The following is a 56,171-nucleotide window of genomic DNA, read 5'->3' as shown; positions in this document are numbered from 1 at the left end:
CTCGTGCGGCGAGTCGTGGCACAACCTGCACCACGCCGACCCGACGTGCGCCCGGCACGGCGTCCTGCGGGGACAGCTGGACTCCAGCGCCCGGCTGATCCGCTGGTTCGAGAAGGCCGGCTGGGCGTACGACGTGCGCTGGCCGAACGCCTCCCGCCTGGACGCCAAGCGCCTGGACGGGGCCGCGAGCGGGGCGGCCGGGGGCCGGTAGCCGGGGAAGGCATGATGGACGGGTGGCGATCGACGGCAGCAGCGTGAACGACAAACAGGGCAAGGCCCCCTCCGGTGCGGGCACCCGGCGTACCCGCAGGGTGCGGATGACGGGCGCCCAGCGCCGTGAGCAGCTGCTCGACATCGGTCGCACGCTCTTCGCGGAGCGCGGCTTCGAGGGCACCTCGGTCGAGGAGATCGCGGCCAAGGCCGGTGTCTCCAAGCCGGTCGTCTACGAGCACTTCGGCGGCAAGGAGGGGCTGTACGCGGTCGTGGTGGACCGGGAGATGCGCCAGCTGCTGGACATGGTCACCGGCGCGCTGACCGCCGGCCACCCCCGCGAGCTCCTCGAACAGGCCGCGTTCGCGCTGCTCGACTACATCGAGACGTACACGGACGGCTTCCGCATCCTGGTCCGCGACTCCCCCGTGGCCCAGTCCACCGGCACCTTCGCGTCGCTGATCAGCGATATCGCCACCCAGGTCGAGGACATCCTGGGCCTGGAGTTCAAGGCCCGCGGCTTCGACCCGAAACTGGCCCCCCTGTACGCGCAGGCCCTGGTCGGCATGGTCGCGCTGACCGGCCAGTGGTGGCTGGACGCCCGCAAGCCCAGGAAGCCCGAGGTGGCCGCCCACCTGGTCAACCTGGCCTGGCACGGGCTGGACGGCCTGGAGCCGAAGCCGCGGCTGATAGGCCACCGCCGGTCCTGAACCGGACGGCCCCGGGCCGTCCCCGGACGGGTCCCGGACCGGTCACCCGCCGCCTCGCCGCTCCAGGAACTCCAGGCGGTTGCCGACGGGGTCGTACGCGTAGAACCGGTCGTGGTCCGGGAGACGGTCGTCCCAGGTGACCCGCACCCCGTGGCCGGCGAGGCGCCGGGCATACGCGCGGATGCCGGTGACGCGCAGGGCCGGGTGTGCCTTGCGGGCGGGACGGAACCCGGGCTCGGCGCCCAGGTGGAGCTGGGCGGCCGGACCGGCCTCGAACCAACATCCTCCGCGATCGGCGAGCGCGGAAGGCTTCGGGATCTCCCGAAGCCCGAGGACTCCCCCGTAGAACGCGCGCAGAGCGCCCTCACTGCCCGGCGGGGCGGCCAGCTGGACGTGGTCGAGGCCGGTGATCACAGGCTCACCTCACAGGATCATCGCTCCTTGTGGGCCACCACGAAGATCCGCCGGAACGGGAAGACCGTGCCGTGCGGGCCGGGTGGATAGGCCTTCCGGAGCAGGTCGCGGTACTGGGACAGGAATTCGTCGCGGGCCGCAGGGTCGTCCTCCAGGACGGTCAGTACGGGGCGCAGGGCCGTGCCCTTGACCCAGTCGAGGACCGGGTCCTCCCCCTGGAGGAGCTGGACGTAGGTCGTCTCCCAGGCGTCGACCGCGCAGCCGAGCGCGGTGAGGCGTTCCAGGTAGCCGGTGGGCTCCAGGATGTGCACGAAGCGGCGGCCGTGGCCGGCGAGGCGGGCGCGCCACTGGGGTTCGTCGCACAGCTCGCCGAGCAGTGCGTGGCTGGGCGAGGTGAAGTTCCCGGGGACCTGGAAGGCGAGGGTGCCGCCGGGGGTGAGGCCGTCGATCCAGGCCGGCAGGGACTCGGGGTGGTTGGGGACCCATTGCAGCGCCGCGTTGGAGACGATCAGGTCGAACGGTTCCGCGGGGCGCCAGTCGGTGGCGTCGGCGGGCCCGAAGTCGAGGTGGCCGCCGCCGGGGGTGGGGCCCGCGTAGGTCTCGGCCTCCTTGAGCATGTCCGCGGAGCTGTCCAGGCCGGTGATGTGCGCGTCGGGCCAGCGGTCGGCGAGCTGGACGGTGACGTTGCCGGGGCCGCAGCCGAGGTCGGCGATGCGGGCGGGGCGGTTGCGGTTGGGCAGCTCGGGTATGCGGGCGAGCAGGTCGTGGAACGGGCGTGTGCGGTGTCCGGCGTGGCGCAGGTACTGCTGAGGATCCCAGGTTGGTGCGACGTGCATGTTCGAACCCCTTCAGCGGATGCAGGGTTGGTCCGGGCCACGCGAGCGCAGCGTGACACCGCCGACGATGCCCAATCGTCCACGGAAATATATCTTGACGTCAAGAGACTTCACATCGACAGACCAACTACACTGATCGGCATGGAGGACGAGGTCGACCGACTGGTCGCAGCATGGCGCCGGGAGCGCCCGGACCTCGACGTGGAACCGCTTGAGGTCCTCAGCCGCATCAGCAGGCTGGCCAGACACCTCGACCGTGCCCGCCGCCTCGCCTTCTCGGAGGTCGGCCTGGAGCCCTGGGAATTCGACGTGCTCACCGCGCTGCGCCGCGCGGGGGCACCGTACCAACTCTCCCCCGGGGCGCTGCTGACGCAGACCCTGGTCACCTCCGGCACGATGACCAACCGCATCGACCGGCTCGCGAAGAAGGGCCTGGTCGAGCGGCTGCCCGACCCCAGCGACCGGCGCGGGGTGCTGGTGCGGCTGACGCCGGAGGGGCGCGAGGCGGCGGACGAGTCGCTGGCCGGACTGCTCACCCAGGAGCGCGCGATCCTGGCCGAACTGTCCCACCAGCAGCGCGGCGAACTGGCCCGTCTGCTCCGGCAGTTGACGGCCCCCTTCGACAACACCCCGGGCTGACGGCGGCACGCCGGGCACTTCCCCGCGGCCGACGGCGGCGGGGCCGTCCGGGCCCGCCACGGCCCCTTGCCGGACCCCCTCCCGGTGGGCTTGGATCGCCGCCATGAGCCAGCACGGCCCGCGGGGCCAGCAAGGGCACGAGGGACGGCAGGGACACGAGGGGCGGCACGGGCGCGAGAGCCGTCCGGCCCATCGCGAGCAGCAGGACCCGTACGGACGGCAGGTCCCGTACGGGCGGCACGGGCACCGGCGGCCCTCCGGGGCGCCGGACGGAGCGCGCTTCCCCGGGCGCACGGTCCTGGTGACCGGCGCCGCCGCCGGGATCGGCGCCGCGACCGCCGACCGGCTGGCCGCCGAGGGCGCGCGGGTGCTGCTCCTGGACATCGACGACGAGCCGGGCGAGCGCACCGCCCGCCGCATCCGCGCCGCGGGCGGCCGGGCCTCCTACGAGCACTGCGACGTGGCGCGCGAGGAGCACTGGGAGCGCGCCGTACGGGCCGCGCGGCAGCGGTACGGCCCGGTGGACGCCCTGGTCGGCAACGCCGCCCTGCAAGGGCTGCACGCGCCCGCCGACCAGGCCTCCCCGGCGGACTGGGACCGGCAGCTGGCGATCAACCTGACCGGCGCCTTCCTGGGCGTCCGGGCCGTCCTGCCCGACCTGCGGGAGCGGTGCGGCGCGGTCGTGCTCACCTCGTCGGTGCAGGCCCGCTTCGGGCTGCCGGGCCGTCCCGCGTACGCCGCGTCCAAGGCGGGGCTGACCGGGCTGGCGCGCCAGCTGGCGGTCGAGTACGGGCCGGAGGTACGGGTGAACTGCGTCCTGCCCGGCCCCGTGCTGACCGCCGCGTGGGACGGCATCGGCGAGGCGGACCGGCGGGCCAGCGCCGCGGAGACCGCGGCCGGGCGGCTCGGGCGCCCGGAGGAGGTGGCGGCGGCCGTCGCGTTCCTGCTCTCCGACGAGGCGTCGTTCGTGACGGGGACGGAGCTGGTCGTGGACGGCGGCTGGAGCGTCTGCAAGAACTCGTCCTGAAGCGGCCCGATGGGTGCGCGGCGGGGCCCGCGGTCGGGAATCATGGCGGTAAAGGGCGGCCGCGCCCCGTAAGAGCGGCCACGCCCCCGTACGAGCGGCCGCGCCCCCGCGCGAGCGGCCACGCCCGTACGGCGGCCGCACCCGGCATACGCGCCGCCCGCAGCTCGTGCCGGTACACGTCGCGACCCGGGAGACCCGATGGGCATCCATTTCGGTGCGGACTACAACCCCGAGCAGTGGCCCGAGGAGGTGTGGGAGGCGGACCTGCGCCTGATGAAGCAGGCGCACGTCACGCTGGTGACCGCCGGGATCTTCTCGTGGGCGCGGGTCGAGCCCCGGCCCGGCGCGTACGACTTCGAATGGTTCGACCGGGTCATGGACGGCCTCGGCGGCGCCGGCGTCCGGGTGTGCCTGGCCACCATGACCGCCTCCCCGCCGCCCTGGCTCACCCGCGCGCACCCGGAGGTCCTGCCGCAGGGCCCGGACGGGCAGCGCCGCTGGCCCGGCGGGCGGCAGCACTACTGCCCGTCCAGCCCCGTCTACCGCGAACACGCCGTCCGCCTCGTCAAGCGGCTCGCCGCCCGCTACGCCGAACACCCCGCGCTGGCCGTGTGGCACATCGGCAACGAGTACGGCTGCCACACCCGCCAGTGCTACTGCGACGTGTCGGCCGCGGACTTCCGGACCTGGCTGCGCGCGCGGTACGGGAGCGTGGACCGCCTCAACGACGCCTGGTCGACGGCCTTCTGGTCGCAGGCGTACGCGGACTTCGAGGAGGTGCTGCCGCCGCGTACGGCCCCCACCTTCCCCAACCCGGCCCAGCAGCTGGACTATCTGCGCTTCAGTGACGACGCGCTGCGCCAGTGCTATCTGGCGGAGCGGGAGGTGCTGGCGCGGCTGAGCCCGTCGGTGCCGGTGACCACGAACCTGATGCCGTTCCACAAGCCGGTGGACGCCTTCGCGTGGTCGCGGGACATGGACGCGATGGCGCTGGACTTCTACCAGGACCCCTTCGACCCCGGGACGCACCTGACGGCCGCGTACACCTTCGACCTGATGCGGTCGGCACGCGGCGGGCAGCCCTGGCTGCTGCTGGAGCAGGCGCCCGGCGCGGTCAACTGGCGGGCCCGCAACGGCCCCAAGCCGCCGGGCGCGATGCGCCTGTGGAGCTGGCAGGCCGTCGCGCAGGGCGCGGACGCCGTGCTGTTCTTCCAGTGGCGGCAGTCGCGCGGCGGCGCGGAGAAGTTCCACTCCGCGGTGGTGCCGCACGCCGGTACGGACACCCGGGTCTTCCGGGAGGTCTCCGAGCTGGGGCGGGAGCTGGCGTCCGTACCGGGGATCGCGGGGACACGGGTGGCGCGGCCGACGGCGGCGCTGGTGACGGACTGGGACAGCTGGCGGGCCCTGGAGCTGGACTCCCACCCGTCGACGGCGCTGCGCCTGCCGGAGCTGGCGCTGGGGCACTACGGGCCGCTGTTCGAGGCGGGAGTCGCGTGCGACGTGGTGCCGCCGGACCGCGACCTGTCCGGCTACCGGCTGGTCGTCGTGCCGAACCTGTACCTGCTGACCGAGCGGACCGCCGAGCGGCTGGCGGCGTACGTGCGGGGCGGCGGGCACCTGCTGGTGTCGTTCTTCTCCGGCGTCGTGGACGCCTGCGACCGGGTGCACCCCGGGGGCTGTCCGGGGCCGCTGCGGTCGCTGCTGGGCCTGCGGGTGGAGGAGTTCTGGCCGCTGGACGCGGGGGCGACGGTGGGCGTACGGGGTGTCGCGGGCGTACGGAAGCCGGGCGGGCCGGGACGCGCGGAAGCGGCGGCGGGCGCCTGGGAGCTGCCCGCCGGTACGGCGGACCTGTGGTCGGAGGCCATCCTCCTCGAAGGCGCGGAGCCCGTCGCGCGGTTCGCGGACGGCGAGCTGGCGGGCGCCCCGGCCGTCACCCGGCACGGCTACGGCACGGGCACGGTCACCTACGTCGGCACCCGGCTCGAACCGGCCCTGATGCGGGCCCTGATGGACCGCGTACGGGCGGCGGCGGGCGTGCGGCCGGTGCTGGCCGGGCTGCCCGAGGGCGTGCAGGCCACCGTCCGGGAGGGCGCCGGCGGGCGCTTCCTCTTCCTGCTCAACCACGGTGCGCGGGCGGCCGACATCACGTTGCCCTGCCCGATGGCCGACGCGCTCGCCGGGGCCCGGGGAGAGCGGTCGGAGCACACCTACCGGATCGCGCTGCCGGCCCGTGGTGTGGCCGTGCTGAAGGACCCGCGCGGGGCGGGGTCCACGGGCGGCTGACCGGGGACCGGCGGTGTGCCGGGCGCGGCGCGGGCGGGCCCCGCGCCGCGCCTCAGGTGAGCGCGGAGGCCGCGGCCGTGGCCGGTTCCAGCTCCACCGGCCCCACCCCGGCCCGCCGCGCCAGCGCCACGGCGGCCAGCGTCGAGTGCACGCCGAGCTTGCCGAGCACGTTCTGCATGTGCGTACGGACCGTGTGCGGGGACAGGAACAGCCGCTCGGCGACGGCCTTGCGGCCCAGCCCGGCCACCATGCAGCGCAGCACCTCGCGCTCGCGCGGCGTCAGCGACTCCACCAGGCGCTCGCTCTCGGTGCGGTGCTTGCGCGCCGCCGTCAGCTCCCGCAGGACGCCGGTCAGCAGCGCGGGCGGCAGGTGCGTCTCGTCGCGCAGCACGCCGCGGATGACGGCGAGCAGGCGGGAGAGCGAGCAGTCCTTGGCGACCCAGCCGCCGGCGCCCGCCTGGAGGGCGAAGGCGGCCCGGCGCGGGTCGTCCTTCTCGGCGAGCACGACGGTACGGACGTACGGATAGGCCGTGCGGACGCCCGCGACCAGCGAGATGCCGTCCAGCGGGCCGCCGTCCGCGCTGCCGTCGCGGCCCGGCGCGGGCTGGGACGGCACGGATGCCAGCGGTGCCGTGACGGTGCCGAGGTCGGCGTCGATGAGCATCACGTCGAAGCGCCGGCCGTCGGCGGCCGCCCGCTCCAGGCTGCGCAGGGCAGCCGGTCCACTGCCGGCCGCCGCCACGTCCACGTCCTGTTCGGCCGCGAGCGCGGCCGCCAGGGACTCGGCGAAGATGCGGTGGTCGTCGACCACCAGAACCCGGATGCGTTGCACTGAGACCCCCTGTCTCGGGGAACGGACCAAGTGGGCACGACGCCCGGGACCAAGGCCGACGCAGCCGCACGGCCGCCGCCGTACCGCGTGATCACCCCACCCCGGGCGTCGTACCCGACTGTCTCGCCCCCTGATCAGCACCGGCCCCCACCGGTGCTGGGACTCAGATTACGGACGGGGTGCGGCAACGGAAGGCTATTGGCAAAACTGCCCGGCCCAAGTGTTCAGGGTGGGGCCCAGCGCCCGTCGAGGGGCGTAAGTCGACAAGGTTCGTCTCAATTCGATCGGCCGGGGGCGGGCCGGTGCCCCCGGCCCGCCCCCGCGCCTCACACCAGCCGCCGCGCCCCCGCGCTCGGCACGGCCGGGAAGATCCGCGGCTCCGTGTGACCGGCCGCGGCGAACGCCTCGGTGATCCGCGCCGCGACGGCGTCCGCGGCCGCCTCCTCGACGAGCACCACGGCCGAGCCGCCGAACCCGCCGCCGGTCATCCGGGCCCCGAGCGCGCCCGCCGCCCCGGCCGTCTCGACGGCCAGGTCCAGTTCGGCGCAGGAGACCCGGAAGTCGTCGCGCAGCGAGGCGTGTCCGGCGGTCAGCAGCGGGCCGATGGCGCGGGGCTCGCCGGCGTCCAGGCGGGCGATGACCTCTTCGACCCGCCGGTTCTCGGTCACCACGTGCCGGACCACCGCCGCCGTGCCGGGGCCGCCGCCGTCCTTCCCGGCGCCCGGTTCCTCGTCCGTCGCGGCCAGCCGGTCCAGTGCCTCCGGCAGATGTGCGTACGGCACATCGCGCAGCGCGTGTACGCCGAGCGCCCGCGCGCCGCGCTCGCACATGGCGCGCCGTTGTGCATACGCGCCGTCCCCCAGCTCGTGTTTCACCCGGGTGTCCACGACCAGGAGCCGTAGCCCCTCCCCCGCCAAATCGAACGGAACCTGCCGCTGGGCGAGGTCGCGGGTGTCCAGGAACAGCGCGTGGCCGTCCGTGCAACAGGCCGCCGCGGTCTGGTCCATGATGCCGCAGGGCACGCCCACGAAGGCGTTCTCGGCGCGCTGGGCGAGCTGCGCCAGGCGCTGCCGGGTGAGCCCGAGGCCGTACAGGTCGTCGAGGGCGAGGGCGGTGACGACCTCCAGGGCGGCCGACGAGGACAGGCCCGCGCCGACGGGGACGGTGCTCTCGTAGTGCAGGTCCGCGCCGCCGAGGGGCAGTCCGGCCTCCCGCAGGGCCCAGGCGACGCCCGCCGGATAACCCGCCCAGCCGGCGTCGGCGGCCGGGCGCAGGGCGTCCAGGCGCAGTTCGACGGTCCGGCCGCCGCCGCTGCCGTCGCCGGAGTGCACCCGCAGCACGCCGTCGGCGCGGGGCGCGGCGGCGGCGAGGGTGGTGTGCGGCAGGGCCAGCGGCATCACGAAGCCGTCGTTGTAGTCGGTGTGTTCGCCGATGAGGTTGACGCGGCCGGGCGCCGCCCACACCCCGGCGGGGGCGGCGCCGTACACCTCGCGGAAGCGGTCGGCGGCGTGCCGGGCACGCCGCTCCTGACCGCCCGTCACCTCGCTGGTGTCCGTCATGGCGTGCCGGCTTCCCCGCGCCGGGCGAACGCCCAGGCGTCCGCGACGATGTCGGCCAGGTCCGTACGGCTGGGGCGCCAGCCGAGCCGGTCGATCGCGGTCTGTGCGGAGGCGACCAGGACGGCGGGGTCGCCGCCGCGGCGGCCCGCGGTGATCTCGGGTACGGGGTGGCCGGTGACCTTGCGGACGGTCTCGATGACCTCGCGCACGGAGAAGCCGTTGCCGTTGCCGAGGTTGCAGATGAGGTGCTCGCCCGGCTTCGCCGCCGTCAGGGCGAGGAGGTGGGCCTCCGCCAGGTCGGCGACGTGGATGTAGTCGCGTACGCAGGTGCCGTCGGGCGTCGGGTAGTCGTCGCCGTAGACGGAGATGGCCTCCCGCTTGCCCAGGGCGACCTGGAGGACGAGCGGGATCAGGTGTGATTCGGGGTCGTGGCGCTCGCCGCAGTCGCCGTGGGCGCCCGCGACGTTGAAGTAGCGCAGCGAGACGGCGGCCAGGCCGTGCGCGGCGCACTCGCCCGCGATCATGTGGTCGACGGCGAGCTTGGAGGCGCCGTACGGGCTGGTGGGCGCGGTGGGCGCGGACTCGGTGATCGGGGTGCGCTCGGGTTCGCCGTAGGTGGCGGCGGTGGAGGAGAAGACCAGGGTGCGCACCCCGGCGTCGCGCATCGCGGCCAGCAGGTCCATGGTGCCGCCGACGTTGTTGCGCCAGTACTTCTCGGGGTCCGTGACGGACTCGCCGACCTGCGAGAAGGCGGCGAAGTGCAGTACCGCGTCGAAGGAGGCGTCCAGGTGGCGGGCGGCGTCCTGGACGCGGCCCTCGATGAACTCGGTGCCGGCCGGGACGCCTGCGCGGTGTCCGGTGGACAGGTCGTCGAGGACCGTGACGGTGTGCCCGGCCTCGACCAGGTGCGCCGCCACGACGCTGCCCACATATCCCGCTCCGCCGGTGACCAGGTACTTGTTGCTCACGCGCTCGCTACCTCTCGCAGTCGCTCGGCCGCAGCCTCCGGCGGCACATCGTTGATGAACACGTTCATGCCGGATTCGGAACCCGCGAGGAACTTCAGCTTGCCGGAAGTCCGGCGGACGGTGAAAAGCTCCAGATGGAGCGCGAACCCACCGCGGTCCGCGGCGTGCAGCGGTGCCTGGTGCCAGGCGGAGATGTACGGGGTCGGGGGCTCGTCGGGGCCGAAGATCCGGTCGAACCGCCGCAAGACTTCCAGATAGACCTGTGGGAACTCTGTGCGCGCCGCCTCGTCGAGCGCGAGCAGGTCGGGGACCCGGCGCTTGGGGTAGAGGTGGACCTCGTACGGCCAGTGGGCGGCGTACGGGACGAAGGCGGTCCAGTGTCCGGCGTCGAGCACGATGCGGCGGCCGTCGGCCAGTTCCTCGGCGAGCACATCGTCGAAGAGGTTGCGCCCACCGGTCCGCTCGCGGTGCGCGGCCAGCGAGGCCAGCATCCGCTCGGTGCGCGGGGTGACGAAGGGATAGGCGTAGATCTGGCCGTGCGGGTGGCCGAGGGTCACGCCGATCTCCGCGCCGCGGTTCTCGAAGCAGAAGACCTGCTGGACGGCGGGGTGCTGGGAGAGTTCGGCGGTGCGGTCGGTCCAGGCCTCCAGGACGAGCGCCGCCTGCTCCCCGGTGAGGTCGGCGAAGGAGGCGTCGTGGTCGGGGGTGAAGCAGACGACCTCGCAGCGGCCGGTGTCGCCGGCCAGGGAGGGGAAGCGGTTCTCGAAGACGGCGACGTCGTAGTCGGCGGCGGGGATCTCGGTGGCGCGGCCGTCGCGGGAGGGGCACAGCGGGCAGGCGTCGGCCGGCGGGAGGTAGGTACGGCCCTGGCGGTGCGAGGCGATGGCGACGGAGTCGCCGAGCAGGCGGTCGTGGCGGATCTCGGAGGCGGTGGAGACCGGGTCGAGCGGCCGGTGGTCGGCGCTGCCGCGCACCGCGTCGTCGCGCAGGTCGTAGTAGATGAGCTCCCGGCCGTCGGCGAGCCGGGTCATCGTCTTCTTCACTGGAGCTCCTCGCCACAGCCACCAAACACAAACACACACAATGAAGCACAACTAAACAAGCCCGTCAACGCCGGACGCGGCCGCGCCATGACGGGATCTCGACCCGGAGATTCCCCCACAAAGGACGCGGCCCCATCACGATCCCACCACGAGAACGAACAAAAGTCTTCAGTTTCTGAAGGACCGCGCGTAGGTTCCTGTGCGTTCATCACGCACAGAGAAGTGAGTGCCCCATGATCACCTTGGCCGCAGGGCTACGGCTGCCCACCAACGGGCTCGATTACGCGATCCTCGCCGTCTACTTCGTCGTCGTCCTCGGCATCGGCTTCGCCGCCCGCCGCAGCGTGAAGACCAGCCTGGACTTCTTCCTGTCCGGGCGGTCGCTGCCCGCCTGGGTCACCGGCCTCGCCTTCGTCGCCGCCAACCTCGGCGCGACCGAGATCCTCGGCATGGCCGCCACCGGCGCGCAGTACGGCGTCGCCGTCGTGCACTGGTACTGGATCGGCGCCATCCCCGCCATGGTGTTCCTGGGGCTGGTGATGATGCCCTTCTACTACGGCTCGCGGGTCCGCTCCGTACCGGAGTTCCTGCTCCAGCGCTTCGACAAGTCGGCGCACCTGCTCAGCTCGGTGCTGTTCGCCTTCGCCGCCATCCTGATCGCGGGCGTCAACCTGTACGCGCTGTCGATCGTCGTCGAGGCGCTGCTGGGCTGGCCGCAGTGGGTGGCCATCGTCGTCGCCGGGCTGTTCGTCCTCGCGTACATCACCGTCGGCGGCCTGTCCTCGGCGATCTACAACGAGGTGCTCCAGTTCTTCGTGATCCTGGCCGCGCTCATCCCGATCTGCGTCATCGGCCTCAAGCGGGTCGGCGGCTGGGACGGGCTGTCCGCGACGCTGGAGAAGCAGCACGGCCACAGCTTCCTGACCGCCTGGGACGGCACCGGCATCGGCGAGCCCAACGCGCTCGGCGCCAACTGGCTGACGATCATCCTGGGCCTGGGCTTCGTGCTCTCCTTCGGCTACTGGACCACCAACTTCGCCGAGGTGCAGCGCGCACTGTCCGCGAAGAACCTCTCCGCCGCGCAGCGCACCCCGCTGATCGCCGCCTACCCGAAGATGTTCATCGCCTTCCTGGTGATGATCCCCGGCCTGGTCGCCGCGGTCGTCGTGCCCAGGATCGGCCAGGAGGGCTCCGGCCTGACCTACAACGACGCCATTCCGCTGCTGATGCGCGACCTGCTGCCCAACGGCGTCCTCGGCATCGCGGTCACCGGCCTGCTGGCCGCCTTCATGGCGGGCATGGCCGCCAACGTCTCGTCGTTCAACACGGTCTTCACCTCCGACATCTGGGCGAAGTACGTACGGCCCGGCCGCGAGGACCGCTACTACCTGCGGTTCGGCCGGCTGGTCACCGCCGTCGGCGTGCTGTGCAGCATCGGCACGGCCTTCCTGGCCGCCACCTTCAACAACATCATGGGCTACCTCCAGACGCTGTTCTCGTTCTTCAACGTGCCGATGTTCGTGGTCTTCATCATCGGCATGTTCTGGAAGCGGGCCTCCATGAAGTCCGGTGTGTGGGGCCTGGTCGCGGGCACCACCGCGGCGATGGTCAACTACTTCTGGATCTACAAGCAGGGCATCATCGCCATCCCCAGCGACCAGGGCGCCAACTTCGTCTCCGCGATCGTCGCCTTCGTCGTCGGCGCCGTGGTGATGGTCGCCGTCACCCTGTTCACCCGGCCCAAGCCGGAGGCGGAACTCGCCGGCCTGGTCTACGGCACCAGGTCCCCCGGCCTGGACGAACCGCCCGCCAAGGGCGACGACGCGTGGTACCGAAAGCCGGCCCTGCTCGGCTGGGGCGCCGTCGTCCTCGCCGCCCTCTGCTACGTCCCGTACTCCTTCTGACCGCACCCGAAGGAACCAGCACCATGAGCGACTACCAGCACGAGATCGACCTCGAACGCAGGTCGGCCACGGCCGCCCGGCTCTTCGACATCCGCCTGATCATCGGCGGCCTGTTCACGCTCTACGGCGTCATCGTGATGATCGCCGGGTTCACCGCCTCCGACGCGGACCTGAAGAAGGCCGAGGACATCAACATCAATTTGTGGACGGGCGTGGGCATGCTGCTGCTCGGCCTGTTCTTCCTGGCCTGGATCAAGCTCCGCCCGATCGCCCCGCCGACGGCCGAGGAGATCGCGGCCCTCCAGGAGGACACCGACTGAGCGGCGCCCGTCACGGCGGCGGGGCGCTCTCGGCCTCCGCCGCCTCGCGCACGCCCGCGCCCCGCGTCGCCGCCCGGTCCAGCAGGCCGGTACGCGCCGCCAGCGCCGCCGCCTCCAGCCGCGACCCGACGCCCAGCTTCATCAGCACCCGCTGCACATGCGTACGGGCGGTGCTCGGCGCGATGCCCATCCCGGCCGCGATCAGCCGGGTGTCCTCCCCCTCGGCGACCCGCACCAGCACCTCCACCTCGCGCGGAGTGAGCATCTGCAGCAGCCGGGCACCCTCGTCGTCAGGCTGCGCGGCCGGGTGCAGCAACTCCTCGAAGGCTTGCTGGAGCAACTGCGGCGCGATCGCCGCCTCGCCGGCCCGCGCCTTCATCATGGCGCGTTCCACGCCCTCGATGCGCTCGTCGTGCCGTACGTACCCCGAAGCGCCGGCGGCGAACGCGGCGGCGATGCCCCGCGGATTGGGCACCGGCCCGAGCACCACCACCGCGACCTGCGGCCGCTCCTTCTTGATCCGTACGACCGGGTCGAAGGCGCCCGGCTCGGCCGGTGTGGCGGTGCCCAGCAGGCACACTTCGGGCGCGCGGCTCACCACCAGATCCGCCGCCCCGGCGCTCGGGGCGGCCGCCGCGAGCACGCGGTGCCCGCGCAGTTTCAAGGCCGAGGCGAGTGCCTCGGCGAGCAGTCGGTGATCGTCGACCACCATCAGCCGCACGCCCATTGCAGCAACCCCCCAATTCCCCGGCGAGCCCAGCCCCCCGGCCCCCGCCGGGCCCCTTGTCCCCGGAAGCTACACGCTTGTTCGACGTTGCGCGCCCCCTAAGGGGAAGAAGCCTGCCGCAACGCTGAAATCCCGGCCAATCAGGCCCAGTTATGCATGCCTTCCTGTCCGTATCTGACAAGAAAAGCGCCGGAGCGGGCCTTTCCGGGCCGACAGAACGGGCCGTACGCTACGCGTCCTCGGCCAGTTCCAGCCACCGCATCTCCAATTCCTCCCGCTCCCCCGCCAGCTCCCGCAACTGCGCGTCCAGCCCGGCGACCTTCTCGAAGTCCGTGGCGTGCTCCGCGATCTGCGCGTGCAGCTTCGACTCCTTCTCGCCGATCCGGTCCAGCTGCCGCTCGATCTTCTGCAGCTCCTTCTGCGCGGCGCGCGTCACAGCCGCCGGCTTCTGCTTCGGCGCGGCCTCCACCGGGGCCGCCGGCGCCGCCGCCTCGACCACCTTCTGCCGCCGCTCCAGATACTCGTCCAGGCCCCGCGGCAGCATCCGCAGCGTCGCATCGCCCAGGAGCGCGAACACCCGGTCCGTGGTCCGCTCGACGAAGTACCGGTCGTGGCTGATCACCACCAGCGACCCGGCCCAGCCGTCCAGCAAGTCCTCCAGCTGCGTCAACGTCTCGATGTCGAGATCATTCGTCGGCTCGTCCAGGAACAGCACATTCGGCTCGTCCATCAGCAGCCGCAGAATCTGCAGCCGCCGCCGCTCACCGCCCGAAAGGTCACCGACCGGCGTCCACTGCTTCTCCTTGGTGAACCCGAACTTCTCGCACAGCTGCCCCGCGGTCATCTCCCGGCCCTTGCCGAGATCCACCCGCTCACGCACCCGCTGCACGGCCTCCAGCACCCGCCAGGAGGGATCGAGCTCCGCGACCTCCTGCGACAGATAGGCCAGTTTCACCGTCTTGCCGACCACGATCCGCCCCGCCGCCGGCTGCGCCTCACCGCCCGTACGCGCCGCCTCGGCCAGCGCCCGCAGCAGCGACGTCTTGCCCGCGCCGTTCACGCCCACCAGACCGATCCGGTCCCCCGGCCCGAGCTGCCACGTCAGATGCTTCAGCAGCACCTTCGGACCGGCCTGTACGGTCACGTCCTCCAGCTCGAAAACCGTCTTGCCCAGCCGCGAGTTGGCGAACTTCATCAGCTCGGCGGTGTCCCGGGGCGGCGGCACATCCGCGATCAGCTCATTGGCGGCCTCGATACGGAACCGCGGCTTGCTGGTCCGCGCCGGGGCCCCCCGCCGCAGCCAGGCCAGCTCCTTCCGCATCAGATTCTGCCGCTTGGCCTCTTCACTGGCGGCAATCCGCTCCCGCTCGGCACGAGCGAACACGTAATCGCTGTACCCGCCCTCGTACTCATGAACAGCGCCACGCTGCACGTCCCACATCCGCGTGCACACCTGGTCCAGGAACCACCGGTCGTGCGTCACGCACACCAGCGCGGACCGCCGGGCCCGCAAATGCCCGGCGAGCCACGAGATGCCTTCCACATCCAAGTGGTTGGTCGGCTCGTCCAGCACGATCAGGTCCTGCTCGGCGATCAACAGCTTCGCCAGCGCGATCCGCCGCCGCTCACCACCCGACAGCGGCCCGATCACGGTGTCCAGCCCCTGCCCGAGCCCCGGCAGGTCCAGCCCGCCGAACAGCCCCGTCAGCACGTCCCGGATCTTGGCGTTGCCCCGCCACTCGTGATCGGCGAGATCACCGATCACCTCGTGCCGCACGGTCGCGGCCGGGTCCAGCGAGTCGTGCTGCGTCAGCACCCCCAGCCGCAGCCCGCTGTTGTGCGTGACCCGCCCGTCATCAGCGCCCTCCAGCTTGGCGAGGATCCGGATCAGGGTGGTCTTGCCGTCGCCGTTACGCCCCACGACGCCGATCCGGTCCCCTTCATTGACGCCCAGGGATACACCGTCGAGCAGCGCACGCGTCCCGTACACCTTGCCCACGGCTTCCAGATTGACGAGGTTGACGGCCATAACGCTCCTGCACTTCGAATCGGTCGACTCCCCACCCTAGTCGGCAAGCCGCCGCACCCCCGTACAGATACCGTGCGCCCATGGACATACGGACCTACGGCCCCAGCGGCAAACACCTGGACATCCACCGCCCCGACGGACCGCCCACCGCCACCGTCCTCCTCTGGCACGGCACCGGCCCCGACGAACGCGACGTCCTGCGCCCGCTGGCCCGTACGGCCGCGGCCCACGGCCTGACCGTCCTCGTCCCGGACTGGCGCGCGGACGCGACCGACAACGGCCGCACCCACCTCCTGGAGTCCCTGGCCTTCGCCCAGGAGGAAGCAACCGGCCCCCTCCTCCTGGCCGGCTGGTCCGCCGGCGCAGGCGCCGCCCTGGGCGTCGCCCTCCACCCCGACCTCACCGCAGGCCACCCCCCGACCGCCGTACTGGCCCTCTCCGGCCGCTACGACGTCCCGGCCCGCACCACCGGCACGGCCCCTCTGGCAGACCTGGAAAAGGGCCTGGCCCCCACCGCCCCCATCCACCTCCTGCACGGCACGAACGACGCGGTGATCCCCACAGACCACTCCCGCACCCTGGCCGAGGCACTAAGCAAGGCCGGCCACATCACCACGTACACGGAGTGCCCAACCGACCACGCAGGCACGATCATGACCGAGTACGACCCCACAACGAACCGCTGCCGCCCCACGGACAACGAGGCGGCGCTGGCGGCCGGGGAGACGGCGGTGCAGATACTCGTAAAGAGCGCCACATCCCCGGGTCTGTAAAGACCCCAGCCACAGCGGCGGGAAAGCCGCAAGCGGCGCGGGCTCGGGGACATACAGGGGTCTCCCCGCAGGACGGCCGAGACCCCGGTTAAGAACGAACACAAGGATGACTCCCGGCGCCGTGGGGGTCCCCCCGGCCGGAGGCTGGGGGAGAGTGACCCCTGTGTGGCCCCGAGCCCCCACCCACCGATCCTCAGGCGCCAACCCGCGCCCTAAACGACAGTAGCCCCAGGCACCGGCCCCACCGCCACCCGCGCAGCCCGACAAGTCCCGGACGCCGTCAACGCGGCAGCCACCCCCGCAGCGGCATCCGCATCCTTCGCCAGAAACGCAGTCGTAGGCCCAGACCCAGACACCAACGCCGCCAACGCCCCGGCAGCAACCCCCGCATCCAACGTCGCAGCCAACGACGGCCGCAACGACAACGCAGCAGCCTGAAGATCATTGGACAGCGCCCCGGCCAGCCCCACCGCGTCCCCCGCCGCAAGCGCGTCCACCAGCGCCCCCGAGGCCTCAGGCGCCAGCACGTCCAGACCCTCGTTCAGCCGGTCGAACTCCCGATACACGGCCGGCGTCGACAGCCCCCCGTCGGCCACCGCGAACACCCAGTGGAACGAACCGCCCACCTCCAGCGGCGTCAGCAGCTCCCCCCGACCGCGCCCCAGCGCCACCCCACCCACCAGCGAGAACGGCACATCACTACCCAGCTCGCCACAGATCGACAGCAGCTCGTCCCGCGACGCCCCGGTCCCCCACAACGCATCGCACGCCACCAGCGCACCCGCCGCGTCCGCACTGCCCCCCGCCATGCCACCCGCGACCGGAATGTCCTTGGCGATGTGCAGATGCACATCAGGCGCGATCCCATACCGCGCCGCCAGCAGTTCCGCAGCACGCGCGGCCAGGTTCGTACGGTCGAGGGGAACACGATCGACGTCCGGCCCAGCGGCAGTGATACGCAGCGTCTCCGCAGGCGCCGCCGTCACCTCGTCATACAGCCCCACGGCCAAGAACACATTGGCCAGGTCGTGGAACCCATCCGCCCGCGCACCCCCCACCGCGAGCTGAACGTTGACCTTCGCGGGTACGCGAACCGTGACGGTGGCCCGGTCGATCACGCGGCACTCCCCTCGGAACCCGCCCTGTTCCCCTCGGAACCCGGCTTGTGCTCAGCGATACGCGCGAACTCCTCCACCGTCAGCGCCTCACCACGCGCCTGCGGCGAAACCCCCGCGGCCACCAGCGCCGCCTCGGCCGCCGCGGCCGACCCGGCCCACCCGGCCAACGCGGCACGCAGCGTCTTGCGGCGCTGCGCGAACGCCGCGTCCACGACGGCGAAGACGTCATCGCGGCTCGCGGTGGTCGCGACCGGCTTCTCGCGGCGGACGAGCGAGACCAGCCCGGAGTCGACATTCGGCGCGGGCCAGAACACGTTGCGCCCGATCGCCCCGGCGCGCTTCACGTCGGCGTACCAGTTGGCCTTGACCGACGGCACTCCGTAGACCTTGTTGCCGGGCCGGGCCGCGAGCCGGTCGGCGACCTCGGACTGCACCATGACCAGGGTGCGGTCGATGGTCGGGAACGTCGCGAGCATGTGCAGCAGCACCGGCACGGCGACGTTGTACGGCAGGTTGGCGACCAGCGCGGTGGGCGCGGGCCCGGGCAGGTCCCGGACGAGCATCGCGTCGCTGTGCACGAGCGCGAAGCGGTCCGCGCGGCCGGGCAGCCGCGCCTCGACCGTGGACGGCAGCGCGGCGGCCAGCACGTCGTCGATCTCGACGGCGGTGACCCGGTCGGCGGCCTCCAGCAGCGCCAGGGTCAGCGAGCCGAGTCCGGGGCCGACCTCGACGACGACGTCGTCCGGCCGGACCTCGGCGGTGCGCACGATGCGCCGGACGGTGTTGGCGTCGATGACGAAGTTCTGGCCGCGCTGCTTGGTGGGGCGTACGCCCAGCGCGGCGGCCAGTTCGCGGATGTCGGCGGCGCCCAGGAGGGGGCCGGGCTCATCGGTGGTGCTGCTGTTGCTCACCCGTGCAGCTTACGGCGCGCGGCCCCCGTTCCGGCCACACACCAGCCCACCGGACCCGCCACCGCACCCCGGCCCCCAGCCCCCTCACCCTCACCCTTCCCCTGCCCCTCCCCGCACCTCACCCATGCAGCCTGCGCCCACAAACCGGCCACGGACTGGCCCCCCGGCTGATGTAGAGCTTCTTCGCCCGATAGGTCTGCTCCCCGGCGGGCGCGTCCTGCGGGCGCCCCTTGCCGCCCAGCCCCTGCCAGGTACCGGTGTCGAACTGGTAGAGCCCGCCGTACGTGCCGGACGCGTCCACCGCGTCCGGCCGTCCGCCCGCCTCGCACTGGGCGAGCGCGTCCCAGTTCAGGTGGTCCGCGCCGGCCACCCGTTGCGGCACCGGCTTGGTGCCCACGTGCACGATCCGGTCGCGGGGCTCGCGGACGACCTCGGAGCCGACCTTCTTCGGCTTCTGCTGGACGCCGTTGACCGTGCGCACCTCGTACGTCAGGCGCCGCACGCCGGGCTGTCCCTGCCGTACGACCGTCTCGGTGCCCTTGAAGAGCGTCGGGTCGGCCTTCTTGACCGTCCGGAACGCGATGGTCTCCTCGCGGACCTTCTCGGCCCCGGTGATGCGCAGGACGGAGATGGTCTGCCCGTCGCGCGGGAAGGAGTCGGGCGCCACGGAGGTGGTGTCCTCGCCGCGCAGCGCGATGCCCGCCTGGTCGAGGGCCTCGCGGACGGTGGCGGCGTTGGTGCGCACGGTGTGCTCGCGGCCGTCGGCGACGAAGGTGACGCTGCGCTCGGTGCGGACGTCCAGGTCGAGGCCGTTGCGGCCGATGCGCCGGTCGGGGTCGACGGACAGATGGGCGCCCTCGGCGCGGACGCCGAACTGGCGCAGCGCGCCGCCGACGGTCTCGGCGGTCGTCCAGACGTCGCGGTGCTGACCGTCGAGGGTGAGCCGGACCGGCCGCCCGTAGCGGATGACGACCTCGTCGCCGCTGGCCAGCTCGGCGTCGGCGGCGGGCTGGACGGAGTCGTGCTCGCCGACCCTGACGTCCTCGTCGGCGAGCAGGTCGCCGACGTCGGAGGCGAAGGTGTGCAGGGTGCGCGGTTCGCCGTCCACGTCGATGCGGACGGCCTTGTCGTGGGCGATGAACGCGGCGGTGCCGCCGGCGAGGAAGGCCACGACGAGGGCCTGCGGCAGCAGTCGCCGGCGGGTTTCGGTGCCGTCGATGCCGCGGCGGTCGACGGTGCCGAGGCGGTCGGCCATGCCGCGGCGGTGGGCGGTGCCACGGGCGGCCCGGCGGGCGGCTGCGCGGCCCTGGTGCGCCGGCAGGCCGGGGGTGGGCACTCCGGCGAGGTCGTCGCGCAGCGGCACGAGCGGGCCCTGGTGCGGCACCCGCCCCGACGGCTCCGCTTGCGCCGCGGGCTCAAGGCGATCCCCCCCGGCCTCCGCCGCGCCCCCGCCGGATTCCGCGGGCCCGCCGGATTCCGCGGACCCGCCCGGGGCTTCCTGGGGCTGCGCGGCGTCGTACCGCTCATACCGCTCGTACGCCCCCGCGCCGTACGCCTCGTACGCCTCGTACACGTCATAGGGACCGCTCTGCCCATACGCCGCGTACGTCCCGTAGGCCCCGTACACCCCGTGCGACCCGTATCCGCCGTACGCGTCACTCTCCCCGAACTCCCCGTACTCCCCGTACGGCGCATACCTCCCGTAAGGATCGGGGGCTTCGACCGCTCCGCCCCGCGGCTCGGCACCCGGTCCGTATCCGCCGTGCGCGACGCGGTGGCTTTGACTGCCCTGCGAATGAGTCACGACACTCCACATGCCACGAGTCGGGGTTGTGGAGCCGGAATGTAGCGGAGCGCCGGTGACTCTCCAAAGCGGACCCGCTACACAGTGTCGCCACGCTATCCTGCCGTGCCGCCCGCCGGGCGACGCTCAGTAGCCGAAGGCGCGCGCCGTGTTGGCGGCCACGGCGGTGGCCAGCGCTTCCTCCGTCATCCCCTTGACCTCGGCCATGGCCCGCAGCGTGACCGGAATGAGATACGGCGCGTTAGGCCGTCCGCGGTACGGCGCGGGCGTCAGGAAGGGGGCGTCGGTCTCGACCAGCACCAGTTCGGGCGGGGCGACGGCCAGCGCGTCGCGCAGCGGCCGGGCGTTCTTGAAGGTGACGTTGCCCGCGAAGGACATGTAGTAACCGGCCTCGGCGCAGACCTTGGCCATCTCCGCGTCGCCCGAGTAGCAGTGGAAGACCACCCGCTCCGGGGCGCCCTCCTCGCGCAGGATGCGGAGCACGTCGTCGTGGGCCTCGCGGTCGTGGATGACCAGGGCCTTGCCGTGCCGCTTGGCGATCTCGATGTGGGCGCGGAAGGAGCGCTGCTGCGCGGCCATGCCGTCCGGGCCGGTACGGAAGTGGTCGAGGCCGGTCTCGCCGACGCCGCGCACGTGCGGCAGCGCCGCCAGCGCGTCGATCTCGGCGAGCGCCGCGTCGAGGGCGGCGTCCCCGCCGGGCTCCCGCGCCCCCTGCCGCGACCAGCCCTCCGGATCCCCCAGAACGATCCGCGGGGCTTCGTTCGGATGCAGCGCGACCGTCGCGTGCACCGCCTCGTACGCGGCGGCGGTCTCCGCGGCCCAGCGCGAGCCGTTCACGTCACAGCCCACCTGGACGACGGTGGTCACACCGACGGAGGCGGCCTTCGCCAGGGCCTCCTCGACCGTTCCGTGCTGCATGTCGAGGTGCGTGTGCGAGTCCGCCACCGCCACCCGAAGCGGTTCGGGCAGCGGCGGCGGCGTGTCCTTGGTCGTACTGCTCATGGCCGCGATCCTACGAGGGACCGCCGGCAGTCACCGGCGGACCGGTCACGGCACGGGGCCTCCGGGACCGCGGCCCCGGCTCACCTGCGGTGGTGCTGGAAGGGATGCAGCAGATCGGAGAGGTGCCAGTGGTGGCGGCTCTCACGGTGGCCGTCCTCCGCGGCCGGCCCGGCGTCACCGGTGCGCTCGCCCTGCTGCGGTACGGATCCGGCGCCCGCGCCCGCGTGGCCTTCGGCGGCGCCCGCCGACGGCTGGTCGTACAGGCTCGCCATCACTTTGGAGACCATCGAGACCTGTCCGGCCCGCATGATGCGCACGACGTGGCCGCCGCAGTTCAGGCAGGTGGGCCGGGTCAGCGGCGACGGTACGCGCTCGCCGTCCGCGTAGTACACACAGTGCGCGCGCCCGTCCGCGTCGACGTGGTGCGTTATCTCGTACGACTGCTCCCAGCCGTGGCCGCAGCTCATGCACGCGAAGGCGTAGGCCTCGTGTGCCGGGGGCTCCGTCCGGGGGGTGGGGTGGGTGCCGGTGGTGATGCCCGGCGTACGCGCGATGTCACTCATAGCCGCTCCTCTTGCCCGCTGGACAAGGTCTCCGGGGACGAACGTCCCACCTCCCAGGGAACGCCTTTCCCGGCGGTGGCGCAGCAGGGTCTCCGACCTGTTGGCACAGATTTGGCGGGGTGCAGAGAATGCGCCCGGCTGCGCGGCCCACGTTTTACCTTCCAGGCTAGTCATTTACCTTCCGGTGGGCCCGTCCGCGCCGCATTCTTTGCCGCCACGACGGCATCGAACACCTCGCGTTTGGGCAGGCCGGTCTCGGCGGCGACGGCCGCGATGGCCTCCTTGCGGCGCTCCCCGGCCTCCTCCCTGACCTGGACGCGGCGCACGAGTTCCGCGGGGCCGAGGTCCTGCGGGCCGGTTTCCGGGGCGCCCTCGACGACGATGGTGATCTCGCCGCGTACGCCGTCCGCCGCCCACGCGGCCAGGTCCTTCAGCGGCCCGCGCCGTACCTCCTCGTACGTCTTGGTCAGCTCGCGGCAGACCGCGGCGCGGCGGTCGGCGCCGAAGATCTCGGTCATCGCGGCGAGGGTGTCGTCGAGGCGGTGCGGGGCCTCGAAGTAGACGAGGGTGCGGCGCTCGTCGGCGACCTCGCGCAGCCGGGAGCGGCGCTCGCCCGCCTTGCGCGGCAGGAAGCCCTCGAAGCAGAACCGGTCCACGGGCAGGCCGGAGACGGCGAGCGCGGTGAGCACCGCGCTGGGGCCGGGCACCGCGGTGACCTTGACGCCGCGCTCGACGGCGGCGGCGACCAGCCGGTAGCCGGGGTCGGAGACGGAGGGCATGCCGGCGTCGGTGACGAGCAGGACGCGGGCGCCGGCTTCGAGGGCGTCGGCGAGTTCCGGTGTGCGGGCGGTCTCGTTGCCCTCGAAGTAGGACACGATCCGGCCGGTCGGCTGCACGCCGAGCGCCTGGGTCAGGCGGCGCAGCCGCCGGGTGTCCTCGGCCGCGATCACCTCGGCCGCGGCCAGCTCGGCGGCGAGCCGCGGCGGCGCGTCCGCGATGTCGCCGATGGGCGTCCCTGCAAGTACCAGCGTTCCAGTCACGCCCCCATCCTCCCAGCCGTACGGCCCGGACATCCCCCGGCGGCGTCCACCCCGCCGCCCGGACCGGCTCGCCCGTACCGGGACCGGCCGTGCCGCCCCCGCCTTCCGCACAGGGTGCTTCCCTACGATGGGCCGGTGACGAGTGACACCGCGACAGACGCCGACCGCGCCGAGGAGACCGCCGGGCAGCCCCGCCGGTGGCAGCGCAGGCTGCGCCGGTTCGGGTACGCCGGGGCGCCCGAGGCCGACGCCCGCGAGCGCCTGGTGCCGGCGTTCCCCGAGCCTGGGACGCGGATGTGGTCGGTGCTGGGCCTGGGCCCGGCCGCGGCGGCCCGGCTGGCGCGCTGGTCGGGCTGGGGCGGGCCGCTGCTGGTGGCGCTCTTCGCCGGGGTGCTGCGGTTCTGGAACCTGGGCAGTCCGGCGAAGGTGATATTCGACGAGACGTACTACCCCAAGGACGCCTGGTCGCTGCTCCAGTACGGCTACGAGGGCACCTGGGCGAAGGACGCCAACGACGCGCTGGTCGCGCACCCCCAGCAGATCCTGCTCTCACCCGAGCACTCCTACGTCGTCCACCCGCCGCTGGGGAAGTGGATGATCGCGCTGGGCGAGTGGGCGTTCGGCATGAACCCCTTCGGCTGGCGGTTCGTGGTGGCGCTGCTCGGCACGCTGTCGGTGCTGATGGTCTGCCGTATCGGCCGCCGGCTGCTGCGCTCGACGGCGCTGGGCTGCCTGGCGGGCGTGCTGCTGGCGGTGGACGGCCTGCACTTCGTGATGAGCCGTACGGCGCTGCTGGACCTCATCGTCATGTTCTGGGTGGTGGCGGCGTTCGGCTGTCTGCTGGTGGACCGGGACCGTACCCGGGCGCGGCTGGCGGCGGCGCTGCCGGTGGGCGCGGACGGGCTGGCGCGGCCGGACGAGAAGGCGGGCGACCGGCTGCGGCTGGGGTGGCGGCCGTGGCGGCTGGCGGCCGGGCTGTGCCTGGGCCTGTCCGCGGCGAGCAAGTGGAACGGCCTGTACTACCTGGCGGCGTTCGCCGTGCTGATGGTGCTGTGGGACGTGGCCGGGCGGCGCACGGCGGGCGCGCGGCATCCCGTGCGCGCCGTGCTGCGCCGCGACCTGCTGCCCGCGTTCGTCTCGACCGTCGTGGTGGGGATGGCCGCGTACCTGGTGACGTGGACCGGCTGGCTGGTCACCAAGGGCGGCTACTACCGGGACTGGGCGACCGCCACCCCGGAGGGGCGCGCGGGCGCCTCGTCCTGGCTGCCGGACTGGCTGCGCAGCCTGTGGCACTACGAGACCGAGGTCTACGACTTCCACAAGGGCCTGTCCACGCCGCACACCTACCAGTCGAACCCGTGGAGCTGGCTGGTGCAGGGCCGCCCGGTCTCGTACTTCTACGAGGACCCCAAGATGGGGCACGACGGGTGTACGGCGGCCGAGGGCTGTGCGCGGGAAGTGCTCGCGCTGGGTACTCCCCTGCTGTGGTGGGCCGGGTGCTTCGCGCTTCTGTACGTGCTCTACCGCTGGCTGTTCAAGCGGGACTGGCGGGCGGGCGCCGTCGCCTGCGGCATCGCGGCGGGCTACCTGCCGTGGTTCCTGTACCAGGACCGGACGATCTTCCTGTTCTACGCGGTGGTGTTCGTGCCGTTCGTGTGCCTGGCGCTGGCCATGATGATCGGCGCGATCCTCGGCCCGCCGGGGTCGGGCGAGCGGCGGCGCGCGGTGGGAGCGGTCGGTGCCGGGGTACTCGTCCTGCTCATCGTCTGGAATTTCATCTACTTCTACCCGCTCTACACGGGGCAGCCGATCCCGAAGAGCGCCTGGCACAACAGGATGTGGTTCGACACCTGGGTCTAGGCCGTGCCTTGCGGACCATCCTGGGACCGGGGCGTTTCGACACGGCCGGATCCCCTGCGCGGAAAGCACCGTTCCGCGCAGGAGCGGCGGTCATACTTGGCCGTCACCGAACGATGCCGATCAATGTCGATCGCCGCCTTGGAGCCGCGGACGGCCGGGGAGGGACCGCAATTGAGCAAGCCGCAGATCGTGTACGTCATCGAGCACAACAAGCCGGAGCAGGTGGAGGACCACGGTGCGCTGCGCACCGCCGCGCCCGCCTGCAAGGAGCTGGCCCTCGCGGCGTTCACCGACATCGAACAGGCCAGGGAAGAGGCCGAGATCTGGGCCGAACGGCAGCACTACCCGGGTCTGACCTGGCAGGAGACCAACAACCCGCTGATCGGTGACGCGGTGGGGCTGACGGCCGCCACCGAGGTCGACGGGCAGAAGACCGTGGTCTTCAACGTCACCGCGATGGTGGTGGTCGACTCCCGGGACCGGCCGCCGCTCTCCACGCAACGGCCGTCGCCAGGCTGAGGTGTCAACGGCACGGCGCCGGGGCGCCACCGGCGTCGCCCGTATCACAGGGCCGAGACTCACCCCCGTACCCCGTGTCCCATAGAGTGCGCTGCACGTTCTTGTGTGCGTGCGGAAGAACGAGGATTCGGGAGGGGATCGGCGACATGCGCCGTGAGGTGAGGTACGGGCTGATCGGCGGGGCGGTGGCCCTGGTCGCGGGCGGTGTGGGCGGCTACACGCTGCTGGGCGGCTCCGGTGACGACGAGCGGCCCCAGCAGGTCCGCGCCGCCCAGGACGGCAAGCCCGTCGGCGCGCCCGCGGTGAAGTCCGGCCCGCTGTCCGCGGCCGAAGTGACCGGCACCGCCGGGAAGTTCCTGGACGCCTGGAAGGCGGGGGCCGCCGACAAGGCCGCCGCGCTCACGGACGACGCGAAGACGGCGGCCGCCGCCCTGGCCGCGTACCCGAAGCAGACCCACTTCACCGACCTGAAGGTGACGCCCGGCAAGGCCACCGGCGACAAGGTCGCCTACACGGTCAGCGCCCAGATCGCGTACAAGGACATGAAGGAGCCGTTCTCCTACGCCACTTCACTGACCGTCAGGCGCGACCCGGAGACCGGCGAGCCGCGCGTCGCCTGGGCGCCGAGCGTCCTGCACCCCAAGCTGGGCAAGGGCGACGTGCTGCGCACCGGCGAGTCCGAGGCGCCGCCCATCAAGGCGGTGGACCGCAACGGCGCCGAGCTGACCAAGGAGGCGCACCCGGCGCTGGCCGGGGTGCTGGACAGCCTGCGCGACAAGTTCGGCAAGAAGACGGACGGCAAGCCGGGTGTCGAGCTGTTCGTCGACCGGCCGGGCGGTGACAAGGCGCAGAAGCCCGACGAGACGCTGAAGGTGCTCTCCAAGGGCAAGCCCGGCACGCTCAAGACCACTCTGGACGCCAAGGTGCAGGCGGCGGCCGAGAAGGCGGTCAAGGGCAAGCCGAAGGCGTCCGCGGTCGCCCTCAAGCCGAGCACCGGCGAGATCCTCGCCATCGCCAACTCCCCGGAGAAGGGCTTCAACACCGCCACCCAGGGATCGCTGGCGCCCGGCTCCACGATGAAGATCGTGACGGCCTCGATGCTGATCGACAAGGGGCTGACGGCGCCGGACAAGCCGCACCCGTGCGAGAAGTTCGTGACGGTCGGCGGCTGGAAGTTCCAGAACCTCAACGAGTCCGAGATCAAGAACGGCACCTTCGCGCAGAGCTTCGCGGCGTCCTGCAACAACGCGTTCATCTCCATGGCGCCCAAGCTGGCGGACGACGACCTGACGAAGCAGGCCCGCGACGTCTTCGGCATCGGCCTGAACTGGCAGACCGGCATCCCCACCTTCGACGGCGCGGTGCCGGTGCAGAGCGACGCGCAGATGGCCGCCTCGCTGATCGGGCAGGGCGGGGTGCGGATGAACCCGCTGACCGTCGCCTCGGTCGCGGCGACCGTCCAGAACGGCGGCTTCCACCAGCCGTACATCGTCGCGCCGTCCCTCGACGGCCGGTCCTTGGCCAAGGCCCCGCGCGCGATGAAGCCGGACACCGCGTCCGCGCTGAAGTCCCTGATGAAGCTGACCGCCACGTCCGGTACGGCGGCGGAGGCGATGTCCGGGCTCAGCGGCGACATCGGCGCGAAGACCGGGTCGGCGGAGGTGGACGGCCAGGAGAAGCCGAACGCCTGGTTCACCGCCTACCGCGGGGACATGGCCGCGGCGGCCGTCGTCCCGGCCAGCGGCCACGGCGGCTCGAACGCCGGGCCGGTCGTCCGCTCGATCCTGTCGGCGGGCTGAGGCCCCGCCGGGCCGGGGCCGCGGGCTCCGGCCCGGTGACGGCTCCGGCGAAGGCGACGGCTCCCACTCCCACTCCGGGGTGATCTGTCACACCCCGCCCGCTCACCATCGCGTGGCCCGTACAGCTAGAGCTAGCGTGCGGGCCATGCGCCATTTCCCGTACGGTCACCCAGCCCTTCGCCCGTCGGCCCCGCGCCCCCGACACCGGACGGCCCGCATACGGGAGCGGGCCGCATGAGCCCCCTGGTCGTCACGGCGGTCCTGATCGCCGCCGTCACCCACGCCGGCTGGAACGCGATCGCCCACCACATCAAGGACCAGCTGCTCGCCTTCACGCTGGTCGGCGGCGGCGGGGCGCTCTGCGGGGCGGTGCTGGCCTGCTTCGCGCCGCTGCCCGCGCCCGGCGCCTGGCCGCCGCTCCTCGCCTCCGTCGTCCTGCACGTCGTCTACCAGGTCCTGCTGATGCAGTCGTTCCGGCTGGGCGAGTTCGGGCAGATGTACCCCATCGCGCGCGGCACCGCGCCGCTCGTGGTCACGGTCCTGGCCGCCGTGTTCGTCGGCGAGGTGCCGGACGCGTGGGGGCTGGCCGGGGTGGCGCTCGCCTCGGCGGGCCTGGTCGGCGTGGCGCTGTGGGGCATCCGCGGCTCGGGCGCGAAGCCGCACTGGCCGGCCCTGGTCGCCGCGCTCGCCACCGGCCTGGCCATCGCCTCGTACACCACGGTCGACGGCGTCGGCGTCCGCGCCTCCGGCACCGCGCCCGGCTACATCGCCTGGCTGATGATCCTGGAGGGCCTGGCCATCCCCGCCTACGCCCTGGCCACCCGCCGCCGCGCCCTGCTCACCCAGCTCCGCCCGGTGGCGCTGCGCGGCGCGGCCGGCGGTGTGCTGTCCGTCTTCGCCTACGGCCTGGTCCTCTGGGCCCAGACGCAGGCCCACCTGGCGCCCATCGCCGCCCTCCGCGAGTCCTCGATCATCGTCGGCGCCGCCATCGGCACGCTGTTCTTCAAGGAGCGCTTCGGCACGCCGCGCCTGGTGGCGGCGGGGCTGATGGTGGCGGGGATCGCGCTGATGCTGCACACCTAGGGCGTCCGCTCCGGGCCGCCGCGCAGCGCCTCGCGCAGCGCCGCGTTGCCGGTCAGGATGCCGCCGTCCACCGGGAGCGTGACGCCAGTGATCCAGGCGGCGTCCGTGGAGGCCAGGAAGGCGACGGCCGCGGCGATGTCGTCGGGGCGGCCCACGCGGCCCAGGGGGTAGGCGGCCGCGGCGCGCTTCAGGGCGTCCGGGCGGTCGGCCCAGTTCGGGGTGTCGACGGTGCCCGGGGCGACCAGGTTGACCCGTACGCCCCGGGCCGCCGCCTCGCCCGCGAGGGTACGGGTGAGGGAGGCCAGGCCCGCCTTGGCGGCGCTGTACGCGTGGTTGCCGAAGTCCTGCTCGCCGTTGACCGAGCCGACGCTGACGATCGCGCCGCGGCCGCCCGCGGCGGCCAGGCGGGGCAGCGCGGCGCGGGCGCAGCGGAACGCGCCGCCGAGGGTGATGTCCAGGTCACCGGCCCAGTCCTCGTCCCGGTGGTCCTCGAAGCGCGGCGGGTCGGGCAGGCACCGGTAGGCGTTGTTGACCAGCACGTCGAGCCCGCCGAAGCGGTGCACGGCGTGCGCGACGGCCGCCTCGACGGCGGCCCGGTCCGCCACGTCGCAGGCAAGGGCCTCGGCGGTGCCGCCGCCGTCCCGTACGGGGGCGCTCTCGCGGATCCGGGCGGCCGCCTGCTCGGCGCGGTCCCCGTCCAGGTCCGTGACCAGCACCCGCGCGCCCTCGGTGGCGAGCCGCCGCGCGGTGGCCTCGCCGATGCCCCGGCCGGCGCCGGTGATCAGTACGCTGTAACCGTCGAATCGCCTCATGCGCACACCTTGGCGCACGGGCCTCACGGGCAACAGACCGTGTCGGTCCGCTCGCCCGGCTCTGCCGGTCCCGTCCGCCCGACTGCGCCGGTCCCGCCCGCCCGGTCAGTACCGCTTCGGCGCGGGCTTCGGCTTCTCGCCGCGCACGGACGGCTGGTCCGCGTTGACCTCCTCGGCGCTGCGGTCCCGCTCGCTGCGGTGCGGCTGCGGCTTGTCCTGGGCGGGACCGGCTTCCCGGGGGTCCTTCATCTTCCGCTCGTCGGCCATGTCGGCTCCTTCAGGTGGGGTGTCAGGCGTACGGGTGCCCCGCCCGTCACCTCCGACACGTCCGCCCCGGGCTCAGGCGTCGAGCGCCCCCCGCAGCGCCCGCACCAGCGCCTGCGCCCGCGGGTCGGCCGTCACGTTCTGCTGCATGCCGTTGGTGACGTAGCCGAAGGCGGTACCGGACTCGGGGTCCGCGAAGGCCAGGCAGCCGCCGCGGCCGGGGTGGCCGAAGGAGCCGGGGGCCAGCAGCGGCGAGGCGGGGCCGTGCAGCATGTAGCCGAGGCCGAAGCGGGTGTTGACGACGAGGGTGCGGTCCGGCCCCGCCGACTCCTCCGTACGGGCCAGGGTGAGCGTGGCGGGCGCGAAGAGGCGGGGGTGGCCGTCGACGGGGCCGATGAGCGCCGCGTAGCAGCGGGCCAGGGCGCGGGCGGTGGCGATGCCGTTGGAGGCGGGGAGTTCGGCGGCGCGGTAGGCGTCGGCGTTCTCGTCGGGGGCCGGGGTGATGGCGCCGAAGGCGCGCCGGGTGAGGGAGGCGGGGTCGCGGTAGGCGTCGGCTACGTCGCGCTTGGGGCGGACGCGCAGCCCGGCCGAGGCGGGCGGGGCCGGTGCCTCGACGTCGGCCAGGCGGCCGGCGCGGGCGCGCGCGTCGGCGGGGGCGCCGACCCACAGCTCCAGGCCGAGGGGCCCGGATATCTCGTCGGCGATCCAGGTGCCGATGGTGCGACCGGTGACCCGCAGGACCAGTTCGGCCAGCAGCCAGCTGTAGGTCTGGGCGTGGTAGCCGTGCTCGTCGCCGGGCGTCCAGGCGGGGGCCTGGGCGGCGAGGGCGGCGGGGCCGCTGACGCCGTCGAGGGCCTGCTCGGGGGTGAGCGGGGTGTCCAGGACGGGCAGTCCGGCGCGGTGCGAGAGGAGGTGGCGGACCAGGACGCGGTCCTTGCCGGCGGCCTTGAACTCGGGCCAGTACGTGCCGACGGGCGCGTCCAGGTCGAGCAGGCCGCGCTGGTGCAGGAGGAGCGGCACGACGGCCGCGACGCCCTTGGTGGCGGAGCGGATGACCTGGGCGGTGTGGGCCTCCCAGGGGGCACCGCCGTCCGGCGCGCCCGGGTCGGAACCGTCCGCGTCGGGACCGGTCGTGTGGGGACTGTCCGCGTCGGGGCCGGTCGCGTGGGGACCGTCCGCGTCCCGGCTGCCGCCCCACAGGTCGACGATCTTGCGCCCGTGCCGGTAGACGGCGACAGCCGCGCCGCGCTCGCCGCGCCGCGCGAAGTTGGCCGCGAAGGCGTCGCGGACCGGCTCGAAGCCGTCCGCGACCGTGCCCTGGACGTCCACCACTGTTTCCCGCTTCCCACTCATCCGTCGCGTTTGTGACCTATCAATGGTGCAACGCGCGGATCAGTGCTGGTGACCAGGGGCGTCGGCGAACGCGGTGACCAGGGGTGACCTCAGGCCCCCTCAGGACGTGGGGATCGTCACAGAGCGCGGGTCGAATCCGAAGGGGAGTTCGAGTCGGTGCGCGGCCATCAGGTCCGCGTCGCTCAGCAGTTCCCGCGTCGGCCCGTCGGCGGCGATGACGCCCCCGGACAGGACGACGGCCCGCGGGCACAGTTCGAGCGCGTACGGCAGGTCGTGCGTGACCATCAGCACCGTCACGTCCAACGCCCGCAGGATGTCCGCGAGTTCGCGGCGGGAGGCGGGGTCGAGGTTGGACGACGGCTCGTCCAGGACGAGGGTCTCCGGGCGCATCGCGAGCACGGTCGCGACCGCGACCCGGCGGCGCTGCCCGAAGGAGAGGTGGTGCGGCGGGCGGTCGGCGTACTCCGCCATGCCGACCCGGCCGAGCGCCTCGGTGACCCGCGCCGCCAGTTCCGCGCCGCGCAGCCCGGCCGCGGCGGGCCCGAACGCCACGTCCTCGCGGACGGTGGGCATGAACAGCTGGTCGTCGGGGTCCTGGAAGACGATGCCGACCCGGCGGCGGATCTCGGCGAGGTGCCGCCGCACGACGGGCAGCCCGGCGACCGTGACCGTGCCGGCGCCGGGCGTGAGGATGCCGTTCAGGTGCAGGACGAGCGTGGTCTTCCCGGCGCCGTTCGGGCCGAGCAGCGCGACCCGCTCGCCGCGCGCCACGGTCAGGTCGACGCCGAAGAGGGCCTGGTGGCCGTCGGGGTAGGCGTAGGCGAGCCCGGCGACCTCCAGGGAGAGCGTGGAGGCCGCCGGGGACGCCGCGGGAGACGCCGGTGCGGGTGCGGTGGTGCGGGCGGTCGCGGGGCTGTTCGAAGCATCCATCCCAGTCAGAGGATCCGTCCTGGTCAGAGGGTGAAGTGCCGATCAGAGGGTGCGTGCCGGTCAGAGGGTGCGTTCCGTGGCCAGAGGGGAATCCGGCCAGAGGGTGGGTCCCGGTCAGAGGGCCCACCCCAGCAGGCATACGGCGAGGGCGGCGGCGGGCAGGGCGGCGGCGCGCGTCCACTCGGCGGCGGTCGCGGCGGCGGCGTCCGGTACGGGCAGGGTGCCGGTGTAGCCGCGGCTGACCATGGCGAGGTGGACGCGTTCGCCGCGTTCGTAGGAGCGGATGAACAGGGCGCCGGCGGACTTCGCGAGGACGCCCCAGTGGCGTACGCCGCGCGCCTCGAAGCCGCGGGAGAGGCGGGCGATGCGCATCCGCCGCAGCTCGTCGGCGATGACGTCGCCGTACCGGATCATGAAGGAGGCGATCTGGACGAGCAGCGGCGGCATCCGCAGCCGTTGCAGGCCGAGCAGCAGGCCGCGCAGTTCGGTGGTGGCGGCGAGCAGGACGGAGGCGGCGACGCCGAGCGTGCCCTTGGCGAGGATGTTCCAGGCGCCCCAGAGCCCGGCCTCGCTCAGGGACAGCCCGAGGACGTGCACCCGCGGCCCGGTGGCGACGAACGGCATCAGGACGGCGAACGCCACGAACGGCACCTCGATGAGCAGCCGCTTGAGCAGGAAACCGGCGGGCACCCGGGCCGCGGCGGCGACCGCGGCGAGCAGCAGCGCGTACAGGGCGAAGGCCCACAGGGCGGTGCGCGGGGTGGCGACGACGGCCAGGACGAAGCACAGCACCGCCGCGATCTTGCAGTGCGGCGGGAGCGCGTGCACCGGCGAGTGCGCGGGCCGGTAGAGCTTGTGGGCGTGCCCGGCACCCATGTCAGGCCGATTCCGGGGAGTGGCGCGGGGGCGTGGCGTCCCCGGCGGCTTCCGCGACGGCGGTGTCCCGCGCGGAGGCCCGGCGCCGCCGTACGACGACGAAGACCCCGGTGCCGACGGCGAGCGTCGCGCCCACTCCGATCACCCCGGCGAGCCCGCCTGAGATCCGCGGGTCCGCGATGTCCCTGACGCTGTAGTCGGCCAGCGGCGAGTCCTTGGCCGCGTGTTCCTCGGCCTTGGCGTCCATGCCCTGGTCCTGGGCGACCTTCTCCAGGCCGTCCGGGCTGGTGGAGGCGTAGTAGCTGACGCCGCCCGCGCAGACGAGCGCGGCGGCGACCCCGGCCAGCCAGACGCGCCGGGTGGAGCGCCGGGCGGCGACGGGCCGCGCCGGCTCCGCCGGTTCCGGCTCCCGCTCCCCCGCCCGCGCTCCCGCCGCGGCCCCGGCCAAGGGAGAGGCCCGCAGTTCGAGCGGCTTGGCCGACCCGCGCGCCCCGTACACGAGGTCGGGGCGCACGGCGAGGACCGCGCCGACGGTGAGCGCGGTGATGGCGGCCTCACCGAGGCCGATGAGGATGTGCACGCCGGTCATGGCCGCGAAGACGGTGCCGATCGGTACGTCGGTGGTGCCGCCCAGCGCGTACAGGCCGGTGAAGGCGACGGCGGCGGCCGGTACGGAGACGGCCGCGGCCACGAAGGCCGCGGCCGTGACCGAGCGGCGTCCGCGCGGCAGCACCGTGACCAGGCCGCGGAAGATCCCGTACGCGACGAGGACGGTCACCACCGCCATGTCGGTGATGTTCACGCCCAGCGCGGTCAGCCCGCCGTCGGCGAAGAGCACGCTTTGCATGAGCAGGATGACGGATACGCACAGCACGCCGGTGTACGGGCCGACGAGGATCGCGGCCAGCGCGCCGCCGAGCAGGTGTCCGCTGGTCCCGGCGGCGACGGGGAAGTTGAGCATCTGCACGGCGAAGATGAAGGCGGCGACCAGCCCGGCGAGCGGCGCGGTGCGCTCGGCGCCGAGTCCGGTGTCCGGGCCGGTGCCGCCCAGTTCGCGGCGGGCGCCGCGCAGGCTGACCGCGACGGCGGCGGCGGCGAGGACACCGGCGGCGGCCGAAACGGGGGCGTCGATGAATCCGTCGGGTACGTGCATCAGGGTCTCCGCTCAGCCGCGCAGTCCTCTCATCGTGGACGTACTGCAAACGGGTCGCAAGAGCCCACGGGCCGCGAAAGGGCGACGGCACGTCACCCCCGCGGCAGCAAAAGGTGGCGAAGCGGGCCATTGGCGCAAAGGCTTGGACGCATGACCACGGCCGCCGGGCACGCCCCCGCCCCCGAAGCGCGCAGCGCCCCGCCCGCGCTCGGCCGCCGCCGTACCAACCTCGTCTTCACCACGATCGTGCTCGGCATGCTGCTGGCCGCGCTCGACCAGACGATCGTGTCCACCGCGCTGCCCACGATCGTGGCCGATCTGGGCGGCGGCGGGCACATGGCGTGGGTGGTGACGGCGTACCTGCTGGCGGAGACCGTCTCGACGGTGCTGGTCGGCAAGTTCGGCGACCTCTTCGGCCGGAAGATCATCTTCCAGGTGAGCGCGGTGGTCTTCGTCGGCGGCTCCGTCCTGGCCGGCGCCTCCACCTCGATGCTGATGCTGGTCGTCGCCCGCGCCGTGCAGGGCGTCGGCGGCGGTGGGCTGATGGTCACCGCGATGGCGCTGATCGCCGACGTCATCCCGCTGCGCGAGCGCGGCAAGTACCAGGGCGCGCTGGGCGCCGTCTTCGGCGTGACCACGGTCGTCGGGCCCACGCTGGGCGGTCTGTTCACCGACCACGCGTCCTGGCGCTGGTGCTTCTACGTCAACATCCCCATCGCGATCGTCATGGTCGTCATGGCGGCCCGCACGATCCCGGCCGTCCGGTCCGCCGTACGTCCGCTGATCGACTACCTCGGCATCGTGCTGGTCGCGCTGGGCGCCTCCGGGCTGGTCCTCGGCCTGGAGTGGGGCGGCAACGAGTACGCCTGGGGCTCGGCCGTGATCATCGGCCTGTTCGCGGGCTCGGCGGTGCTGCTGGCGGCGTTCGTGTTCGTGGAGCTGCGGGCCAAGGAGCCCATGCTCCCCATGCACCTGTTCCGCAACCCGGTCTTCACCGTCTGCTCGGTGCTCAGCTTCATCGTCGGCTTCGCGATGCTCGGCGCGATGACGTACCTGCCGACGTACCTCCAGTTCGTGGACGGCGTCTCGGCGACCATGTCGGGCGTGCGGACGCTGCCGATGGTCGCCGGGCTGCTGGGCACCTCGATGCTCTCCGGCGTCGTCGTCAGCCGCACCGGCCGCTACCGCGTCTTCCCCGTCATCGGTACGGGCGTGATGTGCCTCGGCCTGTATCTGATGTCCACCATGGGCGCGGACACCGGCGTGTGGCTGGAGTCGCTCTACATGTTCGTGCTCGGCCTCGGCATCGGCCTGGCCATGCAGGTCCTGACGATCGCCGTGCAGAACACGGTCAACTACCACGAGCTGGGCTCGGCGACCTCCGGCGTGACCTTCTTCCGTACCCTCGGCTCCTCCTTCGGCACCGCCGTCTTCGGCACCCTCTACAGCAACCGTCTCGAACCCAACCTGAAGGCGGCCCTGGCGAGGTCCCCGGGCGTGCCGCCGGAAGCCGCCGCGAGTCCCCAGGCCCTGCACCGGCTGCCCGACGCGCAGGCCAGGCCCGTGATCGACGCTTACGCGGACACCGTCAACCATGTCTTCCAGTGGGTGGTGCCGGTCGCGCTGGCCGGGTTCCTGGTGGCGTGGTTCCTCAAGGAGGTGCCGCTGCGGGACAGCGCGCGGGCGGCCGCCGGCGACCTGGGCGAGGGCTTCGCGGCACCCGACTCCACCGACTCCGACCAGCAGCTGGAGCGTGCGGTGGCCCGGGTGATGCGCAAGGCGGAGGGGCCGGTGAGCCTGGAGGTGCTGGCCGCGTCCGGCAGCCCGATCACGCCCGGGCAGGCGTGGGCGCTGGGCCAGATCCACTGGCGTACGCGCATCCACGGCGAGACCTCGCTCGCCGCCGTCGCCCGGGCCCACCGCATGCCGGAGGAGGTCCTGGAGCCCATCTTCACGCGCGTAGTCGCCGCCGGGTACGCGCGCCAGGACGACGGCCGGCTGGTACCGACCGAGGCGGGCCGCACCGAGATCGACCGGCTGATCGTCGCCTGGCGCGGCTGGCTGGACGACCGCCTGGAGGGCTGGACCGCCGAGGACCCCGAGGACCGCGCCCGCCTGGCCCGCGCGCTGGACAACATGGCGGCGCGGCTGCTGGACGAGGACTCCTCGCACCGGGAGCGGACGGCGGTTTGACCAACCGCGCACTACCTCTTCACCAACGTGACGGACCCCGCTTACCGCGAACAGAAGCCCGGAACCTTGATCGCGTTCAAGGACCCGTCCCAGGTGCTCGGGCTCCGCCCCTGACGTGCCCCGGCAGGCGCCGGACAGCACGTACGCGACGGTACGGGGCCGGCCTGGGCGGGCTCTGGACCGGGCCGGCGCCCGGAGTTAGGTTGCCCAGGCACCCATCCCGCCCGTGTGAGGAGTCGGTGACCGTGACGCCCACCGTTCAAGGCACCTGTGCCCCCGAGTTCGAGAACGTGCGGGAGGAGTTCGCGCGCAACTTCGCCGAGCGCGGCGAGGTGGGTGCGGCGCTCGCGGTGGCCGTGGACGGCGAGACGGTGGTCGATCTGTGGGGCGGGCACGCGGACGCCGACCGCACCCGGCCGTGGGAGCGTGACACGCTGGTCAACGTGTACTCGACGAGCAAGGGCATGACCGCCCTGTGCGCCCATCTGCTCGCCGACCGCGGCGAACTGGACCTGGACGCGCCGGTCTCCCGCTACTGGCCGGAGTTCGCGCAGGCCGGCAAGGGTGACCTGCCGGTGCGCTGGCTGCTCTCGCACCGCGCCGGTCTCATCGGGCCGCGGGAGCGTCTGACGCCGGAGGACGTCCACGACTGGGAGAAGACCTGCGCGGTGCTCGCCGCCACCGAGCCGTGGTGGGAGCCGGGCACGGCCCAGGGCTATCACGTCGTCAGCTTCGGGTTCCTGGTGGGCGAGGTGGTGCGGCGGATCACCGGGCTCTCGCTCGGCACGTTCCTGCGTACGGAGATCACCGAACCGCTCGGCGCCGACCTGTACATCGGCACGCCCGCCACCGAGCACCACCGCTGCGCCCAGCTGATCGGCCCGGACGGCGACGGCACCCTCGGCAGCGCGTTCCCCGGGGTGCCGGACGGGACCATCCGGTCCCTGGACGCCCACCCGTTCGCCCCGCTGGCGCTGGCCATGCGCCATCTGCCCACGGGCGATGTGAACAGCGCCGCGTGCCGCTCGGCCGAGATCCCCGCCGCCAACGGGAACGCGACCGCGCGCGGCCTGGCGGCGGTCTACCGCGCGCTGGCCGACGGCGAGCTGGTCGGCCCCGGCACCCTCGCGTCCCTGCGGGCGCGGCAGAGCCGCCCCGGCGAAACCGACCTGGTGCTCGGCGCGTTAGCGCCGGGTTCCTCCTTGCCGTTCGCCTGGGCCGGCGGCTACATGCTCAACACGTCCGGCTTCTTCGGCCCGAACCGGGCGGCCTTCGGCCATGGCGGCGCGGGCGGCTCGCTCGCCTTCGCCGACCTGGAGAACCGGCTGGCGTACGCGTATGTGATGAACAGGTTCGGGGGCGGCACGACGGGCGACGACACCCGCAACCTGGCGCTGGTCGAGGCGGTGTACGCGGCGCCGGGGCTGACCGGCCGGACCCCCTGAGCCCGGGGAAGCGGCACGGCCCGGCGACCGGCCCCGTACCGTACGGGACCCGTCGCCGGGCCGTGCGTCGCGCGCCGCTCCCCGTCCCCACGGGGCGGCGCCGGCCGGGCCGGCCGCGCCGCTCACACGGCCGCCCCGGAGCGGATCACACCTTGACGGGTTCCGGCCGCTCTTCGGCCGGCTCGGGGGCCAGGTGCTTCTGGAGCTGTTCGCCCTCCACGTCCACGTCGGGCAGTGCCCGCTGGAGCCACTTGGGCAGCCACCACGCGGCGCGGCCGAGGAGCGCGAGGACGGCGGGGACGATGGCCATCCGGACCACGAACGCGTCGAAGAAGACCGCGACCGCGAGCCCGAAGCCAATCATCTTGATCATGGACTCGGAGGAGCCGATGAAGCCCGCGAAGACCGAGATCATGATGACCGCGGCGGCGGTGACCACCCGCGCGCCGTGCCGGAAGCCGGTGACGACCGCCTGGCCCGGCCGCTCCCCGTGGACGAACGCCTCGCGCATCCGCGTGACGAGGAAGACCTCGTAGTCCATGGCGAGGCCGAAGACCACGCCCACCATGAAGATCGGCATCATGCTCATGACCGGGCCGGTCTGATCGACGCCGAACAGGCCGGACAGCCAGCCCCACTGGAAGACCGCGACCACCGCGCCGAGCGCCGCGACGACCGAGAGCAGGAAGCCGAGCGCGGCCTTCAGGGGCACCAGCACCGAGCGGAAGACGACCATCAGGAGCAGGAAGGCCAGGCCGACCACCAAGGCCAGGTAGGGCAGCAGCGCGTCGTTGAGCTTCTCCGACACGTCGATGTTCATCGCGGTGGTGCCGGTGACCAGCGCCCGCGCGTCCGCGTCCCGCGCCGCGTCGCCCGCCTTGCCGCGGATCTCGTGGACCAGGTCCTCGGTCTCGGTGCTGCTCGGCTTGGACTTCGGTACGACGCTGAGCATCGCGGTGTCCCCGGCCTGGTTGAAGGTCGGCGGGGTGACGGCCGCGACGCCGTCCAGCTTGGCGACGGTGCCGGCCACCTGTGCCGCCGCGGCCTTCGGGTCCTTGCCGCCCCGGCCGTCCACGACCAGCATCAGCGGGCCGTTGAAGCCCGGCCCGAAGCCGTCGGAGAGCAGGTCGTACGCCTTGCGCTGGGTGGTGCTGGTGGGCTGCGCGCCGTCGTCCGGCAGGCCCATCTCCAGCGAGCTCGCGGGTACGGCGATCACGCCCAGGCCGACGACACCGGCCAGCAGCACGGCGACCGGCCGCCGCAGCACGAACCGCGCCCAGCGGGTGCCCATGTTCGGCTTGCCGCCGTCGGCCTCGCTCGCGGCGGCGTTGCCCTTGCGGGCCTTGCGGCTCAGCACCCGCTTGCCCGCGAAGCCCAGCAGCGCGGGGATGAGGGTGAGCGCGACCAGGACGGCGATGACGACCGTGCCGGCCGCCGCGATGCCCATCTTGGTGAGCATCGGGATGTTGACCACCGACAGGCCCACCAGGGCGATGACGACGGTCAGCCCGGCGAAGACCACCGCGGACCCGGCGGTGCCCACCGCGCGCCCGGCCGCCTCCTCGCGCTCGCGGCCCTCGGCCAGTTCGGAGCGGTAGCGGGAGACGATGAACAGCGCGTAGTCGATGCCGACGGCGAGGCCGATCATCATGGCGAGCGTGGACGTCGTGCTGGACAGGTCCAGGACGCTGCCGAGCGCGGTGATGGACGAGACGCCGATGCCCACCCCGATCAGCGCGGTCAGCAGCGGCAGGCCGGCGGCGATCAGCGCGCCGAAGGTGATGACGAGGACGACGGCGGAGATGACGATGCCGATGACCTCGGTGGCGCCGGTCTCCGGCATCGCCTGGAGCGCGTTGCCGCCGATCTCGACGGTCAGCCCGGCGTCCCGGCCGTGCTGGGCCGCGTCCTTGAGCGCGTCGCGCGCGTCGTCCTTCAGCTCGAAGCCGGAGACCTTGTAGGTGACCTGCGCGTAGGCCGTCCTGCCGTCCTTGGCCACGCCCTTGGCCAGGTACGGGTCGGAGACCGAGGCGACCTGCGACGACGAGGACTTCAGCTCGCCGACGACCTTCTCGACGGCCTGCTTCTGCGCGGGCGCGGTCACCTGCTGCCCGTCCGGCGCCTTGAAGACCACGCGCGCGGTCGCGCCGTCCGCCTTGCTGCCGGGGAAGCGCTCGCCCAGCAGGTCGAAGGCCTTCTGGGACTCCGTACCCGGTACGGAGAAGGAGTCGGCCGCGGGCGAGGAGGCGGTGGCGGCGCCGATACCGGCGACGGCCAGCAGCGCCACCCATATGAGGGCGACGAAGCGGCGTCGCCGGAAGGCGAACCGTCCGAGTTTGTAGAGGAATGTAGCCACGAGAAGGGGCGCTCCCGTCGGGGATCAAGGACGTACAAGGGCGTGTGGAGCCGGCCCGACGACGAGAGCGGCGCGTCGAGTGCTGCCGTTGTGGGGGATGGGGAGTGGGGCGTGGGGGTGGGGACGGGACCCGGCCCGAGCGGGCCGGTACCGGTCAGACGCCGAGGGCGGGGAGGACCACGGCGTCGACGTAATCGGCGAGGAACGCCCGGTCGGCGGGCCGGTCCTCGATGAGCTGCCGGGCGACGAAGGCGCCGATCAGCATGTGCGGGACATAGCCGAGCGCGGGGCGGTCCGCGGGGATCTCGCCGCGGTCCACGGCGCGCGCCAGCATCCCGTCCAGCCCGCTGATCTCGGGCCCGATGAGCAGGTCGCGCAGCGCCCGGTGGAGGTCCGGGTTGTCGTGCGCGGCCCGTGCCAGGCCCCGGATCAGCGCGGAGTCCTGTTCCATCCGGCAGTCGTCGTCCCGGGCGACCATCGCCTGGAGGTCGCCGCGCAGGCTGCCGGTGTCGATGTCCGCGATCCGGACGGGCTTGTAGTGGTCCAGCGCCTTGGCGACCAGCTCCGGCTTGCCCTGCCACTGGCGGTAGAGGGTGGCCTTGCTGGCGCGGGTGCGGGCGGCGACGGCGTCCATGGTCAGGGCGTCGTAACCGACCTCGCGGAGCAGGTCGAGCACGGCCGCGTACAGCTCGGCCTCGCGCTCGGGGGTCAGCCGGCTGCGGCCCATCGCGGCACACCTCCTCAGGGGTTTCTCGGCGGATCTCAGCGGAACGAAACGGTTTCGTACAGCTGGCGTACGGCTCGACCGTACCCCCGCCCCCAGCGAAACGGAAACGTTTCGATGGTGGTCTGTGTCACGGAAACACGGGCCCCGGCCGAGTTGCCTCGTCCCATCCGCGCCGAAACCATGGGGGCGTGAGTGACGGCGCGTATCTCCGGTTCCCGCATCTCCACGGCGAGATGCTGTGCTTCGCCGCCGAGGACGACCTCTGGGCGGCACCGCTGAGCACCGACGGCGGCGCGGTGCCCCGGGCCTGGCGGCTGACGGTCGACCGCACCCGGGTCAGTCACCCGCGGTTCTCCCCGGACGGCAGACACATCGCCTTCACCACCTGGCGCAGCCTCGACCCCGAGATCCACCTCGCCCCGGTGGAGGGCGGCCCGGCCCGCCGCCTCACCTATTGGGGGAGCACCGACGCCCGCGTCTGCGGCTGGACCCCGGACGGCCAGATCCTGGCCGTCTCCTCGCACGGCCAGCCCTTCTCGTACTACTCCTGGGCGTACAGCGTCCCGACGGACGGCAGCCCCGGCGGCCGGCTGCCCTGGGGGCCGGTCTCGGACATCGCGGTCGCCGACTTCGCCGCGGACGGACACCGGCTGGAGGGCGACGGCCATCCGTACGGGAACATCGCCGACGGCGGCCCGGACGGCAACCACGACGACACGGTGGAGCGCCGGACGCTGCTGCTGACCGGCAAGCCGCCGCACGAGCCCGCCTCCTGGAAGCGCTACCGCGGCGGCGCGATGGGCCGGATGTGGCTGCACGGCACCCGGCTGCTGCCGGACCTGCGCGGGCACCTGGACGCGGTGATGTTCGTGGGTGACCGCATCGCGTTCCTCTCCGACCACGAAGGCATCGCCAACGTCTACTCCTGCAAGCCCGACAGCACGGACCTGCGGCGGCACACCGACCACGCCGACTTCTACGCCCGGCACGCGTCCACCGACGGGCAGCGCATCGTCTACCAGTGCGGCGGCGACCTGTGGCTGGTCGACGACCTGAGCGCGACCGGCAAGCCGAGCCGCCTCCAGGTGCGCCTCGGCGGGCCGCGCGCCGGCCGCCGTACGTACCAGATCCCGGCCGGTTCGCACATCACCTCCCTCGCGGTGGACACCACCGGGCGGGCCAGCGCCGTCGGCGTGCGCGGCAGCCTGTACTGGCTCACCCACCGCGACGGCCCGGCCCGCACCATCCACGACGAGCCGGGGGTGCGCGTCCGGCTGCCCGAGATGCTCGGCTCCACCGGCCGCATCGCCTACATCACCGACGCCGAGGGCGACGACGCCATCGAGATCGCCGACCTGCCCAAGGCCGGCATCCCGCGCGCGCCGCACCGCCTCGCGGCCGGGCGGCTGGGCCGCGTCCACGAGCTGGTGGCCGCGCCGGACGGGGAGCGGCTGGCGGTGGCCGCGCACGACGGGCGGCTGCTGCTGGTCGACGTCTCGGCGGACGGCGACGGCGAGGGCCGGGTCACCGAGCTGATCAAGTCGGTCAACGGCCCGGTCCGTGACCTGGCCTTCTCCCCCGACTCGGGCTGGCTGGCCTGGTCCCACCCGGGCATCGGCCGGACGCTGCGGCAGATCAAGATCGCCCGGCTGACCGGTACCGACGGAGCCGGGGACGGCGAGGGAGCGGACACCGTCGTGGACGTCACCAACGGCCGCTTCGAGGACGAGCAGCCGGTCTTCACCCGCGACGGCCGCTATCTGGCGTTCCTGTCCTGGCGCGGCTTCGACCCGGTCTACGACGTGCACACCGGCGACCTGTCCTTCCCGCTCGGCTGCCGCCCCTACCTCGTACCGCTGTCCTCCGCGACGCCCTCCCCCTTCCAGCTGTCCGCCGACGGGCGGCCCGCGGCGGGCGGCCTGGACCCGGCGGAGGCGCCGGTGACGGCCGAGGGCACGGCGCTGGTGGAGGTGGAGGGCCTGGCGAGCCGGGTGACGCCGTTCCCGGTGGCGGCGTCCAAGTACTCGGCGCTGCGCCCGGTCGCCGGGGGCGGGCTGGTCTGGCTGCGCTGGCCGATCTCCGGCGCGCTCGGCGAAACCTTCGCCAACCCCGACAACACCTCCGGCCAGCCCACCCTGGAGCACTTCGACCTGGTCAAGGCCAAGCGCACCGAACTGACCGGCGCCATCGACTCCTACGCGCTCAGCGGCGACGGCACCCGGCTGGTCGTCAACGACGAGGGCGACCTGCGGGCGGTGCCCGCGACCGAGCCGCCGGACGCCGATTCGACGGTCCACCTGGACCCGCGGCGCATCCTGCACGACGTGGACCCGCCCGCCGAGTGGCGCCAGGCGTACGACGAGGCGGGCCGGATCATCCGCGCGTACTTCTGGGACCCCGGGCTGTCCGGCGTGGACTGGGACGGGGTCCTCGACCAGTACCGGCCGCTGGTCGAACGGGTCGCCTCCCCCGACGAGTTCGCCGACCTGCTGCGCGAGGTGCTGGGCGAGCTGGGCACCTCGCACGCGTACGTGACGCCCGGCAAGCGCAACGAGGGCCCGCCGCACTACCAGCGCGCGATCGGCCTGCTCGGCGCCAACTTCGTGCTCAAGGACGGCTACTGGGTGGTGAGCCGCATCCTGCCCGGCGACTCCTCCGACTCCCGGGCCCGCTCGCCGCTGGCCGGTACGGGCATCCGCGAGGGCGCCGCGCTCACCCACGTGGACGGCCGCCGGGTCGACCCGGTGGCCGGTCCGTACCCGCTGCTGTCCGCGGCCGGGGGCACCACCGTGGAGCTGACCTTCGCGCCGGAGGGCGGCGGTCCCTCACGGCGGGTCGCCGTGGTCCCGCTGATCGACGAACGGCCGCTGCGCTACCAGGACTGGGTGGCCAAGCGCCGCGCGGTGGTACGGGAGCTGAGCGACGGCAAGTGCGGCTACCTCCACATCCCGGACATGGGCGGCTCCGGCTGGGCGCAGTTCAACCGCGATCTGCGCATGGAGGTCTCCCGGCCCGCGCTGATCGTGGACGTGCGGGGCAACGCCGGCGGCAACATCTCCGAGCTGGTCGTGGAGAAGCTGACCCGCACCATCGTCGGCTGGGACCTCACCCGCGACGCCCAGCCCGTCAGCTACGCCAGCAACGCGCCGCGCGGCCCGGTCGTCGCGGTCGCCGACGAGATGACCTCCTCCGACGGCGACATGATCACCGCGGCGTTCAAGCTCCAGGGCATCGGCCCGGTCGTGGGCCTGCGCACCTGGGGCGGCGTGGTCGGGATGACCGGCCGGCACCGGCTCGGCGACGGTACGTACATCACGGTGCCGATGAACGCCGCGTGGTTCGACGCGTACGGCTGGGGCGTGGAGAACCACGGCGTCGAGCCGGACATCGAGGCGCCCCGCTCGCCGCTGGACTGGGCCGAGGGCCGCCACCCGCAGCTGGGCGTCGCCGTCCGTACCGCACTCGACCTGCTGGAACGCCACCCCGCCACGGAACCGCCGGACCTGTCCGACGTACCGGACCGGCGGCGGCCCGAACTGCCGCCGCGGAGCGGCTGAGGGCAGACCGCACACCGACAGGAGTCCCCGCATGGGCACGCGCATATGCACAGCGTCACTGGCCGCCACCGCGGCGTTGACGGCCGGGCTCACCACGGCACCCGCCCACGCCACCGAACCCACCGCCCCCTCGGTCCGAGGCGGCGGCACCCACCTCCTCTTCGACAAGAATCAACGCGACCCGGCCGATTCGCGGGTCCGCCTCATACAGTCCGGCACGGGCAAGGTGCTGGCCGGCTACCGCGCCGGTTCCGGCCAGGGCGGTACGGCGGGCCGTGACGAGTGTGCGCGGAGCAAGGGCTGGCTGCCGGACGGCACGTACCGGGTCCTCGGGCACACCACGCGCAAGAAGGGCGGGCGCGACGGCATCAACGGGTACGCGATCCGGCTCGCGGACAAGACGTGCCGGGACGGCCGGACCCGGCGCACCGCGCTGTTCCTGCACAGCGAGATGCGCTCGGACGGCACCCAGGGCATCGCGGTGCCGGGCCGCGACAGCCCGTACCGCTGGGACGGCGAGAGCGACTACCACTCGCTGGGCTGCGTCAAGCTGGCACCGGCGGACGTGAAGCACCTGTTCGCGGCGGCGGAGCGGTACGGGTGGCCGACGACGCTCAAGGTCGTCAAGTAGCCGTACCCGCACGTAGGTTGAGGGGTGCACCCGACGAGACGGGTGCACCCCTCAGGACGCGCGCAGTGTGCGGTACGCGCGTCAGCCCTTGAACGTGTCCCGGGCGTCCTGCTCGGCGTCCGCGACCTGCTGGCGGGCCTGCTCCTCGCGGTCGCGGGCCTGCTCACGGGCCTGCTGGGCGCGCCCGCTCGCCTCGTCCCGGCCCTGCCGGCCGCGCTGCTGCGCCTTCTCCTGAAGCTGCCGCTTCTTGTCCTCGAACTGATCCTTGATGCCCATGCTGTTCACTCCTGGAGGGGTGCTCGGGGGTGGGCCCCGACCAGCCTCGCACGCAGGGACACCGCACGCATTTCGATCAGTTCACGACGTTACGGAACGAATGCGGCGATACGCAGCACCGCGCCCCGGCCTCAGCGGTTCGCCCGGGCCTTCTCGTCCGCCTCCCCGCCCGCACCGACCAGCCCCACCCGCAGCCCGTCGAGCCGGCTGCCGAACCGGCGCATCTCGCGCTGCCCCACGGTGCCGATGACGGACGGCAGGTAGCCGCGCACCGACTGCATCCCGCGCAGCCACCACTGCCCGTACACATGCGAGGAGCGGCGCTCGATGCCCGCCACGATCCGGTCCACGGCCGGGCCCGGCGGGTACGTCTTGTTCGACGGCCAGGGCAGCCGCTGCCGCAGCTCGCGCATCACGTCGTCCGCGTCCGCGCCGCGCACCATGTCCGTGTCGGTCCAGCTCAGATAGCCGACACCGACCCGTACGCCCTTGTACCCGACCTCGGCGCGCAGGCTGTGCGCGAACGCCTCGACACCTGACTTGGAGGCGCAGTACGCGGTCATCATCGGCGCCGGGGTGATGGCGGCGAGCGACGCTATCTGGAGGAAGTAGCCGCGCGACTCCGTCAGGACCGGCAGGAACGCCCGCCCCGTGACGGCGCCGCCGATCAGGTTCACCTCGATGACCCGCCGCCAGGACACCGGGTCGGAGTCGACGAACGGGCCGCCGGAGGCCACCCCGGCGTTGGCGACCACGATGTCCACCTTGCCGAAGCGCGCCTTGACCTCGCGCGCCACCTCGGCCATCGCCTCGTGGTCGGTCACATCGGCGTGCCAGTGCGCGGCCTCGCCGTGCAACGAGGCGGCCACCCGCGCCAGTTCCTCCGGCTCCAGGCCGACCAGCGCGAGCGTGGCGCCGCGCGCGGACAGTTTGCGGGCGAGGAGTTCGCCGACCCCGCGCGCCGCGCCGGTGACCACGGCGACCTGCCCCTCCAGGCTCCTGCGTGCGCTCATGCGCTCTGCTCCTTCGCCACGTCGGTCGTCGTCCCGTTGTCCTGGAGGTGATCCCTCACCAGCTCCCGGATGCGGCCGATGACCGCGTCCGGCTCCTCGATGGGCGTCATGTGCCCGGTGCCCGGCAGCTCGGTCAGCCCCAGGAACCGCGGCAGTACGGAGGCCAGCCGGCGGGACTGCACGATCGGGGTGAGCCGGTCGGCGGTGCCCGCGACAACGGCGGTCGGCACGTCCAGCCGCGCCGCGCCACCGGTCAGTTCGAGCCCGGCCAGCACCTTGCCCCACCGCGACCGGACGCCCGCCGGGCAGGCGTGCACGATCCGCGCGCACACCTCGACCTGCTCGGGGGTCGCGGCCGGGCCCATCGTGGCGTACTTCAGGATCCGTTTGGCGAGCGCGGTGACCGGCCCGAGCGGCGCCCGCGACCCGAGGACGACCTGATGCGCGAGGCGCCGCCCGCCCGGCGAGCGCAACGGGATGACCAGGCACTCCGCGCTCAGATTCGCGCATCCGGTGCTGCACAGCAGCACCGCGGCGGCCCGCTCCCGGAACTCCGGGCGCTCGGCGGACGCCATCATCGTCATCCCGCCCATGGAGTGCCCGGCCAGCACGGCCCGCTCCCCCGGCTCCAGCGCGGCGCCGAGCACGGCCACCAGGTCGTCGGCGAGCGCGGTGGTGGTGTAGCCGCGGGGGCCGACCGCCGGGGTACGGCCGTGTCCCCGCTGGTCGTAGACGATGACCTTGTGGTCGGCGGCCAGGTCCCGTACGACCGGGGCCCAGAAGGCGGTCGAGCAGGTCCAGCCGTGCGAGAGGACGACGGCGGGTGCGCCGGGCCCGTCCGTACCGTGGATCTCCACGTGCAGCCGGGAGCCGTCGGCGGAGGTCGCGGTCAGCTCGCGGCGCGGCCGGGGCGGCGCGTACCGCCCGCCGGCCATGGAGGCTGTGGTCATGTGTGCCGCCGCCATCACGCCACCGCCTTCACGGTCTGCCCGGCCCGCTCGCCCCTGCGGGCCGCCGGGACGCGCAGCACCTCGTACTCCGCGAGGTCCACCTGCCGTGTCACCTTCCGGAACTCGGCCGTCGTGCCGGGCCAGACGGTCGTGTTACGCCCGTTGGAGTCCAGGTACCAGCTGTCGCAGCCCCCGGTGTTCCACACCGTCCGCTCCATCCGCCTCTGGACGCCCCGTGTCCAGGCGTGCACCGCCGACGGCCGGGCGTTCAGCGCGATCTTCCCGCCCAGTACGTCGAGCTGCCGCATGAAGTCCACGAGATAGTTCAGCTGGGACTCGATCATCAGGATCATCGAGCTGTTCCCCAGCCCCGTGTTGGGCCCGATGATGGTGAGGAAGTTGGGGAAGCCGGCCGCGGTCGTGCCGCGCAGCGCCTCCATGCCGTCCTTCCACTCCTCGGCGAGCGTGGTGCCGTTGGCGCCGGTGACGCGGTGCGCGATCGGCATGTCCGTCACGTGGAAGCCCGTACCGAAGACGATCGCGTCGGCCTCGGTCTCCGTACCGTCCGAGGCGACCAGCACGTTCCCCCGCACTTCCTTCAGCCCGCTCGCCACCACGTCCACATTCGGCCGGGTCAGCGCCGGGTAGTACGTGTTGGACAGCAGAATGCGCTTGCACCCGATCCGGTAGTCGGGCGTCAGCTTCGCCCGCAGCGCCGGGTCCTTCACGGCCCGCTTCATGTGCCCCTTGGCCAGGCCCTCGATCAGGCCCAGCTCGTTCGGCCGCTTGGTGAAGGCGCTGACCTGCAGCTCCCTGATGCCCCAGAGCAGTCCGCGGCGCGCGGCCCGGGTCGCCGGGACCTTGGCGTGCAGCCAGCGCTCCAGGCCGCTGATCCTGCGGTCGGCGCGCGGCAGCACCCAGGGCGGGGTGCGTTGGAAGAGGGTGAGCCGGTCGACCGTCGGCTGTATGGACGGCACGATCTGGATCGCCGAGGCGCCCGTACCGATCATCGCCACGCGCTTGCCGCGCAGGTCGTAGTCATGGTCCCAGCGCGCCGAGTGGAACACCTTGCCCGGAAAGGAGTCCAGCCCCGGAACGTCCGGCACCTTGGGGTCGGACAGCGGCCCGGTGGCCGACACCACCACATCGGCGGTCAGCACGCCGCCGGCGGTCTCCACCTCCCAGTACAGTTCCTCCCCGTTCCACCGCAGGCTGAGCACCTCCGAGTCGAAGCGGATGTGCGGGCGCAGCCCGAAGGTGTCGGTGACCCGCTCCAGGTAGGCGCGGATGTGCGGCTGCCCGGAGAAGTTGCGCGGCCACTCGGGGTTGGGCGCGAAGGAGAACGAGTACAGGTGCGAGGGCACGTCGCACGCGCATCCGGGATAGCTGTTGTCGCGCCAGGTGCCGCCCACCGATCCGGCCCGTTCCAGGACCACGAAGTCGGTGATCCCCTGGCGCCGCAGCCGTACGGCCGCCCCCAGACCCCCGAACCCCGATCCGATCACCGCCACCCGTACGTGCTCGTGTTCGCGCTCGGCCATGCCGCCGCCTCCCGAGTTCGACCGTCGAAACCTCAGTCTTGGGCTCCCCATCGCGCCAGCAATCACTGGCACGATTGGAGGGTAGGACACGGACGTACCGAGCGGTAGGGGGTAGGCGGCGGGAAGTTACCGCTGGTTGCACCTCGGCCGGGGCCGGGTGGGGCGACATAGGGTGAACCCGTGGCAGAGAAGACGCACGGCGATCCCGGACCTCCCGCCGACTCCGGCACCCCCGACCCCGGCCCCGCCCCCACCCCCGGTCCCCGCGAATTCCGCATGGCCGACCTGGCCAGAGAGGCCGGGATCACCGTCCGCACCCTGCGCTTCTACCGCGAGCGCAAGCTCATCCCGCCACCGCGCCGCGAAGGCCGGATCGCCTGGTACAACGAACACCACCTGGCCCGGCTCCGCACCATCGCGGGCCTGCTCGACCGCGGCCACACCCTGGGCGGCATCGCCGAACTGCTCTCCGCCTTCGACAACGGCCGCGACGTCGGCGAACTCCTCGGCCTGGAGAGCACGCTCGTCGCCCCCTGGTCCGAGGAAACCCCCGTACGCCTCACCCCCGAGGAACTCGCCGACCACTTCAAGGACGACGTCACCCCGGAAAACCTCTCCGCCTCCCTGGACATCGGCTACCTGGCCGTGGACGGCGACGAGTTCGTCCACATCAGCCGCCGCCTGCTCGACGCCTCCACCGAACTCGTCGCCAACGGCGTCCCCCTGGCCGCCGTCCTGGCAGCCGGCCGCGAGGTCCGCGCCCACGCGGACGCCATGGCCGACCTGTTCATCTCGGTGATCCGCACCCACGTCCTCTCCGACGTCCTCACCCGGGCCGCCGCCGGCGAACCCCTGGACCCCACCGAGGTCGCCCGCATCACCCAGACCGTCGAAAAGCTCCGCCCCATCTCCAAGGGCATCGTCGACGCGGAACTCTCCATGGCGATGGACCGCCGGGTCCGCGCGGAACTGGAGGCGTGGCACCGGGAGCGGGGCGAGGAGCCGGCGGCGGACACGAGTGAGCCCCCGCCGGGCGAAGGGTAGGTCGCCCGGCGGGGGCTCGGTCACTCACGGGGCCGGCTGCCGGCCCATCCCGAAGTGATCCGGTCTCCGGCCTTACTTGCCGAACGGACCGGGGTTGTTCTTCTCGGCGTCGATGCACTGCTGGATCCGCTTCTGGATCGACCGCGCCTTCGCACGCTCCTTCTTGGCCGCCTGGTGCTTGCCGGCGCGGTCCAGCTTGGCCGCCTTGTACTGGTGCTCCTTGACCTGCGCGTCCATCTGCTCGATGTGGCAGGTGACCTTCCCCTTGGCCGACACGGCGGCCTGCGCGGGAACGGCCGAGAACAGCACGCCGCCGGCGATGGCGGCGGACACGGCGAAGGTGGTGAGACGACGCATGGAACTCCCCGTTCAAATGGCGGGCCCATAACGGCCCACCCGTTACTGCTGATTGCAGTCGATCACTGTATAGGAAGAGCCCGGCCTTCCCCGGCGCCACCCAATTCGTCGCTTGTCACCGGATGTCCCCCCTTCCCGTCTCGCCCTCGTCCAGCTGAACCCGCTCACCGTCCGGCGTGGCAGTCGGCCCGAACCGCGGGTCGGGCCCGTGACCGGGCGGAAGCGCCGGATGATCGGGGTGTCGGCGGATCAGGACTTGGCAGTCCGTGGCCTTGGACTGGTCGCCCGCCTTCAGAGCGGCCACCAAGGCGCGCGCCAACTCCAGGCACCCCTGGCACTCCATGGCGCCCTCGTACGTCCGGGGCGAGATCGTCATGCCCGGCCTCCCCGCCCGTGGGGGTGCCCGGCGATGACGCCGTTGCAGCTCAGCACGGTGAGCGAGCGCCCTTCGGTCCGGGCGGGCTCCCGGTCCCCGTACGCGGAGGCGCATACGTCGCAGCCCGGCACCGGCACCGGCTCCGCGGGCTGCCTTTTGTCGGTCACTCCGACCTTTTCGCTGATGCCCATGGGGGGTCCTTCGTCTGTTCCTGAATCGCACATTCACTCAGTGCGGCCAATTGGTTACAGAATGCCGCAACGCTCAGTAGCCTGGGGGGATTCGGGGGCTCAACCTGAGGGCTGGGACCAGCGGCATATGCACACGCCTCTGACCACCGGAAACGGGCCGCCCAAGAGCCATGACCAGACCTTGATCCCGGGGGAATCGTGGACGATGAGACCGACGGCACGGACGACCCACGCCGAGAATTCGCCGAGGAGTGCCGCAGCGCGCGGGAATTGCACAATCCGGCACCGCTGACACAGGCCCACCTGGCCAGGCTGGTACGCACGTCCAAGAGCACCATTTCGCGTGTGGAGACGTGCCAGGCGCGGATTCCCCCGGAACTTCCGCCGCTGCTGGACGAGGTCTTCGCGACGGACGGGAAGTTCAAGCGGCTCTACGAGGCAGCAGTTGCAGCGTCGTTCCCCTCGGTCTACCGGCGGCGCATGGCGATGGAACGCGTGGCCGTGGCCATTCGGGAATGGTCGCCAACTCTTGTCCCGGGGCTGTTCCAGACCGCGGACTACGCACGGTACTTGTTCGAGGGCGGCTACCCGCGAGCTAGCGCGAGGGAAGTCTCGACGCTCGTGAACGATCGGATGGCGAGGAAAGCCCTGTTCGACGGAGACATGCCGCCCGACGTTCGCGTCGTACTGTGCGAGTCAGTGCTGCGCCGTCACTTCTGCCCTCCCGAGACCATGCGTCGGCAGATGAAAGCCCTGCTCGTCGCCGGATCGCGACCCACGGTTCGCGTGCAGATCCTTCCCCTGGACGCGCCTGCCCACCTGTTCATCGACGGTCCGGTGTCACTCATCACCTCCCCCAAGCACAACGTGTCCGTCTGCATGGAGAACCATCGGACGGCTGGCATCCTGGACGATCCGGACCTCGTTCGAGCAGCGCTACGGGCCTACGATGAACTCACCGGCGACGCGTTGTCCACGCGGGAAAGCGCGCGTCTGATCACTGAGCAGATGGAGAAACTGACGTGAAGATCAGTCCGACTCGGTGGGTCAAGTCCAGCCACAGCAATCCGGATGGAGGCAACTGCCTGGAGTGGTCGCCGACTACGGGCATATCGACGGGCGTCCTCCCCGTCCGGGACAGCAAGAATCCGCAGGGCCCGATCCTCACCTTCCCCACCCCCTCCTTCACGGAATTCATCACCGCCGTCAAGGCCGACGCGTTCTCCCGCTGAGCCATACGCGCCGCTCGCCTCGGCGCCGTTCTCGCCGGATGGGCGCGCCATCGGCGTGAGCCGGTCCGCGTAGGATCCGAACGTCCGCGTACGATCCGACGATCACCACCCGGACCGGACCAGCGCCCGACCGAGCCCGCCCGGAGGCGACATGAGCAGCGCCCTTCTCGTGATGGACGTCCAACGGGCCATCGTGGACATCGCCGACGACGGCTCCGGCTATCTGCCACGGCTGCGCCGGGTGATCGACGGGGCCCGGGCGGCGGGCATCCCCGTGATCTACGTGGTCATCGCGCTGCGCCCCGGCTTCCCGGAGGTCGGGACGCGCAACAGGCCGCTCGCCGCCATCGCCCAGGCCGGCCTCTTCGTCGAGGGCGACCCGGGCACCGGGATCCACCCCGAGGTCGCGCCCCGGCCGGGTGACGTGGTGGTCACCAAGCGGCGGGCGAGCGCGTTCTCGGGGAGCGACCTCGACGTGGTGCTGCGGGCGCGCGGTATCGACAGCCTCGTACTCACCGGCATCGCCACCAGCGCGGTCGTCCTGTCCACCCTCTGCCAGGCGAACGACCTGGACTTCGGCCTGACCGTGCTCTCCGACGCCTGCCTGGACACCGACCCGGAGTTGCACCAGGTGCTCGTAGAGCGGCTGTTCCCGCAGTGGGCGGACGTGCCCACCGTCGAGGACTGGCTGAAGACGCTCGCACCTCAGTAGGCGCTCGCCCCGCGCTGACGCCCTCCGTCCGCTTTCTTGCGGTTACTTGGGAACCGTAGGAGAGTCAGAGCCGACCTGGACGGAAACGCACTCTCTCGTGACGGGGGTACCTGATGGCGGCCAAGGACGCGCTCAAGGGCCTGCCCGAGGACACGGACCTCAGGCGCGCGGATTCCCTGGCGCGGGAGATCTTCTCGGACGTCGCCAACAAGTGGGCACTCCTGATCATCGAGGCGCTCGGCGAGCGCACCCTGCGTTTCAGTGAGTTGCGCGACGAAGTCGAGGGCGTCAGCCACAAGATGCTCACCCAGAACCTGCGCATGCTGGAACGCAATGGCCTGGTCGACCGGAAGGTGCATCCCACCGTGCCGCCGAAGGTCGAATACACCCTCACCGAACCGGGCCGGGGCCTGCGCGCCACGGTCGACGCGATGTGCGGCTGGACGCACCGGCATCTCGGTCACATCGAAGAGGCACGCCGCCGCTTCGACTCCTGACCGGGCCATAGCCGTCGGCGGAACGACTTCGATCGCGCGCCTGGGCGAGGCTCTCCGGCCGGTCTAGAGCTCGTAGACGACCGTCACCGGCGCATGGTCCGACCACCGGGTGTCGTACGAGGCGGCGCGCTCCACGAAGCCCTTGACCGCGCGGGCTGCGAGGCCGTGGGTGGCCATGTGGTAGTCGATGCGCCACCCCGCGTCGTTGTCGAAGGCGCGGCCCCGGTAGGACCACCAGGAGTACGGGCCCTCGGTCTCCGGGTGGAGGGCGCGGACCACGTCCACGTAGCCGCCGTCGTGCTCGTCGAGGACGCGGGTCAGCCAGGCGCGCTCCTCGGGGAGGAAACCGGCCTTCTTCTGGTTGGCCTTCCAGTTCTTCAGGTCGGCCTCCTGGTGGGCGATGTTCCAGTCGCCGCACACCAGGACCTCACGGCCGGACGCGGCGGCCCGCTCGCGCAGCGCGGCGAGGTACGGCAGGAACTCGGCCATGAAGCGTTCCTTCTCGTCCTGGCGCTCGGTGCCGACGTCGCCGGAGGGGAGGTAGAGGCTGGCCACGGTCACACCGGGCAGGTCGGTCTCCACGTACCGGCCGCCGGTGTCGAACTCCGCGGACCCGAATCCGACCTGGACGCGCTCGGGCTCGCGGCGCGTGAAGAGCGAGACGCCGGCCCGGCCCTTGGCCGCCGCGGGCGCGTGCACCGTGTGCCAGCCGTCGGGCTCGCGGGCCCCGGCGGGGAGCTGGTCCGGCTCGGCGCGCACTTCCTGGAGGCAGATCACGTCGGCGTCGGTCTCCGCCAGCCAGGGCAGGAAGCCTTTCTTGGCCGCGGCGCGCAGGCCGTTCACGTTCACGGTTGTCACAGTTAGCACTACTTGCTCCCTCATCGCGCTGGCGGCAGCGCAGCCTACGCGATGGCAGGGGGCCCGGACGATTCGGCGCTACGCGCGCGGGTGCCCGGCGCGGTGAGCGCCGGGCACCCGGTGAGCCGTCCCCGGCCGTCAGTGACAGATCGATGAGGACGGGGTCGCGTACAGATCGCGGTAGCAGGTCGGCAGCCGGTCGGTGCCGACCTTGTTGACCGCGGTGATCACGTACCGGCCGTCACGGTCACCCAGCAGCTGGTACGGCTTGTGCCCCCACCCGATCGTGCCGGGGTAGTCGAGATCGCCGCGGGTTTCGCCGCTCGTGCCTTCATTTCCCGTGGTGTTGCCGAAGGTGACCGGCGGCGCGGGGTCGGCCGCGAGGGCGGCTCCGGTCAGGCCGGTGGCGGACAGCGAGAGTACGGCGGCGGCGGTGGCCAGCACAGGACGCAGACGCATGGCATTCTCCTTCGGTTCAGCGTCAGTGGCGCAGCAGCCGTTCCCCGCCGTCGGCCCGGTCTGTCCGATCCCGTACCGACACACCCCCATCGAGTGCTTTGGCTCCGCCGATCCGCCGTATGCGGCGGGAGGGCGGGGGCGGAGTCCGGTAGAGGGGCGGTGGGGGTGGTCGGGCCGGTGGCGGTGGGTGGTGTCTGTGGGAGGTCGGTGCGTGATGTCGGTGGGTGATGTCGGTGGGGAGGTCGGTGGTCGAGCCCCTTCTCACCTGTGACTCTCGCCCCGGCGGCCGGACATCCGTACGATTCGGCGGATGGAGATCCGTCCCGTCCCCTACGACCACGCCGACGCCGTCGCCCTCGACCGGTTGGTGCAGCGCGAGTACGCGCGGCGGTACGGCGAGGGCGACATGACCCCGCTCGACCCGGCGATGTTCCGCCCGCCGAACGGCACGTACCTGCTCGCGTACGAGAACGGCCGCCCGCTGGCCACCGGCGGCTGGCGCGCCCAGGACGCCAACCCCGAGGGGTACGCGGACGGCGACGCCGAGATCAAGCGGATGTTCGTGATCGAGGAGGCCCGCGGGCGCGGGCTGGCCCGCCGCATCCTGGCGGCCCTGGAGGCGGACGCCCGCGCGGCGGGCCGCACCCGGATGGTGCTGGAGACCGGCATCAAACAGCCCGAGGCCCTGGCGCTGTACGCGTCCTGCGGCTACCGGCCGGTGCCGAAGTTCGGCCTGTACCGGACGTACGAGGACAGCCGGTGCATGGGGAAGGCGCTGGTGGGCGGGGTCGGGGCACAGCGTGGTGCGGGCGTTCGCGAGGCCGGGAGCGGCGCGGGGGTGTAGCGGTGCGGGGGTGTAGGAAGGCCGTAGGGCCGTAGAAGTGGCCGTACGGGAAGCCGTACGAGCCCTCAGCGCCCCTCCGCGATCGCCTCCTCCACCCGCTTGCGGACCTCGGCGGCCGGGTAGCGGACGGCCGCGCCGCCGATGTCGGCCAGTGCGGCGTCCACCGGGCCCCTGGCCGGTTCGGAGATCTCGGCGACCAGGACGGTGCTGCCCGGCGGGACCTCCGCGGCCAGCATGTCCACGGCCGCGTTGTCCGCGCTGGCCCGTCGGGCGTCGCGGGCGCCGCCGACCAGGCCGCCGGCGCCGAGGCCGACCATGACGCCGAGCGGGCCGCCCAGCAGGCCGACGAGGCCGCCGACCAGGCCGCCGACGGCGAAGCCGCGGGCGGTGCCCGTGTGGTCCTCGCTGTCGGGGAAGGTGAGGTTGCCCTCGCCGTCCCGGGCGATCACCGTGGCCCCGCGCAGCACGATCCGGTGCTCCGCGTCCTCGTGGCGCAGCGCGTCCAACGCGCGCCGCGCCGCGCCCTCACCGGCGTGGGTGAGATCCATGAACAGCACGTTCTCGTCCATTGCGGCGGCTCCAGCGGTCTGCTCGGTAAGGATCGGTCTCCGGGACGCCTCTCCGGACCCGGGCGCCCTCACACCACTCTTGGGGCGGGCGGGGCGGCGCGCACGTCAGGGGCGGTCGGAGGAGGTCCGATCGCGGCCCCGGCCGCGGCCCATGCCCCGGTCGCGGGCCCGGTCCGTACCGTCGCCGCCCGTCTTCCCGCCCCCGCGTCCGAAGCTCTCGTCCGTGGGCCCGGCCCTCTCCGGCCCACGCCCGGACTCGGGGTCCTCCTCCGTACGCAGCGCCTCGCTCAGATCCAGCGTCGCCTCGGCGCCGCCGCCCTCCGGGTTGGCGAACGTCAGCCGGGCGCCGAGCACCCGCGCCTGGCCGGACGCGATGGTCAGCCCGAGGCCGAGCCCGTGGCCGTCCGAGCCGCCGCCCGTACGGAACCGCTGCGGGCCGTGGGCGAGCAGCGTCTCCGGAAAGCCGGGGCCGCTGTCGCGGACGCGCAGGACGCCGCGCTCGACCTCGATGGTCACCGGGGCGGCGCCGTGCCGCAGCGCGTTGCTGATCAGGTTGACGAGGATGCGCTCGACGCGGCGGGGGTCGGTCTCGACCAGGGCGTCGGAGAGCACGCGGATCTCCACGGCCCGGCGGACGCCCCCGTCACCGTCCTGGCCGGAACCGCCCGCCGCGCCCCCGGCTCCGGCCCCGGCCCCGGACCCGATCCCGGACCCCGCCCCCATCGCCCGCACCGTCCGCCGCGCCAGCTCGCCCAGAGGCCGCAGCTCCGTGTCGGCCTCCTCGGTACGCGCGTCCAGGCGGGCCACTTCGAGCACGTCCTCCATCAGGCTCCGTACGTGCTGTGCCCGGTCCTGGACCAGCTCGGTGGGCCGTGAGGGCGGCAGCAGGCCGGCCGCCGCGACCAGCCCGGCGACGGGGGTGCGCAGTTCGTGGGCGATGTTCGCGGTCACGTCGCGTTCGGCCTGGAGGCGGGCGGCCAGC

55 protein-coding genes (2 of these 55 running past the window's edge) are annotated in these 56,171 nt (G+C 72.9%); 22 read left to right on the top strand and 33 right to left on the bottom strand.

Annotated elements, in window-relative coordinates:
- Both CP973_RS04995 and CP973_RS04990 read left to right on the top strand, forming a co-directional pair.
- Positions 1 to 211: the end of an acyl-CoA desaturase gene (locus CP973_RS04995; RefSeq protein WP_150237903.1), read on the top strand. 788 nt of this gene lie to the left of the window's left edge; the window shows 211 of its 999 coding nt (coding positions 789-999); its start codon lies beyond the left edge, outside the window; its stop codon occupies positions 209 to 211.
- Between the two features lie 22 nt (positions 212 to 233).
- Positions 234 to 920 (top strand): TetR/AcrR family transcriptional regulator, encoded by a 687-nt coding sequence (locus CP973_RS04990; RefSeq protein WP_150237901.1) that lies wholly within the window; start codon positions 234 to 236, stop codon positions 918 to 920.
- A 42-nt stretch (positions 921 to 962) separates the two neighbouring features.
- On the opposite strand, the gene CP973_RS04985 is transcribed toward CP973_RS04990, so the two are convergent.
- The gene (locus CP973_RS04985) at positions 963 to 1,334 is read right to left on the bottom strand and encodes a VOC family protein (protein WP_150237899.1); all 372 of its coding nucleotides are present in this window, start codon (positions 1,332 to 1,334) and stop codon (positions 963 to 965) included.
- A gap of 17 nt (positions 1,335 to 1,351) precedes the next feature.
- Complete coding sequence (locus CP973_RS04980; RefSeq protein ID WP_150237897.1) at positions 1,352 to 2,170, bottom strand: trans-aconitate 2-methyltransferase; 819 nt, start codon at positions 2,168 to 2,170, stop codon at positions 1,352 to 1,354.
- 141 nt (positions 2,171 to 2,311) lie between these two features.
- Between CP973_RS04980 and CP973_RS04975 the strand changes: the two genes are divergently transcribed.
- From CP973_RS04975 to CP973_RS04965, 3 genes are all read left to right on the top strand, one after another.
- Positions 2,312 to 2,809 (top strand): MarR family winged helix-turn-helix transcriptional regulator, encoded by a 498-nt coding sequence (locus CP973_RS04975; RefSeq protein ID WP_003984378.1) that lies wholly within the window; start codon positions 2,312 to 2,314, stop codon positions 2,807 to 2,809.
- A 103-nt stretch (positions 2,810 to 2,912) separates the two neighbouring features.
- Positions 2,913 to 3,836 (top strand): SDR family NAD(P)-dependent oxidoreductase, encoded by a 924-nt coding sequence (locus CP973_RS04970; protein WP_150237895.1) that lies wholly within the window; start codon positions 2,913 to 2,915, stop codon positions 3,834 to 3,836.
- 198 nt (positions 3,837 to 4,034) lie between these two features.
- Positions 4,035 to 6,119 (top strand): beta-galactosidase, encoded by a 2,085-nt coding sequence (locus CP973_RS04965; protein ID WP_150237893.1) that lies wholly within the window; start codon positions 4,035 to 4,037, stop codon positions 6,117 to 6,119.
- A 52-nt stretch (positions 6,120 to 6,171) separates the two neighbouring features.
- Here CP973_RS04965 and CP973_RS04960 read toward each other — a convergent pair whose 3' ends face one another.
- The 4 genes from CP973_RS04960 to galT form a co-directional block, all read right to left on the bottom strand.
- Complete coding sequence (locus tag CP973_RS04960; RefSeq protein ID WP_150237892.1) at positions 6,172 to 6,951, bottom strand: LuxR C-terminal-related transcriptional regulator; 780 nt, start codon at positions 6,949 to 6,951, stop codon at positions 6,172 to 6,174.
- 326 nt (positions 6,952 to 7,277) lie between these two features.
- Positions 7,278 to 8,510, bottom strand: coding sequence for a galactokinase (gene galK, locus CP973_RS04955; protein WP_244409282.1), 1,233 nt, complete (start codon positions 8,508 to 8,510; stop codon positions 7,278 to 7,280).
- Positions 8,507 to 9,478 carry a UDP-glucose 4-epimerase GalE gene (galE, locus tag CP973_RS04950; RefSeq protein WP_150237890.1) on the bottom strand — a complete coding sequence of 324 codons (972 nt, stop codon included), beginning with the start codon at positions 9,476 to 9,478 and terminating at the stop codon, positions 8,507 to 8,509. The genes galK and galE overlap by 4 nt, the downstream gene beginning before the upstream one ends.
- The gene (gene galT / locus CP973_RS04945) at positions 9,475 to 10,521 is read right to left on the bottom strand and encodes a galactose-1-phosphate uridylyltransferase (protein WP_150237888.1); all 1,047 of its coding nucleotides are present in this window, start codon (positions 10,519 to 10,521) and stop codon (positions 9,475 to 9,477) included. Before galT ends, galE begins: the two co-directional genes overlap by 4 nt.
- Before the next feature lie 233 nt (positions 10,522 to 10,754).
- On the opposite strand from galT, the gene CP973_RS04940 reads away from it, so the two are divergent.
- Positions 10,755 to 12,425 carry a sodium:solute symporter family protein gene (locus CP973_RS04940; RefSeq protein ID WP_150237886.1) on the top strand — a complete coding sequence of 557 codons (1,671 nt, stop codon included), beginning with the start codon at positions 10,755 to 10,757 and terminating at the stop codon, positions 12,423 to 12,425.
- A gap of 23 nt (positions 12,426 to 12,448) precedes the next feature.
- A complete protein-coding gene (locus tag CP973_RS04935; RefSeq protein ID WP_150237884.1) occupies positions 12,449 to 12,745 on the top strand; it encodes a hypothetical protein in 297 nt (98 codons plus the stop codon).
- Between the two features lie 10 nt (positions 12,746 to 12,755).
- On the opposite strand, the gene CP973_RS04930 is transcribed toward CP973_RS04935, so the two are convergent.
- Positions 12,756 to 13,472 (bottom strand): response regulator transcription factor, encoded by a 717-nt coding sequence (locus CP973_RS04930; protein ID WP_150237882.1) that lies wholly within the window; start codon positions 13,470 to 13,472, stop codon positions 12,756 to 12,758.
- Positions 13,473 to 13,701: 229 nt separating this feature from the next.
- The gene (locus tag CP973_RS04925) at positions 13,702 to 15,501 is read right to left on the bottom strand and encodes an ABC-F family ATP-binding cassette domain-containing protein (protein ID WP_150237880.1); all 1,800 of its coding nucleotides are present in this window, start codon (positions 15,499 to 15,501) and stop codon (positions 13,702 to 13,704) included.
- An 80-nt stretch (positions 15,502 to 15,581) separates the two neighbouring features.
- Between CP973_RS04925 and CP973_RS04920 the strand changes: the two genes are divergently transcribed.
- Entirely contained in the window at positions 15,582 to 16,274 is a 693-nt protein-coding gene (locus tag CP973_RS04920) for an alpha/beta hydrolase (RefSeq protein ID WP_150237878.1), read from the top strand.
- Positions 16,275 to 16,486: 212 nt separating this feature from the next.
- On the opposite strand, the gene CP973_RS04915 is transcribed toward CP973_RS04920, so the two are convergent.
- From CP973_RS04915 to rsmI, 6 genes are all read right to left on the bottom strand, one after another.
- Positions 16,487 to 17,392, bottom strand: a complete 906-nt coding sequence (locus CP973_RS04915; protein WP_150237876.1) for a 4-(cytidine 5'-diphospho)-2-C-methyl-D-erythritol kinase — start codon at positions 17,390 to 17,392, stop codon at positions 16,487 to 16,489.
- Complete coding sequence (rsmA, locus tag CP973_RS04910; protein ID WP_150237874.1) at positions 17,389 to 18,303, bottom strand: 16S rRNA (adenine(1518)-N(6)/adenine(1519)-N(6))-dimethyltransferase RsmA; 915 nt, start codon at positions 18,301 to 18,303, stop codon at positions 17,389 to 17,391. Before rsmA ends, CP973_RS04915 begins: the two co-directional genes overlap by 4 nt.
- A gap of 118 nt (positions 18,304 to 18,421) precedes the next feature.
- Entirely contained in the window at positions 18,422 to 20,107 is a 1,686-nt protein-coding gene (locus CP973_RS04905) for a resuscitation-promoting factor (RefSeq protein WP_150237872.1), read from the bottom strand.
- Between the two features lie 126 nt (positions 20,108 to 20,233).
- Positions 20,234 to 21,109: a TatD family hydrolase gene (locus CP973_RS04900; protein WP_150237870.1), complete on the bottom strand. Its 876-nt coding sequence runs from the start codon at positions 21,107 to 21,109 to the stop codon at positions 20,234 to 20,236.
- Between the two features lie 80 nt (positions 21,110 to 21,189).
- Entirely contained in the window at positions 21,190 to 21,672 is a 483-nt protein-coding gene (locus tag CP973_RS04895; protein ID WP_150237868.1) for a hypothetical protein, read from the bottom strand.
- 170 nt (positions 21,673 to 21,842) lie between these two features.
- On the bottom strand, positions 21,843 to 22,712 hold the full coding sequence (rsmI, locus tag CP973_RS04890) for a 16S rRNA (cytidine(1402)-2'-O)-methyltransferase (RefSeq protein ID WP_208853131.1): 870 nt from the start codon (positions 22,710 to 22,712) through the stop codon (positions 21,843 to 21,845).
- A gap of 135 nt (positions 22,713 to 22,847) precedes the next feature.
- Here rsmI and CP973_RS04885 point away from each other — a divergent pair, with 135 nt between their 5' ends.
- From CP973_RS04885 to CP973_RS04870, 4 genes are all read left to right on the top strand, one after another.
- A complete protein-coding gene (locus CP973_RS04885) occupies positions 22,848 to 24,572 on the top strand; it encodes a dolichyl-phosphate-mannose--protein mannosyltransferase (RefSeq protein WP_150237863.1) in 1,725 nt (574 codons plus the stop codon).
- A 171-nt stretch (positions 24,573 to 24,743) separates the two neighbouring features.
- Complete coding sequence (locus CP973_RS04880; RefSeq protein WP_150237861.1) at positions 24,744 to 25,091, top strand: hypothetical protein; 348 nt, start codon at positions 24,744 to 24,746, stop codon at positions 25,089 to 25,091.
- Positions 25,092 to 25,237: 146 nt separating this feature from the next.
- Positions 25,238 to 26,890, top strand: a complete 1,653-nt coding sequence (locus CP973_RS04875) for a penicillin-binding transpeptidase domain-containing protein (protein WP_150237859.1) — start codon at positions 25,238 to 25,240, stop codon at positions 26,888 to 26,890.
- Between the two features lie 234 nt (positions 26,891 to 27,124).
- Positions 27,125 to 27,973 (top strand): EamA family transporter, encoded by an 849-nt coding sequence (locus CP973_RS04870; protein ID WP_150237857.1) that lies wholly within the window; start codon positions 27,125 to 27,127, stop codon positions 27,971 to 27,973.
- Here the strand turns inward: CP973_RS04870 and CP973_RS04865 are convergent.
- From CP973_RS04865 to CP973_RS04845, 6 genes are all read right to left on the bottom strand, one after another.
- On the bottom strand, positions 27,970 to 28,785 hold the full coding sequence (locus tag CP973_RS04865) for an SDR family NAD(P)-dependent oxidoreductase (protein WP_150237855.1): 816 nt from the start codon (positions 28,783 to 28,785) through the stop codon (positions 27,970 to 27,972). The two genes, CP973_RS04870 and CP973_RS04865, sit on opposite strands and share 4 nt — an antisense overlap.
- Before the next feature lie 105 nt (positions 28,786 to 28,890).
- The gene (locus CP973_RS39850) at positions 28,891 to 29,052 is read right to left on the bottom strand and encodes a hypothetical protein (protein WP_156100299.1); all 162 of its coding nucleotides are present in this window, start codon (positions 29,050 to 29,052) and stop codon (positions 28,891 to 28,893) included.
- A 72-nt stretch (positions 29,053 to 29,124) separates the two neighbouring features.
- Entirely contained in the window at positions 29,125 to 30,402 is a 1,278-nt protein-coding gene (locus tag CP973_RS04860) for a serine hydrolase domain-containing protein (protein WP_150237853.1), read from the bottom strand.
- A 99-nt stretch (positions 30,403 to 30,501) separates the two neighbouring features.
- Entirely contained in the window at positions 30,502 to 31,332 is an 831-nt protein-coding gene (locus CP973_RS04855) for an energy-coupling factor ABC transporter ATP-binding protein (protein WP_244409281.1), read from the bottom strand.
- A gap of 114 nt (positions 31,333 to 31,446) precedes the next feature.
- Positions 31,447 to 32,208, bottom strand: a complete 762-nt coding sequence (gene cbiQ / locus CP973_RS04850) for a cobalt ECF transporter T component CbiQ (protein ID WP_150237851.1) — start codon at positions 32,206 to 32,208, stop codon at positions 31,447 to 31,449.
- 1 nt (position 32,209) lies between these two features.
- Positions 32,210 to 33,361, bottom strand: a complete 1,152-nt coding sequence (locus tag CP973_RS04845) for an energy-coupling factor ABC transporter permease (RefSeq protein WP_150237849.1) — start codon at positions 33,359 to 33,361, stop codon at positions 32,210 to 32,212.
- A gap of 150 nt (positions 33,362 to 33,511) precedes the next feature.
- On the opposite strand from CP973_RS04845, the gene CP973_RS04840 reads away from it, so the two are divergent.
- Both CP973_RS04840 and CP973_RS04830 read left to right on the top strand, forming a co-directional pair.
- Positions 33,512 to 35,554: an MFS transporter gene (locus tag CP973_RS04840; protein WP_150237847.1), complete on the top strand. Its 2,043-nt coding sequence runs from the start codon at positions 33,512 to 33,514 to the stop codon at positions 35,552 to 35,554.
- 239 nt (positions 35,555 to 35,793) lie between these two features.
- Positions 35,794 to 36,999, top strand: a complete 1,206-nt coding sequence (locus CP973_RS04830; protein WP_150237845.1) for a serine hydrolase domain-containing protein — start codon at positions 35,794 to 35,796, stop codon at positions 36,997 to 36,999.
- Positions 37,000 to 37,144: 145 nt separating this feature from the next.
- Here the strand turns inward: CP973_RS04830 and CP973_RS04825 are convergent, their stop codons facing one another.
- On the bottom strand, positions 37,145 to 39,355 hold the full coding sequence (locus tag CP973_RS04825; RefSeq protein WP_150237843.1) for an MMPL family transporter: 2,211 nt from the start codon (positions 39,353 to 39,355) through the stop codon (positions 37,145 to 37,147).
- Between the two features lie 154 nt (positions 39,356 to 39,509).
- Positions 39,510 to 40,082 carry a TetR/AcrR family transcriptional regulator gene (locus CP973_RS04820; protein ID WP_150237841.1) on the bottom strand — a complete coding sequence of 191 codons (573 nt, stop codon included), beginning with the start codon at positions 40,080 to 40,082 and terminating at the stop codon, positions 39,510 to 39,512.
- A gap of 188 nt (positions 40,083 to 40,270) precedes the next feature.
- Here CP973_RS04820 and CP973_RS04815 point away from each other — a divergent pair, with 188 nt between their 5' ends.
- The gene (locus CP973_RS04815; protein WP_150237839.1) at positions 40,271 to 43,639 is read left to right on the top strand and encodes a S41 family peptidase; all 3,369 of its coding nucleotides are present in this window, start codon (positions 40,271 to 40,273) and stop codon (positions 43,637 to 43,639) included.
- Between the two features lie 31 nt (positions 43,640 to 43,670).
- Complete coding sequence (locus CP973_RS04810; RefSeq protein WP_150237837.1) at positions 43,671 to 44,270, top strand: hypothetical protein; 600 nt, start codon at positions 43,671 to 43,673, stop codon at positions 44,268 to 44,270.
- Positions 44,271 to 44,351: 81 nt separating this feature from the next.
- Here the strand turns inward: CP973_RS04810 and CP973_RS04805 are convergent, their stop codons facing one another.
- The 4 genes from CP973_RS04805 to CP973_RS04790 form a co-directional block, all read right to left on the bottom strand.
- Positions 44,352 to 44,546: a hypothetical protein gene (locus CP973_RS04805; protein ID WP_150237835.1), complete on the bottom strand. Its 195-nt coding sequence runs from the start codon at positions 44,544 to 44,546 to the stop codon at positions 44,352 to 44,354.
- A 131-nt stretch (positions 44,547 to 44,677) separates the two neighbouring features.
- On the bottom strand, positions 44,678 to 45,559 hold the full coding sequence (locus CP973_RS04800; protein ID WP_150237833.1) for an SDR family oxidoreductase: 882 nt from the start codon (positions 45,557 to 45,559) through the stop codon (positions 44,678 to 44,680).
- Complete coding sequence (locus CP973_RS04795; RefSeq protein WP_150237831.1) at positions 45,556 to 46,509, bottom strand: alpha/beta fold hydrolase; 954 nt, start codon at positions 46,507 to 46,509, stop codon at positions 45,556 to 45,558. Before CP973_RS04795 ends, CP973_RS04800 begins: the two co-directional genes overlap by 4 nt.
- A gap of 14 nt (positions 46,510 to 46,523) precedes the next feature.
- Positions 46,524 to 48,050: a flavin-containing monooxygenase gene (locus CP973_RS04790; RefSeq protein ID WP_150237829.1), complete on the bottom strand. Its 1,527-nt coding sequence runs from the start codon at positions 48,048 to 48,050 to the stop codon at positions 46,524 to 46,526.
- Positions 48,051 to 48,326: 276 nt separating this feature from the next.
- On the opposite strand from CP973_RS04790, the gene CP973_RS04785 reads away from it, so the two are divergent.
- Positions 48,327 to 49,094: a MerR family transcriptional regulator gene (locus tag CP973_RS04785; protein WP_150243151.1), complete on the top strand. Its 768-nt coding sequence runs from the start codon at positions 48,327 to 48,329 to the stop codon at positions 49,092 to 49,094.
- A 72-nt stretch (positions 49,095 to 49,166) separates the two neighbouring features.
- On the opposite strand, the gene CP973_RS04780 is transcribed toward CP973_RS04785, so the two are convergent.
- From CP973_RS04780 to CP973_RS04770, 3 genes are all read right to left on the bottom strand, one after another.
- Positions 49,167 to 49,451 (bottom strand): hypothetical protein, encoded by a 285-nt coding sequence (locus tag CP973_RS04780; protein WP_150237827.1) that lies wholly within the window; start codon positions 49,449 to 49,451, stop codon positions 49,167 to 49,169.
- 115 nt (positions 49,452 to 49,566) lie between these two features.
- Complete coding sequence (locus tag CP973_RS04775; protein WP_150237825.1) at positions 49,567 to 49,827, bottom strand: hypothetical protein; 261 nt, start codon at positions 49,825 to 49,827, stop codon at positions 49,567 to 49,569.
- Positions 49,824 to 50,018, bottom strand: a complete 195-nt coding sequence (locus CP973_RS04770; RefSeq protein WP_150237823.1) for a hypothetical protein — start codon at positions 50,016 to 50,018, stop codon at positions 49,824 to 49,826. The genes CP973_RS04775 and CP973_RS04770 overlap by 4 nt, the downstream gene beginning before the upstream one ends.
- A gap of 198 nt (positions 50,019 to 50,216) precedes the next feature.
- Here CP973_RS04770 and CP973_RS04765 point away from each other — a divergent pair, with 198 nt between their 5' ends.
- From CP973_RS04765 to CP973_RS04750, 4 genes are all read left to right on the top strand, one after another.
- Positions 50,217 to 51,044, top strand: coding sequence for a helix-turn-helix domain-containing protein (locus CP973_RS04765; protein WP_150237821.1), 828 nt, complete (start codon positions 50,217 to 50,219; stop codon positions 51,042 to 51,044).
- On the top strand, positions 51,041 to 51,250 hold the full coding sequence (locus CP973_RS04760) for a DUF397 domain-containing protein (protein WP_150237819.1): 210 nt from the start codon (positions 51,041 to 51,043) through the stop codon (positions 51,248 to 51,250). The genes CP973_RS04765 and CP973_RS04760 overlap by 4 nt, the downstream gene beginning before the upstream one ends.
- 151 nt (positions 51,251 to 51,401) lie before the next feature.
- Positions 51,402 to 51,962 carry a cysteine hydrolase family protein gene (locus CP973_RS04755; protein WP_150237817.1) on the top strand — a complete coding sequence of 187 codons (561 nt, stop codon included), beginning with the start codon at positions 51,402 to 51,404 and terminating at the stop codon, positions 51,960 to 51,962.
- Positions 51,963 to 52,075: 113 nt separating this feature from the next.
- Positions 52,076 to 52,459 carry a winged helix-turn-helix transcriptional regulator gene (locus tag CP973_RS04750; RefSeq protein ID WP_150237815.1) on the top strand — a complete coding sequence of 128 codons (384 nt, stop codon included), beginning with the start codon at positions 52,076 to 52,078 and terminating at the stop codon, positions 52,457 to 52,459.
- A gap of 63 nt (positions 52,460 to 52,522) precedes the next feature.
- Here CP973_RS04750 and CP973_RS04745 read toward each other — a convergent pair whose 3' ends face one another.
- Together CP973_RS04745 and CP973_RS04740 are read right to left on the bottom strand one after the other, a co-directional pair.
- On the bottom strand, positions 52,523 to 53,326 hold the full coding sequence (locus CP973_RS04745) for an exodeoxyribonuclease III (RefSeq protein WP_150237813.1): 804 nt from the start codon (positions 53,324 to 53,326) through the stop codon (positions 52,523 to 52,525).
- A gap of 129 nt (positions 53,327 to 53,455) precedes the next feature.
- Positions 53,456 to 53,776 (bottom strand): hypothetical protein, encoded by a 321-nt coding sequence (locus CP973_RS04740; protein WP_150237811.1) that lies wholly within the window; start codon positions 53,774 to 53,776, stop codon positions 53,456 to 53,458.
- A 310-nt stretch (positions 53,777 to 54,086) separates the two neighbouring features.
- Between CP973_RS04740 and CP973_RS04735 the strand changes: the two genes are divergently transcribed.
- Positions 54,087 to 54,620 carry a GNAT family N-acetyltransferase gene (locus tag CP973_RS04735; RefSeq protein ID WP_150237809.1) on the top strand — a complete coding sequence of 178 codons (534 nt, stop codon included), beginning with the start codon at positions 54,087 to 54,089 and terminating at the stop codon, positions 54,618 to 54,620.
- Between the two features lie 65 nt (positions 54,621 to 54,685).
- Here CP973_RS04735 and CP973_RS04730 read toward each other — a convergent pair whose 3' ends face one another.
- Positions 54,686 to 55,189, bottom strand: coding sequence for a DUF1269 domain-containing protein (locus tag CP973_RS04730; RefSeq protein ID WP_150237808.1), 504 nt, complete (start codon positions 55,187 to 55,189; stop codon positions 54,686 to 54,688).
- Positions 55,190 to 55,294: 105 nt separating this feature from the next.
- Positions 55,295 to 56,171 carry the 3' portion of a sensor histidine kinase gene (locus tag CP973_RS04725; protein ID WP_150237806.1) on the bottom strand. 575 nt of this gene lie beyond the right edge of the window, so 877 of the gene's 1,452 nt are visible here — the last part of the coding sequence; its start codon lies off the right edge, out of view; the stop codon is at positions 55,295 to 55,297.

The sequence above is a fragment of the Streptomyces albofaciens JCM 4342 genome, assembly GCF_008634025.1.
GTDB lineage: Bacteria > Actinomycetota > Actinomycetes > Streptomycetales > Streptomycetaceae > Streptomyces > Streptomyces albofaciens.
Note: the sequence above shows the minus strand (reverse complement) of the source record. Positions and strands in the feature narration are given on the sequence as shown.

Coding starts and splice junctions, on each gene's coding strand:
- CP973_RS04845 (WP_150237849.1), bottom strand. CDS start 33,361: ATGCACGTACCCGACGGATTCATCGACGCCCCCGTTTCGGCCGCCGCC.
- CP973_RS04860 (WP_150237853.1), bottom strand. CDS start 30,402: ATGAGTGGGAAGCGGGAAACAGTGGTGGACGTCCAGGGCACGGTCGCG.
- CP973_RS04855 (WP_244409281.1), bottom strand. CDS start 31,332: ATGGATGCTTCGAACAGCCCCGCGACCGCCCGCACCACCGCACCCGCA.
- CP973_RS04805 (WP_150237835.1), bottom strand. CDS start 44,546: ATGGGCATCAAGGATCAGTTCGAGGACAAGAAGCGGCAGCTTCAGGAG.
- CP973_RS04795 (WP_150237831.1), bottom strand. CDS start 46,509: ATGACCACAGCCTCCATGGCCGGCGGGCGGTACGCGCCGCCCCGGCCG.
- galK (WP_244409282.1), bottom strand. CDS start 8,510: ATGACGGACACCAGCGAGGTGACGGGCGGTCAGGAGCGGCGTGCCCGG.
- CP973_RS04865 (WP_150237855.1), bottom strand. CDS start 28,785: ATGAGGCGATTCGACGGTTACAGCGTACTGATCACCGGCGCCGGCCGG.
- CP973_RS04930 (WP_150237882.1), bottom strand. CDS start 13,472: ATGGGCGTGCGGCTGATGGTGGTCGACGATCACCGACTGCTCGCCGAG.
- CP973_RS04900 (WP_150237870.1), bottom strand. CDS start 21,109: ATGAGCAGTACGACCAAGGACACGCCGCCGCCGCTGCCCGAACCGCTT.
- CP973_RS04970 (WP_150237895.1), top strand. CDS start 2,913: ATGAGCCAGCACGGCCCGCGGGGCCAGCAAGGGCACGAGGGACGGCAG.
- CP973_RS04780 (WP_150237827.1), bottom strand. CDS start 49,451: ATGCGTCGTCTCACCACCTTCGCCGTGTCCGCCGCCATCGCCGGCGGC.
- CP973_RS04775 (WP_150237825.1), bottom strand. CDS start 49,827: ATGACGATCTCGCCCCGGACGTACGAGGGCGCCATGGAGTGCCAGGGG.
- CP973_RS04770 (WP_150237823.1), bottom strand. CDS start 50,018: ATGGGCATCAGCGAAAAGGTCGGAGTGACCGACAAAAGGCAGCCCGCG.
- CP973_RS04940 (WP_150237886.1), top strand. CDS start 10,755: ATGATCACCTTGGCCGCAGGGCTACGGCTGCCCACCAACGGGCTCGAT.
- CP973_RS04920 (WP_150237878.1), top strand. CDS start 15,582: ATGGACATACGGACCTACGGCCCCAGCGGCAAACACCTGGACATCCAC.
- CP973_RS04800 (WP_150237833.1), bottom strand. CDS start 45,559: ATGAGCGCACGCAGGAGCCTGGAGGGGCAGGTCGCCGTGGTCACCGGC.
- CP973_RS04810 (WP_150237837.1), top strand. CDS start 43,671: ATGGGCACGCGCATATGCACAGCGTCACTGGCCGCCACCGCGGCGTTG.
- CP973_RS04755 (WP_150237817.1), top strand. CDS start 51,402: ATGAGCAGCGCCCTTCTCGTGATGGACGTCCAACGGGCCATCGTGGAC.
- CP973_RS04750 (WP_150237815.1), top strand. CDS start 52,076: ATGGCGGCCAAGGACGCGCTCAAGGGCCTGCCCGAGGACACGGACCTC.
- CP973_RS04740 (WP_150237811.1), bottom strand. CDS start 53,776: ATGCGTCTGCGTCCTGTGCTGGCCACCGCCGCCGCCGTACTCTCGCTG.
- CP973_RS04870 (WP_150237857.1), top strand. CDS start 27,125: ATGAGCCCCCTGGTCGTCACGGCGGTCCTGATCGCCGCCGTCACCCAC.
- CP973_RS39850 (WP_156100299.1), bottom strand. CDS start 29,052: ATGGCCGACGAGCGGAAGATGAAGGACCCCCGGGAAGCCGGTCCCGCC.
- CP973_RS04895 (WP_150237868.1), bottom strand. CDS start 21,672: ATGAGTGACATCGCGCGTACGCCGGGCATCACCACCGGCACCCACCCC.
- CP973_RS04730 (WP_150237808.1), bottom strand. CDS start 55,189: ATGGACGAGAACGTGCTGTTCATGGATCTCACCCACGCCGGTGAGGGC.
- CP973_RS04785 (WP_150243151.1), top strand. CDS start 48,327: ATGGCCGACCTGGCCAGAGAGGCCGGGATCACCGTCCGCACCCTGCGC.
- CP973_RS04975 (WP_003984378.1), top strand. CDS start 2,312: ATGGAGGACGAGGTCGACCGACTGGTCGCAGCATGGCGCCGGGAGCGC.
- CP973_RS04735 (WP_150237809.1), top strand. CDS start 54,087: ATGGAGATCCGTCCCGTCCCCTACGACCACGCCGACGCCGTCGCCCTC.
- cbiQ (WP_150237851.1), bottom strand. CDS start 32,208: ATGGGTGCCGGGCACGCCCACAAGCTCTACCGGCCCGCGCACTCGCCG.
- CP973_RS04840 (WP_150237847.1), top strand. CDS start 33,512: ATGACCACGGCCGCCGGGCACGCCCCCGCCCCCGAAGCGCGCAGCGCC.
- CP973_RS04980 (WP_150237897.1), bottom strand. CDS start 2,170: ATGCACGTCGCACCAACCTGGGATCCTCAGCAGTACCTGCGCCACGCC.
- CP973_RS04790 (WP_150237829.1), bottom strand. CDS start 48,050: ATGGCCGAGCGCGAACACGAGCACGTACGGGTGGCGGTGATCGGATCG.
- CP973_RS04925 (WP_150237880.1), bottom strand. CDS start 15,501: ATGGCCGTCAACCTCGTCAATCTGGAAGCCGTGGGCAAGGTGTACGGG.
- CP973_RS04965 (WP_150237893.1), top strand. CDS start 4,035: ATGGGCATCCATTTCGGTGCGGACTACAACCCCGAGCAGTGGCCCGAG.
- CP973_RS04820 (WP_150237841.1), bottom strand. CDS start 40,082: ATGGGCCGCAGCCGGCTGACCCCCGAGCGCGAGGCCGAGCTGTACGCG.
- CP973_RS04935 (WP_150237884.1), top strand. CDS start 12,449: ATGAGCGACTACCAGCACGAGATCGACCTCGAACGCAGGTCGGCCACG.
- CP973_RS04875 (WP_150237859.1), top strand. CDS start 25,238: ATGCGCCGTGAGGTGAGGTACGGGCTGATCGGCGGGGCGGTGGCCCTG.